This is a genomic window from Xanthomonas sp. NCPPB 3959, from assembly GCF_056675575.1.
In genome coordinates this window covers 1-57671 of sequence record NZ_JBWWVR010000003.1, presented here as the reverse complement: position 1 = coordinate 57671, position 57671 = coordinate 1, and the positions used below count along the sequence as shown (strand labels likewise).

Below are 57671 nucleotides of genomic sequence, written 5' to 3'. Positions count from 1 at the left end.
GCGTCGCAATGGCAACAGCTCGCCCTCGTTCTTCAGCAACACCACCGATTTGCATGCGGCTTCGCGCGCCAGTGCCAGGGTCTCGGCGCGGCGCTGACGCGACTGCGCGAGCCTGGGCCGGATGCGCCGGAACGGATCGTCGAACAGCCCCAACGCCGCCTTGAACGTCAGCACGCGGCGCACCGAGGCATCCAGCCGTGCCATCGGCACCTCGCCTGCGGCAACCAGGGCAGGCAGGTAGCGCAGATACAGGCCGCTTTCCATGCTGATGTCCACCCCGGCCATGAAGGCCAGCCTGGCCGCCTCGCGGTCGTCGGCTGCAACGCCGTGCGCGACCAGTTCCTGGTCGGCGCTGAAGTCGGACACGACCAAGCCTGGGTAGTTCCACTGCTGCCGCAGCACGCCATCCAGCAACCACGCGTTGGCCGTTGCCGGAATGCCCGACAGTTCGTTGAATGCCGCCATGGTCGTGACCGCGCCCGCAGCGAAGGCGGCCTGAAACGGCGGGAAATAGACCTCGCGCAGCGTCCGTTCGGAGACATCCACGCGGTTGTAATCCAGCCCGCCTTCAGCCGCGCCATAAGCGGCGAAATGCTTGGGACATGCTGCCATCGCATCAGGATTCGCCAATCCCGCATCGCTCTGAAAGCCGCGCACTCGCGCCTGTGCGAACAGCCGCGCCAGCAGCACGTCTTCGCCAGCGCCCTCGACGCCACGGCCCCAGCGTGCATCGCGGGCGATGTCCACCATCGGCGCGAAGGTCCAGTCCAGACCCACCGCACTGGCCTCCATGGCCGCTGCGCGCGCCGTGCGCCGTGCCAGGTCTGGCTCGAAGCTGGCCGCTTCGGCCAACGGCACGGGGAAGACGGTGGTATAGCCATGGATCACGTCGGCGGCGAACAGCAACGGAATGCGCAGCCGGCTTTGCAGCGCTGCCTTCTGCAGTTGCTGGTGCCAGCGCACGTTGGAGCCATTGAAGACCCCGGTCAGCCGCCCGGCCCGGGCCGCAGCCAGCTGATCGTCCCCATCGGCAGAGCGTGCAAGCGGGTTGGCGACGATCGCCTTGCCATCCTGCTGCGCCGAGCTGAACAGGCTGAGCTGGCCGGCTTTTTCTTCAACGCTCATGCGTGCGATCAGTGCGTCGATGAGAGCAGGCGTGCGCACCGCCCCTGACGGCAGTGCCCAGCCGGTAGGAATGCGCGCGAGCAGGCCTAGCGCGGCTGCGCCACCCAGCAGTTGGCGCCGCGTCGTGCGTGGAGACATGTGAGGATTCTTGGGTGGCAGTGTGTGTGCACGCTACAGGATGGGCGACGCAGGTAACCAGACTGCTTTCGCTTTCCGCGCGGTGACAACGCAGAGGCCTGCAGATCGATTACGAACCGGTCATGCACCTCGTTGCGCGTGCGAACGTGATGCCCGGATGGCCAAGCCCGCCGGTGCCGACCACGCTCACGATGTGGCCGGGGCCGATGCCGTAGCAATGCAGCGGCGCGAAGGTGGTGATGCCGATTGATCGCAACATCATTGCGGCGCACTGCGCGCCGCGCGGCGCTCGAACTGCCACGGCGGCATGGCGCCTTCGTTGACGGTTCGCCAGCTGGTGCGCCACGCTTTGCACGGTACCTCTCCGCATCACCGTGGCAGCCCGCTTGGCGCATGCGCGCCACTGCGTGGCGACCGGATGCTCAGCGTGTCTTGCAGAACAACGACAGGTCCACCGACGCGGCCATGCGTTGATATCCGGCATCGTTGGGATGCAGGAAATCGCGGGTCAGGGTGGCGGGTAGCCACTCAGGCCTGGCGGGGTCGCGCAGCGCGGCGTCGAAGTCGATCACCGCATCGAATGCCTGCCCATCGCGGATGAAACCGTTGAGCGTCTGGCGTGTGGCCGCCGCCACCGGCTCGTAGCGATCGGAGTTGCCGAACGGCGTGAGCGTGGCGCCGATCACGGCGATGCCATGTTGCTGCAGCCGGGTCACGATCTGGCGATACCCCAGCACCATGTCGGCGGCATTGCGGCCGGCAATCGCATCCGGCGGACCGCTGTGGCGAATGTCGTTGATGCCTTCGAACAGGATCACCTGGTCCACTCCGGGCAGCGCCAGCACGTCGCGGTCCAGCCGCGCCAGCGCGCTGGGGCTGCGGCCATCGTCGAGCAGCTTGTTGCCGCTGATGCCGGCATTGAGCACCACCACGCTGCCGGGACAACGCTGCTCCAACCGCCTGGCCAACAGGGCCGGCCAATCGGCATTGGCGCCGCGCGTGGCAGTGGCGCCTTCGGTGATCGAATCGCCCAGCGCCACCACCACGGTCTGGCGGGGATGCGGCGGTTGGACGTAAAGGGCGGAGATGACGTTCTGGCGATACGCCAACGCCTTGCTGTCCGGCACCTCGGCCTGGCCCTTGACCACCCGCAATGCGGTGCGGCGTACCGCCGGACGCGCCAGCGTGGGGAAATACAGGCTGACCGCCACCTCGCCCAATGCCGGTGCGCGCAGCGGCACCGGGTCGCTGAGCAGCACGCCACCGGGCGGCAGGGTCACGCTGGCGCGGCCATCGAAGCGCAGCGGTTGCGCGTCCCCGGCGCCGCCGAGCAGGCGCGCGGTGCCCGCACCGATCGTCAGCGGTGCGGTGCCCAGCTCGTTGCTGATGCGCACGCGCAAGGCCACCGCCGCACTGCCCAGGCGCATGTCCTGGCGCACCGTTTCATCGGCGAATTGCAGCGGCGTGTCGGCGCCGCCGTCGAGCCGGTCCGGCGTCGCCGAGGCGATCCAGGCCGGCACCCAGCGTGGTGCCGGGTGCGCAGTGGCCGGGCCCGCCAGCAAGACGCCCAGTGTCGCAGTCATCATCCATCGCCAGGCCATGCGCAAGACTCCGTTGTCGATCAGGAAAAGAACACGCCGCCGTTGACGTCCAGGTTGGCGCCATTGATGAAGCTGGCCGCATCCGATGCCAGGTACAACGCCGCATCGGCGGCTTCGTCCGGGCGGCCTTCGCGCCGTAGCGGGGTGGCATTGGCGACGAAGGCCCGCACTTCCGGCTTGGTGAAGTCGTCGTGGAAGCGGGTGGAGATCATGCCGCAGCACAGTGCATTGACGCGGATGCCGCGCGGGCCCAGTTCCTTGGCCATCGCGCGCGAGAACGTCATCACCGCCGCCTTGGCGGTGGCGTAGATGGCTGCGCCCGGCCCGCCGCCATCGCGCCCGGCAAGCGAGGCGAAATTGACGATCGCGCCGCCCTCGCGCATATGCGGCGCCACTGCCTGGGTGGTCAGGTAGACCGATTTGAGGTTGAGGTCCATCACCTGATGGAAGAAGGCCTCGTCGATGTCGGCCAGTGGCTTGCGTGCCAGCATGCCGCCGGCCACGTTGATCAGCACATCGATGTGCTGGCCGAAGGCGGTGCGGGTGGCGGTCAGCAGGCCGGCCACGGCGGTGGCATCGGTGACGTCGGCGCGGTGCAGGATGCCCTGGCCGCCGGCGGCCTGCAGCTGCGCCAGCGTGTCGCGCGCGCTGGCGTCGTCGTTGGCGTAGTTGATGCAGACCTTGGCGCCGGCCGCAGCCAGCTTGAGCGAGATGGCGCGGCCGATATCGCGGCCACCGCCGGTGACGATGGCGACCTTGTCGTGGAAGTGCATGCGGGTGTGTCCTGTTGGTGTGGGGAAAGCGGAGAAGGCAGCGGGCACGGTCAGGTGCCCGGTGCGTCGAGTCGGTGGATGCGGCCGGTGACCAGCCACAGCGCGGCCAGCGAGGCCGGCACCAGCGCGGCGACCAGGATGAACATCGGTGCGTACGAGGTCGCGGTCATCACCGGGACCAGCCAGGTGGTGATCAAGGTGCCGGCCACTGCGGCCATGCCGCCGATCCCGGCCAGCGAGCCGACCGATTTGCCGGCGAACAGATCGCCCGGCAGGGTCTGGATATTGCCGATGGCGATCTGGAAGCCGAACAGCACCGCGGCAATCGTCAGCACCGCCATGCGCGGGTCGGCCGCCTGCACGGCGCCCAGCAGCGCCGGCGCCATGATCGCCCCGCCCAGGGTGATGGTCCATTTGCGCGCGCGGTCCACGCTCCAGCCGGCCGCGATCAGGCGCCCGGACAGCCAACCGCCGCACAGGCTGCCCAGCATCGCGCCGACGAACGGCACCCAGGCGAACGCGCCGATCTGCTTGATGTCGAAGTGGAAGGTCTCGGCCAGGTAGATCGGCAGCCACGACACGAACAGCCACCAGATCGGATCCAGGAAGAACCGCGCCAGCACGATCCCCCAGCTTTGCCGGTGCGACATCAGCTGGCGCAGCGTGGGCAGGTAGGCCGGCGGCGGCGCGCTGCCGGCCTCGGGCGCATCCAGGATCAACGCACGCTCGGCCGCGTTGACCCAGGGATGCCGGTCCGGCCCGGCGCGGTAGATCACCAGCCACGGCAGCAACCAGAGCATGCCGAGCACGCCGATCAGCACGAAGGTGCCCTTCCAGCCGAACGACAGGAACAGCAGCGCGATCAGTGGCGCCGAGACGATCGCGCCGATGGAGGCGCCGGCATTGAAGATGCCCTGCGCCAACGCACGCTCGCGCGCGGGAAACCATTCCGCATTGGCCTTGACCGCGCCCGGCCAGGCGCCGGCTTCGCTGATGCCCAGCAGTGCGCGCACCACCGAGAACGCCGTGATGGAGTGCGTGACCGCATGCAGCGCGATGGAGAGCGACCACACCGCGATGGACAGGGCAAAGCCGAGCCGGGTGCCGATGATGTCGAACAGCCGCCCGAACACGAACTGCCCGGCGGCATAGAACAGCATGAAGATGGTGACCAGCAGCGCATAGTCTTCCTTGGTGGCGCCGATATCGCGCGAGATCGCCGGCCACATCACTGCCAACGCATTGCGGTCGATGTAGTTGATCACCGTGGCCACCGCGATCAGCGCCACGATCAGCCAGCGCACCGCCGAGCGCTTGCCCGCAGGGCCGGTGCGGGTGGAAGTGGCGGCGGTGCTCATTGCGCACCTGCGGCGCGATCGAAGCGCGCGTAGCCGCCGCGCCAGCTGTAGCGCTGACCGGCCGCCTGCACCTGGTGGGCGCGTTGCGCATCGGCATCGTCGGCCACCGCCAGCGCGATGCGCTTGCCGCCGACCAGGGTGAGCACGATCACCTCGGCATCGTCGCCGCGCACGCGCTCGATGGCGCGGATGCGGCTGTTGGCCCCATGCACGTATTCGGCGGTGCCGTTGTATTCGCCATGCGGTTCCAGCACGCCGAAGAAGCTGACGTTCGCCTGCCCATCGACGCGTTGGATCAGCGCCGGTTCGCGGCGCAGGTTGAAGTTCGGGTCGTTGGCGCCGCTCTCCACCAGCAACGCACGCGCAGGCGCGCTGCTGCCGAAGCGGTAGCTGTAGAAACGGCCGGCGAGCAGCCAGCTCAGGCTGCGCGTGTCGGTGCTCGCATCGCTGGAGGCATCCACCCACAGATGCTGATAGCCGTTGGCCTTGCCCAGTACCGGGCGTTGCGTCAGTGCGCGCTCTGCGGTGAAGCCGACCTGCATGATCTGCCCGTTGAAGTGCAGCGGCAGGTCGTAACGTGCCGGAGCGCTGGCGTTGACGCGCAGCAGGTCGACCACCACCGGCAGGCGCAGCTCCGGGTGCGACAGCAACGCCTGGGTACGGGTGAATGTGACTCCGTCGTAGGCCTGCTGCATGCGCGCCGACACGATCTGGGTGTCGGCATCGCTGGCGAACAGCAGCTGCGTCGGCGCGTGTTGCTCGCCCACTTTCCAGTCGCCGTTGAAGTGGCTGGTCTCGTTCACCACTAGCGTGTTGTGCGCAACGGTCTGCTTGGCCCAGCTGGTGTTCTCCGGCAGATAGATGCCGCCGGCCTTGGCTTCCACATTCAAGAAGCGCGCCGCGCCGTAGTCGGTGACCACGCGCTGGCCGTTGTCGTAGAACAGCCAGTTCAACTTGTCGAAATGGCCGTGGCCCATGCCTTGCGAGGTGTTCTTCATCACCAGTGTCTGGCCGTCGTCGCCGCCGCTGCGCAGGATCGCCAGTGCGCCCTGGTCGCCCTGCGCGCCATCGCGCAGCAACACGCTGCCGAAGGCGAACGGTTGGGCGCGGTCCTGCGCGAGCGCGGTGGCCACGGCCAGGCCTTCGGGCGTCAGCAGCACGCGGCGCTGGCGTTGTGCGATGGACAGCAGCTGCGCATCGTGGGTCTGCGCGTAGGCGATGCCGATGCCGGCCACCAGTTCTTCGGTATCCAGGCCCTTGTCGAGGATGGCGTCGTTGATCGGGAAGAAATAGCCGCCGTAGCTGCTCTGCACCAGGCTGTCCACGGCTTTGAGCAGCACGCCGTCGCGGCGCTGGAAGATGCGCTGCTGCGGCTGGTTGCGTTCGATCGCGTTGGCGAACAGCACGAACGGCGCCAACGCATAGCGTTGGTAATACGGGCCTTCGGCGTAATAGCCGTCCGGCGAGAACAGCTGGTCCACCTGTGCCAGGAAGCCGGCCTTGCCATCGCGCTTGCTGCCGCGCAGTGCCTTGTCCACCAACGCCTGATCGCGCAGCACATAGCCGGTCATGCCGACCGCGGCCACCGCCCAGGTGGCGTGGTTGTGGATCTTGTCGAAGTTGTCGGCGCTTTCGTCGCACAGGAAGTGCGCCATGCGCGCGAACACATCGCGGTCGATGGTGGCGCGGTCCTGCGCGCTGAGCGTGTCGCGGATGGCGTCGTAGCCCTGGCTTGCGTAGACCAGCCACACCGAGTCGTTCAAGGACTGCCAGAACAGCCGCCCCGGCACCTGGCCGCGCCCGGCGGGGTGTGCGCCCAGCGTGGGATACAGGCGTGCGTAAGCCAGCAGCACGTCGCGCGCGTAGTCGGCGTAGGCGCGATCGCCGGTGAGGCGGTACAACGCGCCGGCGGCCTGGATGGCCTGGTAGTTGCGTTTGTGCTGCTCGTGGCTGGCGCCGCCGCCGGGATCCTTGGGCACCGGCACGTCCACGCCGGCCCGCATCGCTGCGCGCACGCTTGCTTCTGCGCGTGCCTGTTCGCGGGCGAATACCGGCAGTTTGGCGCCATCGCTGGCCATGTCGCGCCATTGCTGGGCGCTCACCAGCACCGGCGCGGCATCGGTCGCGCGCTGTTGCGGCTGCGCCGCTTGCTCGGCCGCAGGTGACGGGGCGGCGACGCAGGGCAGGGCGCTGCCGGCGCCGACCAGGACCAGCAGCAACAGGCGGGTGGAACGGGTCATAGCAGGGGCTCCGCTGCGTCGGCGCGCAACGCCGGGGTGCCGACGAACTGGTTGCCGCTGGCGATGAGATGGGGCGTGCCGGTGGTGCGCTGCGCCAGGATCGCGGCGCTGTCGACGAAGCGGTTGTTGCGCAGCGCAATGCGCTGTACGCCGTGCAGGCGCAGCGACGCACCCGCAGCGTGGCCGACCTGCGCAAAGTGCGAGTCGCTCACCTGCAGCACCGGGCCGAAGGTGCTTTCGTCGCGGCCGCCGCGATACAGGTCCAGCACCGGCCCGGCGACGCGGTGGAACTGCGACTGCCGCACCGTCACCTGTTCGACGTTGTAGGTGCCACGGTCGTCGGTCTCGGCGTGCGCGGACAGCACCCGGCCGGAGACGTCTTCGACCAGCAGCCGGTCCAGCAGGATGTGGTCGGCCAGGCTGCCCTTGCCGAGTGCGATCACATCGAAGCCGGGTTGTGCGTCCAGATGATGCATATGCGTGTCGCGCAGCGTGAGCTGGTACTGCGCCACGGCGGTGCCGGGCATCGTGCGGATGACCGCGTTGCCCGGCTGCGCGGGCGCGGCGCGGCCATCGATCTCGAGCCGGGCCAGGCTGAGCGAGCCGCCGGGTGCGATCTGGAACAGTGCCGGTTGCGAAAAGCGGATCCGTGCGCGGCCGCGTGGCGGGCCTTCCAAGGTCAGTGGGCGGTCCACGTCGAGAATGTCATCGACCTGGTAGCGCCCAGCGTCCAGTTGCAGGCGATCGCCGGGGCCGGCCTGCGCCACGGCGTCGGTCAGGCTGGCCGGGCCGGGTCGCACGCGCGTGCGGCGGCCGCTGTCGGTCACCGCTTGCGGCGCCTGCTTGGGGTACCAGCTCACGCCCACCTGCGCGCGCGCGATGTAGCTCAGCGCCGGGTCTGCGCCGACGCCGTTGGCGTTGTCGGCGACCAGCAAGCCGGTGCTGGCGCGGGTCATCGTCACCTGGCGGCTGTTGACGCCGCCGGGCAGGCGGGTGGATGCCAGCGGGCTTTGCAGGTTGCTGGCAAAGGCAATGCCGGAGAGATCGCCCAGCACGCGCACCGGGTCGGACGCGGCCACGATCAGGTTGCCGGCAAAGCGGCTGTTGATCGGTGCGGCGGTGCGTTCGGCATCCATGCCGGCGCCGAAGAACAGCTGATTGACGCTGACGAAGGTGTTGCGCTCGATGCGCGCCTGGTCCACCTGCACGTAGCGGTTGGCGGGCGAGTTGGGCACCCCGTACATGATGCTCAGTGCCGACGAATAGCCATCGCCGGCCAGGTTTTCCAGATAGTTGTGGCGCACGGTCTGCTTGCGGTTGATCACGCGGATGCCGCCGGTGTCGGCCTTGCCATCGCCGAAGAACACATTGCGCTCGACCAGGTTGCCATCGCCATGCCGCAGCACCAGCGCGCCGCGCGATTGCTTGAATACATTGCCACGGTAGGTGTTGCCGCCGGACTTGTTGGAGACCACCTCCACCTCGCCGTCGCAGCCTTCGAACCAGTTGTTGTCCACCACCGAGTTGGAGGCGCTGTCGGCATCGCTGCTGGTGCCGATGCGTAGCGTCTCGCCGCCATTGGCGCCCAGGTTGGGGCGTGGCCCGAACCAGTTGTGGTCGATGCGATGGCGGTTGTCCAGGCCCTGGGTGGCGTCGCGCACCACCACCAGGGTGGGGCCGGCATTGGTCTTGCCGACCAGCTGGTTGTGATCGAAGCGGTTGTCGCTGTCGTACAGCGCCACCCAGTTGTCCGAATCGCTGCGGGTGGGCTTGCTGAAGCCGTCCACCACCACCCCGGTGATGCGGCTGTGGCGCGCGCGTTCCTTGCTGGAAATGCGGTACGACAGCACCGCATCGCCCGGGCTATGGCCGTCGCGGAACACCAGGTTGGACACCACCAGGTAGGTGCCGGCCATGCGCAGGTCGGAGGTGCCGCTGATGATCACCTTGCCGGGCGTCTGCGCGGTGAGGGTGATCGGCTGCTCGGCGGTGCCTTGCCCGCGCAGCACGATGGCGAAATCCCGCCACTGCCCATCGGCCAGCACGATGCGATCGCCGGCACGTAGTGCGGCCGCCGCCACGGCGTACTCGCTCTGGTCGTGCACCAGGTACTCGGTGGCCTTGGCCGAGCCGATCCAGGCGGGCGCACACAGCAGCAACAGGCAGGCAAGGGAGACGGGGGATCGCATCGGGATGCTCCTGGACGCTGGCGCGTCGGTGATGGCCGAGGGTAACAGTGCAGGCTGGATCGTAAACCAAAATCGTAGTCCAGTTGCTCGCTATTGAAACGGGTGGAACGCCGGATGTCATGCTGCGTGCGCACAAAATATCTAGCGAAATTGGCCTAATCAGGTGGCTCGTTAGGTAAATCGAGGAAATGATTGACTTGGAGTTTATCCGCGTGGAATCTCCGCATTGCTCGATTTCGGGCGTCCTTTGGGAGGAGGAATTGTGCGGTATTTAGAAATAGTCCAATCATCTATACCAATTAGCCGTAACGTCTTGGCTCAGGCGCTGCTGGGCGCCCTTGCACTGGCGAGTGCACAAGCGGCCGCCCAGCAGACCGATGCTGCCCAGGCGCCGCCGCAGCAAGCACCCACCACGCTGGACCAGGTCAAGGTCACCGGCATCCGCAGCTCGATCCAGTCGTCCATCGACAGCAAGCGCGAGCAGACGGTGGTGGCCGACGTGCTGTCGGCCGAGGACATCGGCGATCTGCCGGCGCTGTCGATCGGCGAGGCGATCGAGACCATCACCGGTGCGGCCACGCACCGCGAAAAGGGCGGCGCCTCGGAGATTTCCATCCGTGGCCTGGGGCCGTTCCTGGGCTCGGCCACCTTCAACGGGCGCGAGGCCAGCAACGGCAGCGGCGACCGCTCGGTGAACTTCAACCAGTTCCCCTCCGAACTCATCAACACCGTGGCGATCTACAAGACCCAGCGCGCCGACTTCGTCGAAGGCGGCATCGCCGGCACGGTCAACATGCAGACCGTGCGGCCGCTGGAATTCGGCAAGCGCCGCGTGCAACTGGACGGGCGCGCGACATATGCCGATGGCGACAGCAAGTTGCGCGACGCCGATGGCGTGGGTTGGCGCGGCACCGTCAGCTACCTGGACCAGTTCGATCTGCGCGGGGCCGGCAAACTCGGGGTCTCGCTCGGCCTGCAGCGGCTGGAGGGCACCAACCCGGAAGAAGTGATGAGCAGCAGCTCCACCTGGACGGCCTGCAACGCCAATGAGGTGGTGGGCGCCAGCCGCAACTGCACCGCCGTGACCCCGGCCCAAGTGCAGGCCGGCACGCCGTATTACCTGGCACCCGGCAGCCGCGTATACCGCCAGATCAGCGAACACGATCAACGCGACGCGGCCTTCGCCGCGCTGCAATGGCGGCCCTTCGACGGCCTGGATGTGGCACTGGATTACCAGGACTCGCAGCGCACCGTGACCGAAGACCGCGCCGAGCTCAATTTCTCCGAGACCTTGCGCAACCTCAACAACCGCCAGGTGGGCAACAACGGCGCCTTGCTCGGCCACACCGGCAGCAGCACGGTGGAGTCCTCCACCGACTACAAGGTGCGCGACGAGCAGTATCGCGGTGGCGGGCTACGCGTGGAATGGCGCCCGAACGCGGCCTGGATGCTGTCCACCGACCTGTCGTATTCGCGCACCGAGCGCAGCGAGATCGACCGCCTGATGCGGCTGCGCTCCAACGCCACCGACATCAACGGCAACCGCGTGCCCGGGATCAACGGGCAACGCGTGGACTACACCTATACCTACGCCGGCGATGTGCCGGGGATCGTCGTCGATCCCGCGTTCGACCTGAACAACCCGGACAATTTCAGCGCGGCCGCGCGCGCGCGCCGCGACGAGTTGCGCCGCGAGCACACCATCCGGGCCTGGCGTTTCGATGGCGCCTTCACCCCGGAAAGCGGGCTGCTCACCTCCATCAAGGGCGGCGTGCGCCTGTCCGAGGCGACCTACCGCGACCTGGACGACCGCGTCGAGCGCAATGTCACCGATGCGGCCACGATCCGCGCCGCCAACCTGGCCTGCCGGCAACCGTTTCCGCAGGAGGATTTTCTCTCCAGCGCCAGCGGCAACACCATCCAGCAGTGGGCCACCTTCGACAGTCGCTGTCTGTTCAGCGCCATCACCGGCGTGGACGACACCGGCCGCAACGCCGACCCGCGCGGCACCGCCGACGCCGACGTGGAAGAAAAGACCCGCGCGCTGTACGTGATGGGCGAGTTCGCCAGCACGCTGTTCGGGCTGCCGCTGGATGGCAACCTGGGCGTGCGCTGGGTGCGCACCGACGTGAGCTCGGTGGGGTTGCGCGGCGAACTGGACGTGGTCGACAACCCCGACGGCACCATCCAGCTGGTGGAAACCGGGCGCTTCGCCGCGCAGACGGTGCGCGCGTCCAACCGCGTGTTCCTGCCCAGCTTCAACGCCAACATCGGCCTCACCGACCAGACCCAGCTGCGCGTCGGCCTGTACCGGGCCATGGCGCGTCCGGATCTGGTGGCACTGTCTGCCGGGCGGACCTTCATCCTGGAACCGGGGGCCGAATTCAATACCGTCGGCGAGGCGATCGGCAGCATCACCGCCACCGGCAACCCGCGCACGCAGCCGCTGCTGTCGTCCAATGCGGACGTGTCGCTGGAGTGGTATCCCAATGCCGACTCCCTGCTCAGTGCTGCGCTGTACTACAAGCAGTTCACCGGTGGCGCGGTGCCCACGGTGGTGGACGAGCGCTTCGTCATCGACGGCACGTCGGTGGTGGTGCCGGTGGTGCAGGACGTCACCACCCGGCAAAAAAGCGATCTCACCGGGCTGGAGCTGACCGGCACCCACCGCTTCTCCTACCTGCCGGCGCCGTTCGACGGCCTGGGCGTCAAGCTGAGCTACAACTACGCCGATTCCAACTACAAGACCCAGGATCTGCGCCTGGGCGACCAGGTCGATCCGGCGACCGGCCTGGTGAGCAGCGGCATCGTCGCGCCGGCCAATATCTTCGGCCTGTCGCGGCACGTGTTTTCCGGCCAGCTGTATTACGCCATCGGCGCGGTCGACCTGCAGGCCATCTACAAGTACCGCTCCGAGTATTTCCAGAAGTTCGTCGGCGCCCCGGCGCAGAACCGCTACGTGCGCGACAGCGGCACCCTGGACCTGCGCGCCAGCTACCGCTTCAATGCGCAGCTGTCGGTGTCGCTGGAGGCGTCCAACCTGACCAACGAGCCGCGCATCTCCGACATGCCGGTGCCCGGCAGCTTCCGTGAGTACAACACTTACGGGCGACGCTATTATTTGGGGGTGCGCTACCGGTTCTAATGTCGCTTACCGGCACGGCTTCCGCCGCGCCACCTTTCTGGCACCCGCGTGCCGGGCCGATCACCTTGAGGGTTTGAGTCGCCGATGTCCGAAAACCGCCTGTACCACTCCGTTGCCGCCAAGATCCGCGCACTGATCGACACGGGTGAATTCCCGGTCGGCTCGCGCCTGCCAGGCGAGCGCGAGTTGGCCGAGCGCTTCGGCGTCAGCCGCGTGACCGTGCGCGAGGCCGAGATCGCGCTGGAGGCGCAGGGCCGCATCGTGATCAAGATCGGCTCGGGCGTGTACGTCAAGCCACGCCTGGCCTCGGACGAGGGCGCGTTGCCGGATGTCAGCGCGTTCGAGCTGACCGCCGCGCGCGCGGTGATCGAGGCGGAGGCGGCCGCATTGGCGGCCAGCCACATCACCAATGCGGAGCTGGACGAACTGCGCGGCATGATCGAGGCGCTGTCGGCGCCGGGGCTCAGCGATGCGGCCGCTGCCGAATACGACCGTGCATTCCACCTGGCGATCGCGCGCATCAGCGGCAACCCGGTGGTGGCGCATTGCGTGCAGTTGATCTGGCGCATGCGCAACGAATTGCCGCGCGTGCGCGAGGTGTACGCGCGGGTCTGCCACGACGACGGCGCCACCCGCGTGGACGAGCACACCGCCATCCTGCAGGCACTGCAGCAACGCGACCCGGTAGCGGCACGCACGGCCATGCGCAACCACTTCCAGCGCCTGTTCGAATCCATGCTGGAAGCGACCGAAAGCGATGCACTGGCGGAAATCCGTCGACGCACCCAGCAGGACCGTGCGCACTTCATGGCGGCAACGCGCACCTGAGTGCATGTGATGGTTTGTTGGACGCGCTGCGTCCACCGCCAGCGGCACTTTCGTGCCGCTGACGCTTGATCCTCCGAAAGACACGTACTCCAATAAGCTAGACGCGCCGTCTGCCCTGGTTCGGCACCACCGACACGCAGCTGATCTGATTGTTGTGCCAGCGGTCGCTGCGGACGCTGCAGCGACAACACGCTGCAGGCGCGCCCACCCATCAGGCAGATCGCTCTGCCTGATGGGCGTGGGTACCTGCAGTGCAGGCCTCAGTCCGCCATCACCTTGTCTGGCGTCATCGGGGTGCTGCGGATGCGCTTGCCGGTGGCATGGAAGATCGCATTGCAGATCGCCGCCGACACGCCGACCAGGCCGATTTCGCCCACGCCCTTCGCGCCCAGGCTGCTGACAATGCGGTCGTCCTCGTCGGCGAAGATCACATCGATGTCATGGATGTCGGCATTGGCAGAGACGTGATACATCGCAAAATCGTGATTCATGAAACGGCCGAAACGGTGATCGGACTGGGTGTGCTCGTGCAATGCCTGGCCGATGCCCCAGACCACGCCGCCGACGATCTGGCTGCGCGCGGTGATCGGGTTGAGGATGCGCCCGGCCGCAATCGCGCTGACCACGCGGGTCACCCGCACCGTGCCCAGCTCTTCGTCCACGCGCACCTCCACGAACACCGCGCCATGGGTGGCGCGGGTGTAGTTGCGTTGCTTGAGCACATTGGGGAGCAGCAGGAACTTGTCTTCGATCTGTTCCAGCTGAGCGGCACGCAACAGCTCGGTCAAGGCGATGGTGGTACCGGCATCGGCGCGCAATGCCAGCGTGCCATCGGCGAAAACCACCTCGTCCAGCTTGGCCTTGGTAAAGCGTGAATTCGGTAACGCCTGCGCCAGCCGCAGCAGCCGCGCGCGCAGTTTCCCGCATGCACCATCCACCGCCGAACCCACGGTGGTCACATGCGACGAGCCGCCTTCGATCGGTGCGACCGGCAATGTGGAATCGCCGAGTTGGAAGGTGACCTGCTCCAGCGGCAAGCCCAGCGCTTCGGCGGCGATCATCGCCATCACCGTATAGGTGCCGGTGCCGATATCGCTGGCCGCGCTGCTCACCACCAGCCGCCCATCGGCATGCAACACCGCGTGCGCGCGCGCAAACATCTGCATCGCATCCCATTGGCCGGTGGCCATACCCCAGCCGACCCATTCATTGCCTTCCTTGCGCGCGCGCGGCTGCAAAGGGCGCTGCGCCCAACCGAAGCGTTCGGCACCTTGCTGGTAGCACGCGCGCAGTGCCTTGCTGGAAAAAGGCTTGTCGTCGGCCGGATTGACCTCAGCGTAATTCTTCAGGCGCAGCGCCAGCGGATCCATGCCGAGCTTATAGGACAACTCGTCCATCGCCACTTCCAGTGCATGCACGCCGTGTGCGGCGCCGGGTGCACGCATGTCCATCGGGCTGAACTGATCCAGGCTCACCAGGTTGTAGCCCAGATGCACGTTGTCGCAGGCATACAACTGCCCACTCCAATTGACCACCACCTCGACGTAATCCTCGATGCGTGAGGTTTCGGCAATGGCTTCGTGCCAGATCGCACGCAAGGTGCCGTCACGGTCTGCACCGAGCTTGAGCCGCTGCAATGTCTCCGGGCGATGGCCGAAGGTGAACATCTGTTGCCGCGTCAGCACCACGCGCACCGAGCGGTCCAGCAGGATCGAAGCCATCACCGCAAGCGGCAATTGATACTGCGGGCGCAGCCCGGAGCCGAAGGCACCGCCCACGTAGGGATTGCGCACGGTGACCTTGCGCTTGCTCAAACCGAACACATGCGAGACATACCAACGGCTGTTCTGCGAGCCCTGGGTCTTGTCGTAAATGGTGAAGTGGCCATCGTCCTCGCGGATCACGGTGGAGGCGAACAACTCCATCGGATTATGGTGCTCCACGCCGCTGTAATAGTCGGCCTGGACCTGCACGGCGGCATTGACGAACGCGGTCTCCGGCTGACCCTTGTCCTTGGGCGGCGGCGAGAAACCGGCCTTCATGGCCTTGGGTTTGTGCGCACGGTCCAGATTGGTCATCAGGTTGGTTTCGTGCGGGTCCTGCAGCAGCTCCACTTCCACCAGATGCGCCGCGTGGCGCGCGGCTTCGAAGGTGTCGGCAACCACTAATGCGATCGGCTGGCCGCTGTACAGGATCTTGTTGTCGTACAAGGGGCGGAACGGCGAGCCGGCAGGTGCGGTCATGTCCTTGTAGAACAGGTCCATGCCGCGCATATGCGGGCGGTTTTCATGGGTGACGATCTCCAGCACGCCGGGCACTGCACGCGCGGCGGCGAGATGGAAGGCGACGATCTCGCCCTTGGCAATGCTGCTGTTGACCACCACGCCATAGGCCAGATCCGGCACCGGCCATTCGGCGGCATAGCGCGCCTGGCCGGTGACCTTGGCACGCCCGTCGATGCGGGTGACACCGGTGCCGGTGGGGCGATAGCCGGTGCCGCTGTCGGCAACCGGTGGGGTCAGGTCGCTGTTGGATAGATCGGTGCTGCGTGCGTTCATGGCGATTCCTCCAGCGCGCTGGTTCGCCCGCGGTTGTCGATGGTGCCCTCGCGGGCGACGTCCAATGCACGCACGATCGCGCGGCGGGCCAGCGGCAGTTTGAAGGCGTTTTCGCCTTGGGATTGCGCGCCTTGCAGCAACGCGTCGGCCAGGCTGCCGAAACTCTCAGCCGTGGCCGGCTTGCCCACCAGCTGTGCTTCGGCCTCGGGATTGCGCCAGGGCTTGTGCGCCACGCCGCCCAGTGCAACGCGCACCTCGCGGATGCTGCCGTCCTCTGCCAATTCCAGCGCTGCGGCCACCGAGACCAGCGCGAAGGCATACGACAGGCGCTCGCGAATTTTCAGATAGGCACTGTGCGCGGCGAAGCGCTGCGCATCGGGCAGATCGATATGCACGATCAGCTCGTCCGGCGCCAGGGTGCTGTCCAGCTCCGGGTGATCGCCCGGCAAACGATGGAACTGCGCAAAGGGAATATCGCGTTCGCCATTGGGGCCTTGCACATGCACGACTGCATCCAGCGCCGCCAATGCCGTGCACATATCCGAGGGATGCGTGGCGATGCAGTGCGCACTGGCGCCCAGGATGGCGTGATATTTGGTCAGCCCGCCGATGGCCGAGCATCCCGTGCCTGGCTCGCGTTTGTTGCACGGCGTGGCATGGTCGTAGAAGTACACGCAGCGCGTGCGCTGCAACAGGTTGCCGCCATTGCTGGCCATATTGCGGATCTGCGGCGAGGCACCGGCCAGAATCGCGGCGCTCAGCAAGGGGTAGCGTGTTTCCACCTCCGGGTGATAAGCGGTGTCGGCATTGCGCGCAAGCGCGCCCAAGCGCAGTCCGCCATCAGGCTGCGTGCTGATGCTGTCCAGCGGCAGCCGGTTGATATCGACCAGGCGGCTGGGCCGCATCACTTGCAGCTTCATCAGATCGGTGAGATTGGTGCCGCCGGCGATCAGACGCACGGGGGCTTCGGCAGGCACCGGCTGTGGGTCGTTGCCGCGCACTGCAAGTGCAGTGAGCGCCGCATCGACGTTGTCCGGGCGCGTGTAGGTAAGCGGAATCATGCCGGCACCGTCCCTGGCGTCCACGGTGTGGTGGCGCTCTCGCTGCTGTTGCTGGGTTTGCCCAGCACTTCCATCACCGCATCGGTGATCTGCGGATAAGCACCGCAACGGCAGAGATTGCCGCTCATCAATTCGCGCACTTGATCGCGGTCGTGCGCCTGGCCTTCGTTGATCAGGCCGACAGCCGAACACAATTGCCCAGGCGTGCAATAGCCGCACTGGAAGGCATCGTTTTCGATGAATGCGCGCTGCAACGGATGCAGTTGTTCGCCATCGGCCAGGCCCTCGACCGTGGTGATGTCGGCCCCGTCCTGCATGACCGCAAGCGTGAGGCAGCTATTGATGCGGCGACCATCCACCAGCACGGTGCACGCGCCGCACTGGCCGTGGTCGCAGCCTTTTTTGGTGCCGGTGAGATCGAGCCGGTCGCGCAGCAGGTCGAGCAGGCTCACCCAGGCTTCGAGCTGTAATTGGTAGGGCTGACCGTTGATGCGCAGGTTGACCGGGTAGGTCGGCGCAGCAGTGGTAGCGGTGGCCGGCGCCAGATGAGTGGCAGTGGCGGGCGTGGCATTCATGCGGACCCCGTGGCGATGGCTGAGAGGAGGGCCATCACCTTGATGCCTGTGCGGTCAAGGTGTGGTGTAGGGACGTGATGCATCTTTCACGTGTGTGTGACGTCGGAACACTCGCATGCGTGCCGCGCATGACGCCGCTTGTGTGGATGACAGGCGTGGTTGGAGCTGCGTTGCACATCGGCGCGTCAACCGAGCAAGCGACATCGCGAGCAAGAGCTGCGTTGAGCGAGCGCGACGATGATGGTGGCCGCCAGCGTGGTTACACCGTTGATGTCGCCCGTAGCAGCGCTCGGCCATGATGTGCATCAGCGCATCAGACCATGCGCATGACCATCGGCGATGCATGCGCAGGCGCAATGGCGCCTGCTGCGCGTCATCGTCGTGTCACCTGCATTGGCCAGGCTAGCCGGCCCAGCGCAAGGGGAGCGCACACTCATGAAAGCCAACGCCGCCCGCGCGTGGACGCAGGTGTTCACCCAGCATGGATCGGTGCTGCGTGGCTTTTTCGTGCGCCGTGGTGCCAAAGAAGAGGCGGAGGATCTGGTGCAGGAGACCTATCTACGCCTGTTGCGTGCGCATCAGGATCAGGGTGAGGCGATCGCTAATCCCGAGGCCTATCTGTACACGGTGGCGCTGAACTTGGCGCGCGAGCAGGCCGTGCGACGTAAACAGGCGCCGCTGCGCATCGAAGAGATGGAGCAGTTTTCGCAGGTGTTGGCCGCAGGCGACGATGTGGAAGACGCCGCGCACCGGCAACAGCGGCAACAACGCTTGCAGGCCTTGCTGGCGACATTGCCGGAGCGCACCTGCGCGGTACTGGTGATGCAGTACCGCGATGGGCTGAGCTACAAGCAGATCGCCGAGCGCATGGGGGTGTCTGCGCATATGGTCAAGAAACATGTGGTACGTGGGTTGTCGGCGTGCAGACGCGCAGTGGCCGACAGCGGAGAAAGCTGGTGAGCAAATCTGCATTGCCAAGCCGCAGCGCTGTCGCTGAGGCCGCGCATTGGCATGCGCTGCAACGCATGCAGGCGCTGGATGCGGGGCAACAGGCCGGCTTTCTGCAATGGCTGACGGCATCGCCGCTGCATGTGCGCGAATACATGGCCGTGCTGCGCGTGTCTGGCGAACTGGGCGATGCGTTGCGCGGCATGGAACTGGACGTGGATGCTCTGCTCGACGCCGACCGGCGCAAGAGCACTGATGCAGTAGCACGTAACGTGATCGCGCTGCCGTTGCCGCCACGATTGACGTCGCAACATGCGGCCCAGCCGCGCCGATCCGCAGCCCAACGCAATGCGCGCGTACGCCGCTGGAGCATGGGGCTTGCCGCAGCACTCTGCGGTGTGGCAGTGCTGACCGGCTGGGCCTGGCCGCGCACGCAAACCTACGCCACCGTGCACGGCGAGCAGCGCAGCGTGCAGTTGGCCGATCGCAGCGTGGTGCATCTGAATGCGCAAAGCAGCGTGCGCGCCACCATGACGCCGTGGAGCCGTCACCTGCAGCTGTTGCGCGGCCAGGCCAGCTTTGTGGTCGCACCGGACCGGCGCCCCTTGCAAGTGCACGCAGGCCATCTGCGTGTGGAGGATATCGGCACCACCTTCGACATTGCCTTGTATCAGCGTCAGGCACGTATCGAGGTGGCCGAGGGCCGTGTACACGTGTGGCACGAACAGCGCGCTGGGCAACCGATGCTCGCCAATCTGGGGGCAGGGCAGAGCGCGCGTATCGACGATGCGACTGGCCGGATCGAACTCGCCAGCGAAGAGGTAGCCACGATGCATGCCTGGCGGCAGCGCCGCATCGTGTTCCGCGACGCACCGCTAGCCACGGTGGCCGAAGACTTCAATCGGCTCAATCGCACGCGCTTGTTGATCGACGACGCTGCCGCCGGTGCGTTGCGGCTCACCGGCAATCTGCGCGGCGACGATATCGCCTCGCTGCGCGCCTTCCTTGATGGCCAGCCAAACCTGCGCGTGGTCAGTGCGCCGGGAATTCTGCGTGTGCGCAGCCGGCCTGCGCAGGACACGCTTACGCGATAGCCGTGGTGCCAAGTGACGTATCGATGCGTGCATCGCCTGCGCGCGCTCAGCGTTCGCTCCTCCAGCACGTGTCACAGAAAATTCATCAAAAAACGGTGCCCGATCCTCGCTGTCGATCCTCGTAGTCCGGGTACAACGCAGCATCCCGCCTCGCGTGAGGTGCTGCGCATTGCTTCCTCCCCTACTGGATTCCACGATGCGCCGTACGTTGTTTCTTTCGATCGCTCTCGCCTTGCATGCCGGCACTGCCGGCGCCCAGGCGGCACCTGCCACCATCGCGGTCGATGCGATTCCTGCCCAGCCACTGGCACGCGCGCTCAATGCGCTGTCGCGTCAGACCGGGCTGCAGTTTGTCTATGCCGCAGGTGTGGCCGGCAACCCGCAGACCCGCGCCACCGCTGCCGGCATTGCACCGGAGCAGGCCTTGCAGCAATTGCTCGATGGCACCGGCCTGCGTTACCGCTATCTCAATGCGACCACGGTGACGATCGAAACCGCCGAGCCAGCGCCCGGCCTGCCGCAGGCGATTCCTGCAACCGCGGCAGTCGCAACGAACGCAACGGCGCCAATGCCGCGCGCAGACGCACCGGTGCAGGAGCTGGACAGCATCCAGGTGCTCGGCAGTTACGCCGGCAGCCTCAGCGCCGCACTGCGGCAGAAGCGTTATGCCGACAGCGTGGTGGATGTGATCGCTGCCGAAGACATCGGCAAGCTGCCGGCGCAGAACGTGGCCGAAGCGCTGCAGCGCGTGCCCGGCGTGTCGATCGTGCGCGATCGCGGCGAAGGGGTGTACGTGCGTGTGCGCGGCCTGGGCCCGAACTTCCAGGTCACCACGCTCAACGGCCAGACCATGGCGGTCAACGAAAACGTGCGCACTTCTGGCCAAACCGGGCGGCAGTTCCGTTACGACACATTGCCGGCCGAACTGGTGTCCGGCCTGGATGTGATCAAGAGTCCCACCGCCGATCTGGACGAAGGTGCGATTGGCGGCATCATCAACGTACGCACGTTCCGCCCGTTGGAACTGGGCAAGACGCTGACCAATGTGTCGCTGGAATCGAGTCAGGCCCAGCGCACCCAGGCCAACGATCCGCGCGCCTCCGGGCTGTTCAATTGGGTCAACGCCGAAGGCACTTTCGGCATGTTGATTTCCGGCGCGTATGCGCAACGCACGCTGCGCCAGGACCGCGTCAACGAGGTGAGCTGGGACTATTACCGCAACGGCGTGCCGGGTGTGCCCGGCGCCAATTACGTGCCCACCGGTCTGCGCCCGACGCTGGAGCTGGAAGAGCGCGAACGCACCGGTGTGGCTGCCTCGCTGCAGTGGAAGCCGAGCGCACAATGGGAAACCAACCTGGATCTGCTCTATGCCAAGCAGACCGTGCATTACGACGAGTACAGCATGGGCGTGGGCTTCGACAGCCTGGCCAAGCTAAGCAATCTGCGCGTGGAAAACGGCGGCATTACCGGCTTCGATTATCGCAACGGCCAGGTGCAGATCTCGCGCGAAACTTCCGGCATCACCGACGACAATCGCAGTGCGCGCCTGTCCAGCACCTGGAGCGGCGACCGTTGGACGCTGGGCGCGGTGGCATTCCACTCGCAGGCGCACAGCTACGACTCCGATCCGATCCGGCGCACCCGTCTGCGCAGCGGTACCAACCTGTCGATGCGCGTGGACATGCCGCAAGCCGACGGCGACAACGTGCCCGATTGGAGCTTCACCAACGGCTTCGATCCAACCAACCCGGCCACCGTGGCAGGGCGCCGGCTGGAATGGCGCGAGATCGACGCACGCGACAAGGAAGACGCACTGCAGTTCGATGCCAAGCGTGCGCTCGACGGCAGCTTCTTCCGCGACTTCAAGGTGGGCGCCAAGTATCGCCAGCGCTCGCGCACTTACGACCGTGCCGATCTGCTGCTCAACAGCATCGCCGGCGTGCGTTTTCCAGGCAGCAATTTCACCGCATTGCCGGTGAGCGACATGCTGGCCGATGCCAACGGCAACCTGCCGCGGCAATGGCTGGCGCCGATCGAATCCACGTTCTGGGGCAATTGGCCGACCAGCGCCGATCTGAGCAATACGCCCAATAGCGCCGACCTGCAGAATTCCTATGAGGTGCAGGAAAAGATCGCCTCGGCCTACGCGATGACCAACTTCGGCACCGAACTGGCCGGCCGCGAGCTGCGCGGCAATCTCGGTGCGCGCGTGGTGCGCACCGAACAGGCCACCGATGGTCATGCCGACGTCAACGGCAGCGCGCAACCGGTGCACTTCGAGCGCAGCTACACCAATGTGCTGCCCTCGTTCAATGCAGCCTGGGACGTGCGCGAGGACATGGTGCTGCGCAGCTCCGCTGCCAAGGTGATCACGCGCCCGGACCTCACCGATCTGTCGTCCAAGCTCACCTTCAATTCCAGTGGCGAACGCTTCACCGCCAGTGGTGGCAATCCTGCGTTGCAGCCATTCGAGGCATGGCAGTACGACCTGACCTTCGAGTGGTACATCGATGGCACCTCGGCCCTGACCGGCGGGTTGTTCTACAAGGATATTTCCAGCTTCATCCAGACCCAGATGTCCAACCTGGTCTACGAAGGCCAGACCTATCTGCTGTCGTCCAAGACCAACGGCAGCAAGGCGATGGTGCAGGGCGCGGAAGTGGCGTACCAGCAGGTCTTCACCGGCCTGCCGTCGCCGCTGGATGGCCTGGGCATGCAGCTCAATTACACCTGGACCGACAGCAAGGCCACCTATCACGACGGCGCCAGCAGCTTCACCGACAGCCTGGAAGGCGTGGCCAAGAACACCTACAACGCCGTGCTGTTCTACGAGAAGGGGCCGTTGATGGCGCGCGTCAGCTACAGCTGGAGCGACGACATTCTCAACGCGGTGGGCACCGCCAATGTGGCCACGCTCAACAGCGACCAGTTCGGTAGCCTCGATGCCAATGTCGCCTACAAGGTCAACGACACGCTGTCGGTATTCGTCAACGCGATCAACCTCACCGGCGAAGTGCAGCGCCAGTTCGTTGGCGATCACTTGTTCGGCGGCTATACCGACTACGGCCGCACCTGGTCGGTGGGGATGCGCGCGCGTTTTTGAGATTGGCCGGGACCGGCTGGCGAGCAGTCGTCAGCTGGCTGCGGACGGTGCGCTTGTGGTCCGAGCGTAGGAGCGGTGCATGCCGCTCCTGCATCGGCCACGCCCACCTGACAGCTGCGCAGTTGCGTTGATCGCCGTTCCACGGTTGTCGGCGGCAGCCACTGCCGCTACTCGGCGCCTACTGCAGGGGTGCCGCATGCAAGGCAGCATCGCCCGCGTTGGCGCTGTTGCCAGCTGCATTGCGCGAGATCTCGCGCAATGCAGTGGGTGCACCACGTTTTGAGACCACTCATGTCATTACTGCCTCGTATCTGTATGTGTTTCTTTGTGCTGTTCGTTGCCGGTCCGGCTGCGTTGGAAGTGGCGCATGCCGCTGCTGCGGCGCCGGAGACGCTTGAAAAAGTCGTCATCCTCAAGCGCCACGGCGTGCGTGCGGCGATGTCCAGCCCGGAGCAGCTGGGCCGCTATTCCGCACGTCCCTGGCCACGCTTCGCTGTGCCGGCCGGGCACCTGACCGCCAACGGTGCGCGTCTGGAAGCGTTGTTCGGAGCCTATTACCGCGCGCATTACGCGCCGCTTGGTGTGTTCGATGGCGATGGCTGCGCCAACGTCTATTACTGGGCCAATCGCACCCAGCGCACCATCGCCTCGGCACGCGCGTTGGCAAGCACGCTCACGCCGGGGTGCACGAACACGGTGCACCACGTTGCCGACGGCGCGTCCGATCCACTGTTCGACGGTGCCCCGGCATTGCGGCAGCCAGCTGCCGCTGCATTGATGCGTGCGGCCATCGCCGGCCGCGTCGGTGGAGATGTTGCGGCCTGGAATGCGGCGCAACACGATGCGATCGACAGCCTGCAGCAACTGCTGCTGCAGTGCGCGCAGCGGCCGTGTCCAGCGCAGGCCGGTACCGGCAAACAACGCCTGGATGCGGTGCACTCGCGCATGGGCGATGCCCACGATGGAATCGCCGGTGTCGAAGGCCCGGCACCATCTGCATCGGGCATCAGCGAAAGCCTGCTGATGGGCTGGGCCGATGGCCAGGACTTTGCCGCGTTGGGGTGGCAAGGCGTGAACGAGGCCAGTCTGCTGCGCGCATTCGCACCGCATCAGGCCGAGTTCGCGCTGCGTCTGCGTGCGCCGACGGTGGCGCGCATGGCCAGTTCGCCGCTGGCCGCACGATTACTGGCGACCTTGCAGCAAGGCAGCACTACCGGTGTTGGCACTGATACTCACAGCAACGGCAACCGCAATGCCAGCGGCAACAGCCATACACCGCACTCCACGCCGATCGGTGGCGATGCACGGCTGATAGTGCTGTCCGGGCACGACGGCACGCTGACCTTGCTGGCCGGCATGTTCGATCTGCATTGGCAGTTGCCCGGTTATCAGCCCGACCAGACCGTGCCCGGTGGCGCGCTGGTATTCGAGCGCTGGCGCCGTGCCGATGGGCAACGCGTGATCCGCTTGCGCTACACCGCGCAGACCCTGGCGCAACTACGCGAACGCCGCGCGCTGACGCCACAGGCGCCGCCGCCGTCATCGCCGGTGTTCATTCCCGGCTGCAGCAGCGCCACACCGGAGTACGACTGCGCACTGCCGACCCTGGCCAGCTTGATCGACGCCGCAATCGACCCGCATTACCTGAGCGAATGACGCTGCACGCGCCGGCCACGACCGGCGCGTGTAGTTGCATCGGCGCATGAGCGCCGTTTCTCTGGCCACCGTGCCAGCCGCTGTTTTTCACCACTGCAAGAGGCGATTTATGCTCCACCAGCTACGTACTCTCGTCAGTCTCGGAATCACGCTCGGTCTTGCCTGTGCAAGCATCGCCCAGGCACAAACAAACGTCGGCGTCCTCGACGTGCTGACTTACAACGTCGCCGGCCTGCCCGAAGGGCTGTCCAGCGGAACGCCGGCCACCAACACCGCACTGCTGGCGCCGAAACTGGCACCTTACGGCCTGGTCAATGTGCAGGAAGACTTCAACTACCACGCCACGTTGTACGCGGGGGATGCGCATCCGTACCGCACCGCCACCAGTGGCGGCGCTGCCTTCGGCGACGGGCTCAATACGCTCAGCAACTATCCCTTCAGCGACTTCACCCGGATCAAGTGGAATCAGTGCAACGGCACCGACTGCCTGACCCCGAAGGGTTTCAGTTACATGCGCGTGCGCCTGGCCGATGGCGTGTTGCTGGATGTCTACAACGCGCATCCCAATGCCGGTGTCGAAGCGGGCGATCTGTCCGCACGCCGTGCCAATATCGGCCAGCTGGCGCAGTTCATCCAGACCTGGTCGGCCGGTAACGCGGTGCTGGTGATGATGGATTCCAACACGCGTTACACCCGCAGCGACGACAATATCCGCGAGCTGATCGCCTCCAATGGGCTGACCGATGCGTGGGTGGAATTGATCAAGGGCACAGCACCGGCGGCTGGCGCCGCACCGCTGCTGTGCGGCACGCCACCCACCAACAGCTGCGAGGTGGTCGACAAGATCCTGTACCGCGATGCGCCGCAACTGACCCTGGTGGCCAACCGCTATCAGCTCGATGGCGGCGGCTTCTACGACAGTGCAGGCAAGCCCCTGTCCGACCATTACCCACTGCATGCGCAGTTCGGTTGGGCAGTGGGCGATCGACTGCGCACCAGCGACCAGTTCGGTGGCCCGCACGGTATCCCGTTCAACGACCTGGCCGGCAACACCGGCGGTCGCCCGCTCAGCGGGGTGACCCTGCGCGGCGGCGCGCGTCTGGATGGCCTGGGTGTGATCCTGGACAGCGGCAAGCTGCTCGCGCACGGCGGCAGTGGTGGGCAGGCGACGACGTTGTCGCTGGGTGCCAACGAAACGCTGGCTTCGGCAACTTTCAGCGTAGGCAAGTACAACGACCGCACCCGCGTGTTCTCACTGAGCCTGCGCACCAACAAAGGCCGCAGCGTGCAGGTGGGCACACCGAGCAGCGAGACCTATACGCTGACCGCGCCGAGCGGCTGGCATATCGCCGGTTTCACCGGCCGCGCCGGCGACGAGATCGACAAATTGGGTGTGGTGTATGCGAAGGACTGAGCGTAGCTGACGCAACAGACTGCGTAACGAGCGTAACGCGTTGCGTAGCAGCGGCACGGCCAGGGATGGCCAGTGTTGCGTGAGCGGCTGCAGGCCCATGCTTCAGCGATATTGACGCCGTGCTTGCTTGCATTCTTCACTGTGCACAGTGCAACGAGACCGCTGATGACGGGAGTAGAAACGCGCTGCACGGCTGCATGGGACGAGCGCAAAGCAGAGTGCTATCAGCCGGAGGGATGCTCAGCCATAGGTGGGTCGTGTCTCATGGATATGCCGGTCGTCACGCAAGCGCACCCTTGCCCGTAGCCACTGCGCAAACTGCTTCTCGCTCCAGGCGCCATCGGCCAATTGCATCATGGCGACGTACTTGTCTTCTTGCGATGCAATGAGCTCAGCACCATTGAGTCCAAGAAAGACGCGATAGCAGACATGGGCGGTGCGCTTGTTGCCATCCACAAACGGGTGATTGCGTGCCAGCCCATAGGCCAGGCTCGCAGTCAGTTCCACCAGGTCGGGCGGGGGATCGCCGTAGGAGAACAACTGTTGCGGGCGTGTCAGCGCCGAATCCAGCAAGGCTTCATCACGCACGCCAGTTGCGCCACCGTGCTCGCTCAACTGACGTTCGTGTATTGCCAAGGCAAGCGCGCGCTCGATCCAGACGACCATGCGGGTGTTCATTTGGCCAACTTGTGCAGCACCTGCCGATCCTCGCGCATCACCTGCTCGGCCACCTCCATCTGCGCGGCCAGGGTAGGGTCGAACGCGGTCAACTTGATGCCGTCGGGCGTTTCCAGCGCATACAGTTCGTCGCCCTTGCCCAGGCGCAGACGGGCCAGCAGTTCCTTGGGCAGGATGACGCCGGCGGAATTGCCGATGGAGGTGATCTTGAGTTTCATGGCGGCGCCCCTTGTTATTACGTGAGTTATAACTCGGGGCCCGGTCTGTCGCAAGCTCGCCCGCTGAATCGGCTCAGCAAGCTGAGTTGGCCAATCTCGCCTGCTGCGACCGAGGGGTGTACAAATGTACACCTAGTCCCGGCTGGCCGTTTTCTCCTATGGAATCTCTCTCTCCCAAACGTGCGGCGGTGCTGGCCTTCCTGCAGGAACAGGCACGCGCAGGGGTGTCGCCCAGCCTGGCCGAGATTGCGCAGGCGTTCGGCTTCGCCTCGCGCAATGCCGCGCAAAAGCACGTGCAGGCACTGGCCGAGGCCGGGTTGATCGAGCTGCTGCCCAATCAAAAGCGCGGTATCCGGGTGCCAGGCCGGATGAGGCCTGATCCGGCGCGCAATGCGGTGCTGGCCTTGCCGGTGCTGGGGCGGGTGGCGGCCGGTGTGCCGATCGGGGCGGATATCGGGCTGGATCGTCAGCTGTGGCTGGACCGCGCGCTGTTCTCGCTGCGTCCGGATTATCTGTTGCAGGTGCAAGGCGACTCGATGATCGACGACGGCATTCTGGACGGCGATCTGGTGGGCGTGCATCGCAGCAACGATGCGCGCGATGGGCAGATCGTGGTGGCACGTGTGGATGGCGAGATCACCATCAAACGACTGGAGCACGGCGACGAGCGCATCCGCCTGTTGCCACGCAACCGCGCGCATGCGCCGATCGTGGTGGCGGCCGATGCCGACTTCGCGATCGAAGGGCTGTACTGCGGTCTGATCCGGCAGGGTTGAGATGAGCCAGGAGCCCGCGCGCATCAGGCAGGACGGCAACGCGGCAGTCGCACTGCCGCTGGACGCCCTGCTGGCCACGCGCACAGTCTGGCGCGCAGGTCACGGCACGGCCATTGCCCATGGCGGCGAATCCACCGGGCATGCCGCACTGGATGCGCTGCTGCCCGATGGTGGCTGGCCGCGGCGGGCACTGACCGAATTGCTGTTGCCCGCGCACGGCGTAGGCGAGATCGCATTGTTGTTGCCCACGCTGGCGCGCATGACCGGCGCCAGCAGTCGCGTAGTGTTGGTGGCGCCTCCGTTCATTCCCTACGCATCTGCCTGGCAGGCGGGTGGAGTGGTGCTGGAACATCTGGAAGTGGTGCAGGCCGAGCCGCGCGACGCCTTGTGGGCGTTCGAACAATGCCTGCGCAGCGGTGCCTGCGCGGCGGTATTGGGCTGGCCGCAGACCGGCGATGCGCGCGCGTTGCGGCGGCTGCAAGTCGCCGCCGACAGCGGCAATTGCTGCGCCTTCGCGCTGCGCGACCGCAAGCATGCGGTCAATGCATCGCCGGCCGCCTTGCGGCTGGAATTTCTGCCCGAGCGCGATGCCTGGCAGGTGCGCAAGTGCCGCGGTGGGCAGGTCCCCTCGCAGCCGTTGCGGCTGGCGCATTGAGGCGCGCGCATGTTGTGGGCCTGCATACTGCTGCCGCAGCTGGCGCTGGACGCCGTCCTTCGGCGTCTGGAAGAGCCGCAGGCGCCGCTGGTGTTGGTGGAAGGGCCGGCGCAGTTACGTAGCCTGCATTCGGTCAACGCAGCGGCGTCCGCAGCCGGTTTGAAAGCAGGGATGCGGCTGTCGGCGGCGCATGCGCTGATGGCCGATGTGCACACCATCGATTACGACGCGCAGGCTGAGGCGCGCACGCAGCGGTTTCTTGCGGCCTGGGCGTATCGGCATAGTTCGCTGGTGAGCCAGCAATGGTCGCGCGCCATCGTGCTGGAAGCCGGCGCCAGTTTTCGGTTGTTCGGTCCGTGGCCGCGTTTCGAGCGCCGCCTGCGCGATGAGCTGCAGGCGTTGGGCTTCCAGCACCGGCTTGCACTGGCGCCCACGCCGCGCGCCGCACGCGTGCTGGCCGGCTTGCGTGATGGCATGGTCGTGACGCAGTTGCCGGCCTTGCACAGCACGCTCGACAAAGTGCCGGTACGCCGTGCCGCCTTGCCTGACGATGTGGGTGAGCGCCTGCAGCACATGGGCGTGCGCACGCTGGCTGCGGTGCGGGCGTTGCCGCGCGATGGGCTGCGCCGGCGTTTCGGTGCGGGTTTGCTCGATCACCTGGACCGCCTCTACGGCCAGGTCGACGACCCCTTGGAGTGTTACGCACCGCCAGATCATTTCGACCAGCGTGTGGAACTGGGCTACGAGGTGGAAATGCATCCGGCGCTGCTGTTTCCGCTGCGGCGTTTGATCGGCGATCTGTGCACGTATCTGTCCATCCGCGATGGCGGCGTGCAACGGTTCTTGCTGCGACTGGAGCACGAACAAGGCGCCACCGATGTCGAGATCGGCCTGCTGACGCCGGAGCGTGCGCCCACGCTGTTGTTCGAGCTTGCACGCAACCGGCTGGAGCGGGTGGAGATCCCGCGCCCGGTAGTGGCGATGCGCCTGCTGGCGCGGCAGCTGCCACCGTTCGTGCCGGCCATGCGCGATCTGTTCGATCAGCGTGCGCAGCAATCGGTGGAGTGGCCGCAGCTGCGCGAGCGCCTGCGTGCGCGGCTGGGCGATGAGGCGGTGTATCGCGTGCTGCCGGCCAACGACCCGCGCCCGGAACGCGCATGGCGGCGCGCTATCGGCGATGCGGTGCGCGAAACCGATGCACCACCGCGCCCGCCGCGCCCCACCTGGTTATTGCCACAGCCGGTGCCCTTGCACGATGCGCAGTTACGCATCGTCTCCGGCCCGGAGCGATTGGAAAGCGGCTGGTGGGACGACGACGAAGCACGTCGCGATTACTACGTGGTGGAGACCGCACGCGGACGCCGGGCCTGGGTATTTGCCGCGCCGGGCCGTGTCGAAGGCTGGATGCTACATGGGTGGTTCGCATGATCCGACGCATGCCCCTGCGGCAACCGAGCACTGCTTGTCGGGCTGGTCACCGCAGCGGTGCCGCAAGCATCCGATGCCACGCAGGGAAAGAGCAGCTGCAACGAGGCGATCTGCGGCTCACTGGACAGATGGTGTGGTGGCAGCGCGATATTGAAGATGTGCGCCCATGAGCTGGGACGACGCCGTAGACGGTGTTGACCGCGATACGCCCGGCGGGCGCATGCCGCGTGCGTGGAATGTGGCAGCGCGATTGCGCGCGGCCAATGACGACATCAGCCATGCGGCGGTGGCCGATGGCCTGCCTGCGTATGCCGAACTGCATTGCCTGTCGGACTTCTCGTTCCTGCGCGGCGCCTCCAGTGCCGAGCAGTTGTTCGCACGCGCGCAGCACTGCGGTTACAGCGCGCTGGCCATCACCGACGAATGCTCGCTGGCCGGCATCGTGCGCGGCCTGGAAGCCTCGCGCGCCACCGGCGTGCGCTTGATCGTCGGCAGCGAATTCACCCTGGTCGATGGCACCCGCTTTGTGCTGCTGGTGGAAAACGCGCATGGTTATCCGCAACTGTGCGCGCTGATCACCACCGCGCGCCGTGCAGCAAGCAAGGGCACATATCGGTTGGGGCGTGCCGAGGTGGAAGCGCAGTTTCGCGATGTCGCACCCGGCGTGTTCGCGGTGTGGATGCCCGGCGCGCAGCCGCAGGCCGAGCAGGGTGCCTGGTTGCAACAGGTCTTCGCCGAGCGTGCATTCCTGGCGGTGGAACTGCATCGCGAACAGGACGATGCCGCGCGGTTGCTTGCCTTGCAGTTACTGGCGCAGCAGCTGGGCATGAGCGCGCTGGCCAGCGGCGATGTGCATATGGCGCAGCGCCGCGAGCGCATCGTGCAGGACACCTTGACCGCCATCCGCCACAGCTTGCCGTTGGCCGAGTGCGGCGCGCACCTGTTCCGCAACGGCGAGCGCCATTTGCGCACGCGCCGGGCCCTGGGCAACATCTATCCGGATGCGCTGTTGCAGGCCAGCGTTGGGTTAGCGCAGCGCTGTACCTTCGATATTTCCAAGCTTGAATACACCTATCCGCGCGAACTGGTGCCGGAAGGGCATACGCCGGCGAGCTATCTGCGGCAGCTCACCGAAACAGGCATGCGTGAGCGGTGGCCGAATGGAACGCCGGCAAAGGTACGCGCCGACATCGAAAAGGAATTGGCGCTGATCGCCCACAAAAATTACGAAGCATTCTTTCTCACCGTGCAAGATGTGGTGCGCTTCGCACGTGATCAGCACATCCTGTGCCAGGGCCGTGGGTCTTCGGCCAATTCGGCGGTGTGTTATGCGCTGGGTATCACCGCAGTCAATCCGGATGAAACCCGTTTGCTGATGGCAAGGTTTCTCTCCGAAAAACGCGACGAGCCACCGGATATCGACGTCGATTTCGAGCACGAGCGGCGCGAGGAAGTGCTGCAGTACGTCTACACCAAATACGGCCGTGAACGCGCTGCGCTGGCGGCGACAGTGATCTGCTATCGCGGTAAAAGCGCGGTGCGCGACGTGGCCAAGGCGTTCGGTCTGCCACCGGACCAGATCGCCTTGCTGGCCAATTGCTATGGCTGGGGCAATGGCGAAACGCCGATGGAGCAGCGCATCGAAGAAGCCGGATTCGATCTGGCCAATCCACTGATCAACAAGATTCTTGCGGTAACCGAACACCTGCGCGATCACCCGCGGCATCTGTCCCAGCATGTCGGCGGATTCGTCATCTCCGACGAACCCTTGTCGCTGCTGGTGCCGGTAGAAAACGCGGCAATGGCCGATCGCACCATCATCCAGTGGGACAAGGACGATCTGGAAACCATGAAGCTGCTCAAGGTCGATTGCCTGGCGCTGGGCATGCTCACCTGCATCCGCAAGACATTGGAGTTGGTGCGCGGCCATCGCGGGCGCGATTACACCATCGCCACGCTGCCAGGCGACGACAAGCCGACCTACAAGATGATCCAGCGCGCCGACACGGTGGGCGTATTCCAGATCGAATCGCGTGCCCAGATGGCGATGCTGCCGCGGCTCAAGCCTGCGGTGTTCTACGATCTGGTGATCGAAGTGGCGATCGTGCGGCCCGGGCCGATCCAGGGCGACATGGTGCACCCGTATCTGCGCAGGCGTCAGGGCCGCGAAGAAGTGAACTACCCGTCGCCGGAGGTGGAAGATATTCTCAAGCCGACGCTTGGTGTTCCGCTATTTCAGGAGCAGGTGATGGAGCTGCTGATGCATGCCGCCGAATACACAGAGAGCGAAGCGGACAATCTGCGTCGTTCAATGGCAGCGTGGCGCCGTGGCGGTGACATGGAGCAGCACCGCACGCGCGTGCGCGAACGCATGCAGAACAGAGGCTACGCCTCCACCTTCATCGACCAGATCTTCGAGCAGATCAAAGGCTTCGGCTCCTACGGCTTCCCGCAAAGCCACGCCGCCTCGTTCGCTAAGCTCGTCTACGCCAGCTGCTGGCTCAAACGTCACGAACCTGCAGCCTTCGCCTGCGGCTTGCTCAATGCGCAGCCGATGGGCTTCTATTCGGCCAGCCAGATCGTGCAGGACGCGCGCCGCGGCAGTCCTGAGCGCGCGCGCGTGGAGGTGTTGCCGGTGGATGTGCTGCATAGCGTCTGGGACAACACGCTGGTCGGTGGCCGGCCATGGTGTAGCGACGAAGACCCTGGCGAACAACCGGCGATCCGTCTGGGCATGCGTCAGGTCGCTGGATTATCGGAAGTGGTGGCAAAGCGCATTGTTGCCGCACGCGCGCAACGGGGCTTCGCCGATATCGGAGATCTGTGCCTGCGCGCCGCACTCGACGAGAAGGCGCGCCTCGCTCTGGCCGAGGCCGGCGCCTTGCAAGGCATGGTAGGCAATCGCAATGCCGCGCGCTGGGCGATGGCCGGCGTGGAAGCGCGGCGGCCGCTGCTGCCTGGTAGCCCCGAAGAGCGCCCGGTGGAATTCGAGGCGCCGCGCGCAGGCGAAGACATCCTGGCCGATTACCGCTCGGTCGGCCTGAGCCTGCGCCAGCACCCGATGGCGCTGCTGCGGCCGCAGATGCGGCAGCGACGCATCCTCGGCCTGCGTGAACTACAAGGCCGCAGCCACGGCAGCGGTGTGCATGTCGCCGGCCTGGTCACCCAGCGCCAGCGCCCGGCCACTGCCAAGGGCACCATCTTCGTCACCCTGGAAGACGAACACGGCATGATCAACGTCATCGTCTGGTCGCACCTGGCGCTACGCCGCCGCCGCGCACTGCTGGAATCGCGCCTGATGGCGGTGCGCGGCCGCTGGGAACGCGTGGATGGCGTGGAGCACCTCATCGCCGGCGATCTGTACGACCTCAGCGAGCTGCTCGGCGAAATGCAACTGCCCTCGCGCGATTTTCATTGAGTATTTGCCGGCAAAATCGACCAACACCGGCATCGCGTTACGGTCACGATTCCAGACCTAGTCTATCGGCATCCATCATCCGCAGTTGTGGCCGTCCTCGACCACATTGCCCAGCTGCCAGCATCGCCGCATGGCGCTGTGTTCGCTGTGGCGTTGCAGTGTTCCATGCGCGACGCGCGTCGCCCTGCGCAGGCGCGCAAAATCCAATGGCGCTGCGGCTTGGCGCCCAGTGATGGCGATGGCGTGGTCACGCCAGGGCATGCAGCGGGCTAGTGACTTTCAAGCGGCCTGTACGACACCATGGCGGGCGCAGTTGCGCTGACCCATTCCTTTCCCACGAGGCGATCATGAAGTTGGAGGTTTTGTTTGACCAGTTGCATACCTTGCCCACGGTGCCCAAGGTGGCGCAGGACCTGATTCGTCAGTTCGATGATCCGAACACCAACATCGATGCGTTGGCGCACACCATCGAGCGCGATCCGGTGATCGCCGCCAAGGTGTTGCGGCTGGCCAATTCGGCGCGCTTCCATGGCCTGCGCGATTCCACCAGCGTCGAAGACGCGGCGATGCGGTTGGGCTTCAACACGCTGCGCACGTTGGTGCTGGCCTCGTCGATGACCGGCGCGTTTCATGCCGGCCCCAGTTTCGATCTCAACGCCTTTTGGCGGCACAGTTTCGGCGTGGCCGGCATCTGCCGCTTGCTGGCGCGCCAGCACGGGCTCGATCCGGAAACCGCGTTTACCTGCGGCATGATGCACAACATCGGCGAGCTGCTGATCCAGTCCGGCGCGCCGGAATACGCCAGCCGCATCAATCACGACACTTCCTCTGCCGGTCATGCGGCCGAAGAAACCCTGCAGTTGGGGTTTGGTTACCCGGAAGTGGGCGCCGAGCTGGTGCGTCGCTGGCAGTTGCCTGCGGTCATCCAGCAAGCCATCGCCTATCAGGTCCGCCCGGCCGCCGCACCGGAAGGCGCGTTGATGCCGCTGCTGCTTGCCCAGGCCGTGCATGTGTCCGACGCACTGCGCGCGCACGATGGCGACATCCCGGCGGCACTGGAATCGGCGCGCGGGCCATTGATGGACACAGTGGATCTGGACGCGTTGTTCGCCGAGCTGCCGGAGGTGATTGAGGCCTACCTGGCGTTTGCCGAAGCGCTGCGTTGAGCGAGAAGTTGCAGTGATGCGATAAGGCGCACTGCGATCAGACCGGCGCGCTGACGCAACACAAGCGCGCCGGTACCCGAGTGATCCATGCGCCGCCGATCGCCAGCCGCGTTCGCCTGATCAAGACGCGGTCGTTTTTGCAAGCAGTCACCAGTCACTGCAGTACGCGTCCTGCAAGCCAGGCGCGTGCTGCGGTCGATTCGATCGTGCAGTGCGCTCCTGACTCTCCCGGTGCAACGTCCCGCGTACTCCACCCGCCATAACAGGCACACTGTCACGCCGCGACGCAGCTGGACGGAAACGCGCACAGGCGCTAGCGTGGTCCGGATTTTTTGCCACAGGGGAACTGCCCATGAGCCATGACGCGCAACCGCGCCAGCTCACCTTTCGTGCCGTCGTGTTGTCCATCGTGTTGGCGGTGGTGCTTTCGGCCGCCAATGCTTATCTGGGCCTGTTTGCCGGCCTGACCATCGCCACCGCGATCCCGGCAGCGGTCGTCTCGATGGGTGTGCTGCGCCTGCTCGGCGGCGGCACCATCCTGGAAAACAACATCGTCCAGACCGGTGCCTCGGCGGGGTCGTCGATCGCGGCGGGGGTGATCTTCACCATCCCCGCGCTGGTGATCATGGGCTACTGGCCCGACTTCAAATACTGGTGGGTGCTCGGCATCGCCGGCATGGGCGGGTTGCTCGGGGTGCTGTTCTCGGTGCCGCTGCGGCGCTCGATGATCGTGGAAGACCCGCTGCCGTTCCCCGAAGGCAAGGCCGCGGCCGAAGTGCTCAAGGCCGGTGCAAACCCCGGTCCGGGTCTGAAGATCCTGGCCATCTCCGGTGCCATCGGCGCGCTGGTCAAGCTGGCTGCGGCCAGCGGCCTGCGGGTGATCCCGGATACCTGGGCGCAGGCCACGTACCTGGGCAGCAGCCGGCTGGTGGGGTATCTGGGCACCAACCTGTCGCCGGCGCTGCTGGGCGTGGGGTACATCGTCGGCTTGAATGTCGGCATCGTGGTGTTGTCCGGCGCGATCCTGTCCTGGCATATCGCCATCCCGCTGTATCAGCAATTCTTCATGGGCTCGGATCCGGCATTGGCGCAGAGCCTTATCGATGCACCGGCGGCGGACGCGGCATTCGCCATCTGGGGCGCGAAGATCCGTTATCTCGGCGTCGGTGCAATGTTGATCGGTGGCGTGTGGACGCTGTTCTCGCTGCGCAAATCGCTGTTGTCCGGCGTCAAGAGCGGTTTTGCCGCCGCGCGCAAGAGCGGTGGCGGTGTGGTCGCCGAGACCGAGCGCGACCTGCCGATGAAGTGGATGCTGGTGGCGCTGGTGCTGTGCACCTTGCCGTTGCTGGGCCTGTATCAGGCGATCGTGCAGCAATGGCACGTGTCGATCCCGATGACCATCATCATGATCGTGGCCGGCTTTTTGTTCGTGTCGGTGTCGGGGTATCTGGCCGGGTTGATCGGCTCATCCAACAACCCTGTTTCGGGCATCACCATCTCCACCATCCTGTTCGCGTCGGCGGTGCTGGTGCTGCTGCTCGGCAAGGACGGCCTGGTGCCGGCCGGCATCGGCGGCGCGCCCTTGGGTGCGGTGGCGGCGATCATGATCGGTGCGGTGGTGTGCTGCGCGGCGGCGGTGGGCGGCGACAATCTGCAGGATCTGAAAGCCGGTTATCTGGTCGGCGCCACGCCGTGGAAGCAGCAGCTGATGCTGGGCATCGGTGCGTTCTCCTGCGCGCTGATCATGGCGCCGGTGCTGAACCTGTTGGCGCAGGCGTACGGCATCGGCCCGGCCACCCCGCAGCATCCCAACTCGCTCGCTGCACCGCAGGCCACGCTGATGGCTTCGGTCGCCAAGGGCTTGTTCGGCGGCGAGCTGCCGTGGGCGATGATCGCCATCGGTGCCGGCGTGGGCGCGGCGATCATCGCGCTGGACGAGTGGTTGAAGAAGACCGGCAAGCGCTTCCGCGTGCCGGTGCTGGCCGCGGCAATCGGTATCTATCTGCCGTTGGAACTGATGGTGCCGATCTTCATCGGTGGCCTGATCGCGCACCTGGTGGAACGCTTCCACAAGATCCGCGCCGACGACGAAGACGGCCGCGACCGCGTGCATCGCCCGGGCGTGCTGTTCGCCGCCGGCCTGATCACCGGCGAGGCGCTGATGGGGATCGCCATTGCGGTGCCGATCGTGCTGTCCAGCCGCGCCGATGTGCTGGCGTTGCCGGCCGGCTTGCAGCTCAACCAGTGGTTCGGCCTGGCGATCCTGGCCCTGGTCGGCTGGCTGCTGTATCGCGTCGGCAAGCGCGGCGAACAGGCCGCCTGAGTGTGATGCAGCATTGAGGCATGCGCTTGCACGCCTCATCCCGACGGACACGCATCGCTGGATGCGTGTCCGTTTTTCGTTGTGGCGTTGCGATCCAGTGCCGCTGCGGTGCACGCGCAGCGAGATGCGCCGCTTTGGTCATCCGTCGTCTTTGCGCCAGCTTTACGCCCCACGCAGGCGCCATGCATAGCGACTTTATGCCGCTGCTCCGTATCGTGCCGTCTCCCGCACGGATGGTGCGCCACGGCTACTGCATGCCTCGATCTATCCCGATGACACCCCGCGACGCAGGTTCTCGCACCGCGTAACGCTGCGATGGTTGTCAGTGAAAGTGCTACTCACATCACGCTGTGCAACATCGGCTTGCGGTTGCGGTCGCTTTTGTCATGGTTGGCCCCCATGGGCCTGCAGACGCCTATAAGATCGATTGGCAGGACGTCGCCCGTCGGCGGCCATGCAGTCGTTCTACCTCCACGTGCATTTCCCCCTCCCTAACGCTGACCGTTCTCACGATCTGTCCAGCGTCTTGCCATGGAACCACTGCAATGCTGACTGCTATCTCCAAGCGCTCCACCCGCGCACCACGCGCACCGTTGTTGGCCATCGCACTGACCGGCGTGCTGTGCAGCCTGGCGCTGCAGGCACAGGCACAAGACGCCACCGAGGCGGCGCTGTGTACCGACCGCCCGACCAAGGCCAATTCCACCTGCACCGTGCCCACCGGCGCCTGGCAGCTGGAAACCGACATCGGCAGCTATACCCGCGACAGCCAGCCCGGCACGCGCATCGAAACCTCCTATTTCACCAATCCCACGCTCAAGTACGGCGTCAGCGACCGCATCGATCTGCAGCTCAACTGGGCGCCGCAGCTGCAGGTCAAAACCACCGATCGCGCTACCGGTGCACGCAGCAGCCTGAGCGGCGGCGGCGATATCTTTTTACGGATGAAGGCGCGTTTCTACGAAAGCGACACCGCCAGCGTGGCGTTGCTGCCATTCGTCAAGGCACCGACTGCGCGTACCGGCCTGGGCAACGACGAGTGGGAAGGCGGCGTCGCATTGCCGATCAATTTCGTGTTGCCCAATAGTTTCTCGCTGACCCTCGGGCCGGAGGTGGATTGGTTGGCCGATAGCGATGGCAGCGGCAACCATGTCGCCATCGTCAATGCGATCAACCTGGCGCATCCGCTCACCTCGAAGTTGTCGATGGCGGTGGAAGTGTGGTCCTCGATCAATCGCGACCCCGCCGAAACCATCGAACAGTATTCGGCCGACATCGCCGCTGCGTATCTGATCAACCCGCTGTTGCAACTGGATGTGGGCGCCAACTTCGGCCTCAACGACCGCACCCCGGACGCGCAGGTGTATGTGGGGATGTCGCACCGCTTCTGATGTGTTGAAGCGGGGCACCACTGCGACATAAAAACCGCGTGGGTAGCAGCGGTGCGATAAGACTTTATGTGGTGCCGGTTGACCGGCACCACATCAGCTGCGCGCTGCACGTACAGGGCGATCGGCGACCGACCGCCTGCATCTGCTGCGCAGTTTGCAACCTGCGCCCATGTCGATGCGGCTGCAAGATTTGCTTCAATGCAGCACGGTCCACGTTGCACGTATCGCCAGCTGCGCATTTTTCCAGCTGCCCCGGTATGCACACACGGCCACAAAGGCAGACCCAACCGCAAGCCTTTGCGCGCTCGCCACGGCAACGCCTACCATCGACGTTTTGCCGTTGCGGGAACTCTCGATGAAGCTTCGTTACGCCGTGCTGCCCCTGTGTCTGTTGGCCGCCTTGCCAAGTCTTGCCGCCGCGCGCGGTTTCGATGTGCGCGACATGGTGGCATTGGACCGTGTGTCCGCACCTACGCTCAGCCCCGATGGCAGCGTGCTGGTATTTGCCAAGCGGCAGGCCAAGAGCAGCAACGGCAAACCGGCCACCGGTCTGTGGATGCGCAACCTGCGGACCCGCGATGCAGCGCCGCCCAAACGGCTGACTCCGGAAGGCTGGAATGTCAACAGCCCGGCGCTGTCGCCGGATGGCAAGACGGTGTATTTCCTCAGCAGCAGATCCGGCACCCAGCAGCTGTACGCGCAACCGCTGACCGGCGGCACCCCGCAGCAACTCACCGCGTTTGCGGTGGACGTGGACAGCTACAAGCTCTCGCCCGATGGCAAGCGCATTGCCTTCAGTGCCGGCGTGTTCCAGGACTGCGGGTCGGATCTGGGTTGCACCAAGACCAAGCTCGCCAGCGTCAAGAACGCCAAGGCCAGCGGCGTGGTGTACGACCAGTTGTTCGTGCGGCATTGGGACACCTGGAACGACGGCCGCCGCAACACGCTGTTCGTCGCAGACCTGCCTGCTGCCGGCGCCAAGGCCGTGATCGGTGCCTCGGCAATCAGCGCCACGCTGGCCGGCGATGCGCCGTCCAAGCCGTTCGGCGGCAATGACGATTACACCTGGTCGCCCGATGGCAGCAGCGTGGTGGCCAGCGTGCGCGTGCCGCAGCCGCATGGTCCTGAGGCAGGCAAGAATGCAAAGGCCGGCAGCAAGCCCACCGGCAACGACGAGCCGTGGCAGACCAACTTCGATCTGTACCGGCTGGATGCGGCCGGCAAGTCCGCACCGGTCAATCTGACCGCGTCCAACCCGGCCTGGGATGCCGGCCCGGTGTTCAGCACCGATGGCAAGACGCTGTACTACCGCGCAATGAAACGCCCCGGTTTCGAAGCCGACCGCTTCGGCCTGATCGCGATGGATGTCGCCAGCGGCAAGACCCGCGAGATCGCGCCCAAATGGGACCGCTCGGCCGGCGAAATCGTATTGAGCGATGACGGCGCCAGCCTCTACACCAGCGCCGACGACCTCGGCGAGCACCCATTGTTCAAGATCGATATTGCCAGCGGCGATGCGACCAAGCTGGTAGGCGAGGGCAGCGTGCATGCGCCGACGCTGGCCGGCAACACGTTGGCGTTTACACGCAATTCGTTGAAGAGCGGCGATCAGGTATTTGTCAGCGATGGGCAAGGCCAGGGCCTGCGTGCGATTACCCAAAGCGCCGGCGAGCTGCTGCCGGATGTGCAGTTCGGCGACTACGAACAGTTCCAGTTCAAGGGCTGGAACAACGACACCGTGCACGGCTACGTGGTCAAGCCGTACAACTACCAGGAAGGCAAGACCTATCCGGTGGCGTTCCTGATCCACGGCGGCCCGCAGGGCAGCTTCGGCAATGGCTGGAGCAACCGCTGGAATCCGCAGACCTACGCCGGCCAGGGCTACGCGGTGGTGATGATCGACTTCCACGGCTCCACCGGTTACGGCCAGGACTTCACTGATGCGATCAGCCAGCATTGGGGCGACCGCCCGCTGGAAGATCTGCAAAAGGGTTGGGCCGCTGCGCAGAAGCAGTACGGCTTCCTCAACGGTGACAAGGCCTGTGCGCTGGGCGCCAGCTACGGCGGCTACATGGTGTACTGGATGGCGGGCAACTGGAATCAACCGTGGAAGTGCCTGGTCGATCACGACGGCGTCTTCGACAACCGCACCATGGGCTACGCCACCGAAGAATTGTGGTTCAGCGAATGGGAAAACGGCGGCACGCCGTGGCAGAACCCGGCCGGCTACGAGAAGTTCAACCCGGTGCTGCACGTGGACAAGTGGAAAGTGCCGATGCTGGTGATCCACGGCCAGCAGGATTTCCGCATCCCGGTCGAACAAGGCCTGGCCGCGTTCACCGCGCTGCAGCGCAAGGGCATCGACTCCAAGTTCCTGTATTTCCCGGACGAGAACCATTGGGTGCTCAAGCCGGACAACAGCGTGCTGTGGCACGACACCGTCAACAGCTGGCTAAAGCAGCATATCGGCCAGTGATGCTTCACCCGGCACGCCGCCTGGTGCGGGGTGCCTGGCAATCACTGCCTGGCTCCTGTGGTCGGTCGGCGCGATCGATCCTGCAGCGGCCATGTCTGCAGCCATTCGCAGGTGCAGCCGGCCTTGCACAACCGGCTGATCTGCCATGTCGATGAAACCCCGTCGGGTCAAGGGGGCTGCTTTGCCCGGGTCGGCAGCCCATTCGGGGGCCGAAGGCCGGTTAACTGCCGGCAGGCCACGGCTGCCGCAGCGCACCCAAGCCATGTCAAAATAGCGATTCTTTAACTTCTTCAGTTCCCTGCCAGGATCGCAAGGACCGTTTGCATGCGCACGTTATTCCGCCCCTCGTTGTTGGCACTCGTCCTACTTTGTAGTCCTGCCTTGCATGCCGCATCGCAGCCTGCGACTGTGCCTGTGCCTGCGAATGGTGCCGCCGCCGTCGGTGGCGATACTGTAGTCAACGACCCAAGCGTGCCGTTGCCGGCCACGCTGAAATCCGGCATGGGCTACCGCGCGTTCGCGCAGACGGTGATGGAGCAGGGCTGGCAGCCGGTGGACCCGCTGGCCGCCGACAGCTGCATGGCCGCAGGCGATTGCGTTGTCGAATTCGTTGCGCCCGGCGGGAGTGCGCGGCTGCGCGTGCAGGTCGGGTCGCAGGCCGGCGCGGCCGTGGCGAGCAGCTGGCAAGCGCGGCAAGTGCCGTTGAATCGCATCGGCAACCCCACGGCGTCGGCCGTGGACGCCAAGGCCGCACCGGCCGCGGCAAACGTGGCCGACACGCCGCGCTGAGCGTGGTTCCGTAGAGCCCAGGTGCGCGGCGTATCATGGCGCTGCGTGCGTTGCGTTGTGCACTGATGGTGCGCGTAGCAGTCGCGTCTTTCCTGATCCCGAGTCCATTGGCCTGCATGAATCCTCCTGCATGAAGAGCATCGATCCTGCCGATCTGGAAGCGCTGTTCGATGCCGTGCCGGACGTGCTGTTCTTCGTCAAGGATCGCGAGGGCCGCTACACCCACGTCAACCAGACCATGCTGCGGCGGCTGGGGCTGAAGTCGCGCAAGGAGTTGATCGGCAAGCGTGTTGCCGAGGTCTATCCCAGCGGCTTGGGCGCCAATTACGCCAATCAGGACGAGCAAGTGCTGGCCGGTGCGGTGATCGACAACCTGCTGGAGCTGCATCTGTTCGCCAACCGCGAACCGGGTTGGTGCCTGACCTGCAAACGTCCGCTGCTGGTGGACGGCAAGGTACAGGGCATCATCGGCATCTCGCGCGATCTGGGGCCGCAGGATGGGCATGAATCGCAGTACGAAAAGCTACGGCTTGCGCTGGCGTATCTCAACGCCAACTACGCACAAAACGTCCGTATGCAGGCGCTGGTGGAAATCACCGGGTTTTCGATGTCCAAACTGCAACGCTCGTTTCGCAAGGTATTCCAGCTCACGCCGCAACAGGTGCTGGCCAAACTACGCCTGCAGATGGCGATGCATCTGCTGCACGGAAACAAGAGCCTCACCGAAATCGGGCATGCCTGCGGTTTCAGTGATCAAAGCGCCTTTGCACGGCAGTTCAAGCTGGCGGTTGGCATGACGCCACGCGAGTACCGCGCGCTGGCTAACGCTGCGCAGTTTCCTGCCGGAACTTCTTAGGCGGCCTAATAAGACGAATTCGTAAGACGAATTCGCAGCAGCAGAGTTAGTTGAGTGTGTGGTGCCCTCACTGCAGCAGAGCATTGAGTCAACAGCGTAGTTAGTCGAGTGCGCGGTGCCCTCACCGCCCGCGGGACACGCCGTGAATCCATCCCTGGAGGCTCGGTGGCGGCATCCATGCCGCCACACGGTCCCGCAATCGGTGAGGACACCGCACCAGAAAGTTTGTAGGTTGCTTTGTTGAAAGCCTGCGTGTTACTCGGCTTGCCTTGCGACACTGATCGGACGCGCCGTTATCCGAACAACGCACGTCATGCACTGCTTGCACCATGCAAACCGACCATCTTGACTGGTCCTTGCCCGCTCACCGTCGCGGGACCTTACGCGGCATGGATGCCGCGTAAGAGCCTACAAGGACGTACTTGCGGCGTGTCCTGCGATGGTGGGCGGGCAAGGGCCCGCCAGCCAAGCCGCAGATCATCCGCTCTGCAACTGATCTCTCCTCGCTATCCAACCAGCCATTCCGAGACGACCAAGATTTAGAGTCATAGCGGCATCTAAATGCGCTTAGAAGCTAAGTGAGCCGTGGCACGGTGTCCTCGCCAAAGCAGAACGGTTAGTAGGTAGCGGATGAGATGCAATGGGCGCGAAACCACATAGAAAGTCGCTCGCGCCCAAGGCAGCTTTTCGATTGCGCCGATGCGGTTACGCCAGCATGCGCACCTTCGGTTCGCGCGCCCATTGGCGTGTCTTGGCGGCAGTGATGAATGCCTTGGTATCTGCGGCTGCAATCACGCCCGCGTCCTTGCCGACATTGCCAGCCTTGAGCAGCAACTGCGCGCCGTCGTCGTATGCGATCGCCTTCAGATGCGCCCACGCGTTGCTGACGAAATCCAGTGCAGCCGATTCGCGCGTCAGTAGCTTGGCCGCTTCCGAGGACAACAGCACCGCCACCGCATCGAACACAACCGATGGTGTGCCTGCCAATTGGCCGTCGGCGGCCAGTTGCTTGCCGTCGCTGAGCTTGGCGCCGCCCACTTTCGGCGCGACGATTTTCACTGTGGCACCCGCAGCTTCGGCAGCCTTGCGCACCGCCTTGATCGCAGCCGCATCCGAGCCATCGTGAATGAGGATGCCCACGGTGCGGCCCTGCAAGGTGTCCTTCATCTTGCCGATCAGCTGCAAGGCCGGCGACAACGGCATGTCGGTTGGCGCAACCGCAGCCGGTGGTGCCGGCGGCAACGTGGTCATGCCCATGCCATCGGCCACACGCTGTGCCAGCGCTGGGTCGATGTGACGCAGATGGCCCACGATGGCTTCGCGCACGTGCGCGGTTTCCACCTTGGATAATTCAAACACCAGCGCCGACGCCATATGCGCCTGCTCCGGTGCGGTCTGGCTGCGAAAGAACATGCGCGCCTGGCTGTAATGATCGGCAAAACTTTCTGCACGCACGCGGCCTTTCGCGCCGTCTTCGGCCGGTGTCGCATGGCTCGGGAACCCGCGCAGCGCCTCACGCGGTGCATCGGCTTGCAGCGAGCTGGGCTCGTACGCGACACGCCCCTTCGGCACGCCCATCTGCATATGGCCGTCGCGCTGATTGTTGGCGAACGGGCACTTGGGCGCGTTGACCGGGATCTGATGGAAGTTGGGTCCACCCAGACGGCTCAACTGCGTATCCAGATACGAGAACAGGCGACCCTGCAGCAGCGGGTCGTTGCTGAAGTCGATGCCGGGCACGATGTTGGCCGGGCAGTAAGCGACCTGTTCGGTCTCGGCGAAGAAGTTGTCCGGCCAGCGGTCCAGCACCATGCGGCCCACGATTTGCAGCGGCACCAGTTCTTCGGGAATGACCTTGGTCGAATCCAGATGGTCGAACGGGAATGCCTCCGCTTCGGCCTCGGTGAACAACTGCACGCCCAGTTCCCACTCGGGGAAATCGCCGCTTTGAATCGATTCGAACAGATCGCGACGATGGAAATCCTGATCGGCACCGGCGATCTTCACCGCCTCATCCCAGATCGTGGACTGCAGCCCGAGCTTGGGGCGCCAATGGAATTTGACGAAGGTGCTGTCGCCTTTTTCGTTGAGGAAACGGAAGCTGTGGATGCCGAAGCCTTCGATCATGCGCAGCGAGCGCGGAATCGTGCGGTCGCTCATCGCCCACATGATCATGTGCATCGATTCGGGCGTCAGCGAGATGAAATCCCAGAACGTGTCGTGCGCGCTGGCGGCCTGCGGAAAACCGCGATCCGGCTCCATCTTCACCGCATGGATCAGGTCCGGGAACTTCATCGAATCCTGGATGAAGAACACCGGGATGTTGTTGCCCACCAGATCCCAGTTGCCTTCCTTGGTGTAGAACTTCACCGCGAATCCGCGCACGTCGCGCGGCGTGTCCACCGAGCCGGCGCCGCCGGCGACGGTGGAAAAACGCGTGAACAACGGGGTCTTTTCGCCGACCTCGGTGAAGATCTTGGCCGTGGTGTATTGGCTCAACGACTTGGTCAGCTCGAAATAGCCGTGCGCCGCGCTACCGCGCGCATGCACGATGCGCTCGGGAATGCGCTCATGATCGAAGTGGGTGATCTTCTCCCGCAGAATGAAGTCTTCCAGCAACGTCGGGCCGCGCGGCGTTGCGCGTAGCGAGTTCTGGTTGTCGCCAACCGGGATGCCCTGGTTGGTGGTCAGCTGCGGATGCGTGCCGCCGGCTTTCTGATGCAACTCATCGCCCGTACCGCGCAATGTTTCGGGTGTTGCGCTGACGGGAGCAATGGAAGGAACTTGCGCGGGCTTGCTGGGGGACTTGGGCATGGGATTCCACTCTGGCGGGCTAGAGCGGCCAACAACAGATAGCGAGCGGTCGTCAGATGATGCGGAAGGCGCGGAGACCCGGAGTGTACGTTTGGTACATGCCGATTCGCAGCACCGGCCGCGCCCGCCTGACGGCTGCGCAGTAGTTTGTTAGTCGCTCTTGGGATGCGGGCTGATCAACGAGCTTGGGAGCGGCGCTGTTAATTGCACGTGTCTGCATGCGAACGAATACTCACATGCAGCCACAAGTTTGAGATGCATCGCAGCGAGATGGTGCGTGTGTCACGCAACGTGCCGATGCAGTGCACGTGCTCACATCTAACGAGCCCGACTGTTGTGAGTTGGCTACAACAGATCCAGCGGCTGTTTGCGCGTTGGCGGTGGAAATGCATGGTCCAGCTCGGCAAGATCCTGGGCATCCAGTTGCAACGTGCACGCTGCTGCATTGGCACGCACGTGTGCGGGTGTTCCCGATTCGGGAATGGCGATGACCTTGCCGCTGCGAATCGCCCACGCCAACGCCACCGCAGTTGCGGCCACGCCACGTCGTTCGCCAATGGCGTGCAGCACCGGGTGATCCAGCAATGCGCGGCTTCCCAACGGCGAATACGCCATCACCGTGACCTCGTGCTGTGCACACCACGGCAGCAGATCGAATTCGATACCGCGGCTGCCGGCGTGGTACAGCACCTGATTGACCAGGCAATGCTGTCCGCCCTCAATGTCCCACAGCTCCTGCATATCCTCGACATCGAAATTCGACACGCCCCAGTCGCGGATCTTGCCGGCATCGCGCAGGGCTTCGAACGCATCGACCACTTCGCGCAGATCGCTGCCGCCACGCCAATGCAGCAGATACAGATCCAGCGTGCGAACGCCCAGCCGTTGCAGGCTGGCTTCGCAGGCACGCGCAATGCCGCGCGCGCTGGCGTTGCTTGGCAATACTTTCGACACCAGATACGGCGGCTGCGCGCTGCCGATGGCCTGGCTGATCAGTTGCTCGGAGCGCCCGTTGCCATACATCTCGGCGGTATCGATCAAGCGCATGCCCAGCTGTTGGCCGGTCTGCAGCGCATCGATCTCCTGCTGCGGCGTATGTCGACCCTGGCCCAGGTTCCACGAGCCCAGGCCGAGCGCGGGCACGTTGCGCCCATTGCGCAGGCGCACCTCGGGGCAGTGCTGCAAGGTGGATTCGGACATGTGTGACTCCTATAACGCTGGATTGGTGTAACGACCATGCCATCTGTGCGGGTCGCTCTAATGCAACGGTGGCTGCACGGATGTGGACGCGGTGTGCGCTTGCGCATCCCAGAACGTACAGCGATGACGTTGCACGAAGTCGGGCGTTGCCCCGATCCTGCCCGGCGACAACGTCAACGGCGTGTCGCCATCGAAGCGCGGCCACGGCGGCCGGCCGCCACCATTCGGATCGCCGGTGCGTGCAAACGCGCCCCAGTAATCCTGCAAGGTGTTAGCGAGCACCTGCTGCGCCGGGCTGAACTGCGGCTCGCCACTGAGCACCCACGGGCGCTGGAACAGATACACCAGTTCGGAGGCGTGATAGGCGCCCAGTGGCTGCGAAAACGGCAAGCGCAACAAACCGTACGGCGCCTGCGGGTCGTCGAACTCGTATGCATAGACCGCTGTGTGATCGCGCAACGCCCGGCCTAGCCGACGCGTGGGGCAGGCGAAGCCACCATCGGTGACGATGTCGGCATAGGCGTGCCAGCGCGATTGGGCAGCGACATCTGCGTACTGCGTCATGATCGCTGTTGGATCGGTATGCATGCGTTGCACGCGTGCCTCATAGCCGCTGCGCAACGTGAGTGCGCCGAAATAGGACAGCAGTTGCGCGAACAGGCGCCCTTCGTCGCGATTGTTGCCGATCAGCACCGGCACCTGCGCGTGCTGCCCATTGGCGATCGCCTCGGCAGGCGGCAATGGCAAGACGTCGCCACCAGACATCGGTGCCCACGCATCGCTGCCGGTCAAGCCACGTCGCTGCGGTTTTGCATCGGCCAATGCGTCGGCAGGGAGCGCGCGCAGGCAGGCGGCAACCTCGCTTGCGCGCTCGCAGCCAAGCGTCTGCGCCATGCGCACGCCACCACGTTCGGCCTCGCTGCGCGGCACGCTGGAATCGCTCGCAAGACAACTGCCGCTTTGCAGGATCGCACGTTGAAACAGACCTGCCGCGCCCGGTGAAGCAAGCTGATAACAGATGCTCCATGCGCCGGCCGATTCGCCGAACACGGTGACGTTGTGCGCATCGCCACCGAAGGCGGCGATATTGCGCTGCACCCAGTGCAACGCCGCCTGTTGATCGAGCAACGCGTACGCCCCTTCGCCTTCACCACCCAACGCGGGATGCGCATAAAAACCAAACACCCCCAGCCGATAATTGGGCGCCACCACGATGACGTTCTGCCGGGCTGCCAATGCACTCAGGTCGTAGTCGACATTGCTGCCCAACTCCAGCGCGCCGCCGTAGATCCACACCATCACCGCGCGCGGATGCGCCGGCGCCGGCCCGGGTGGCGCATAGACGTTGAGGGTGAGGCAATCCTCGGACACCTGCTTTTGCCCGAAGCGATGACGCGGCAGGCACGCCGGCCCGGCCTGCGTGGCATCGCGGACTCCCTTCCACGCTGGCGCAGCTTGTGGCGCGCGGAAGCGCAACGCACCCACCGGCGGCGCGGCGAATGGCACGCCCAGAAACACCCGCCCTTGCGCACTACGCACACCGCGTAGCGCACCGGCATCGGTCTGCACCACCTCGGCCTGCGCATCCGCCGAATGCACCAGCGCCGGCACCTCGCCAGGGCGGCGGGGCGCGCAAGCGGTCAATGCCAGGCCCGCAAGCAGCAGGCAGGCCAGCTTGCGTCGCAATGAGCGTCTGTCGAGCTTGATCACTGTCTGTTGTGTCCTATCTCAGACGCACATCATCGCGAGTGCACGTGTAGGGAAGGAAAACGAGGAGGCTGCCTGACGAGTGGAGTGATGTCAGCAATGGCAGTGACATTGGTCGGATCGAAGAACTCTGATCGGACGCGCCGTTATCCGAGCAATGCACGTCATGCAGTGCTTGCAATCATGCACACCGCCCATTCCGACCATTCCGACAGGTCCTTGCCCGCTAAAAACGAAAAAACCCAGCCCGGGATTCCCTGGGCTGGGTTTCAATGCCACACGTAAACGCGAGAGGGCAGCGCTTACGCCTCCACGTCGTCCTTGTACGCATCCACCGGGATGCAGGCGCACATCACGTTCTTGTCGCCGTAGACGTTGTCCACGCGCGCCACCGGCGGCCAGTACTTCTGCTGCTTGAGGCTGGGCAGCGGGAAGGCGGCCAGTTCGCGCGGGTAGGCGTGGGTCCACTCGCTGGCCGACACCTGCGTGGCGGTGTGCGGTGCGTGCTTGAGCGGGTTGTCCTCGCGGTCCAGGCGGCCGTCTTCGATGGCGCGGATCTCTTCGCGGATCTGGATCATCGCGTCGATGAAGCGGTCCAGTTCGTGCTGCGATTCGCTTTCGGTCGGTTCCACCATCAAGGTGCCGGCAACCGGGAAGCTCAACGTCGGTGCGTGGAAGCCGAAGTCGATCAGGCGCTTGGCGATGTCTTCGGCGCCGATGCCGCTGGTCTTCTCCAGCGGGCGGATGTCGAGGATGCACTCGTGCGCCACCAGGCCGTTACGGCCGGTGTACAGCGTCTTGTAGTGCGGCGCCAGGCGCTTGGCGATGTAGTTGGCATTGAGCAAGGCCACCTGGGTCGCCTTGCGCAACCCGCCACTGCCCATCATGGTCACGTACATCCAGCTGATCGGCAGGATCGAGGCGGAGCCGTAGCTGGCCGCGCTGACCATGCCGACGTCGCCTTCGCCGCCCAGCGTTTTGGGCAGATAGGGCGCCAGATGCGACTTCACCGCACACGGGCCCACGCCCGGGCCACCGCCGCCATGCGGAATGCAGAAGGTCTTGTGCAGGTTGAGATGCGAGACGTCCGAGCCCCACTTGCCGGGCTTGGCCACGCCGACCAGGGCATTCATGTTGGCGCCGTCGGTATAGACCTGGCCGCCATGCGCGTGCACCGCTTCGCAGATCGCCACCACGTCTTCTTCGAACACGCCGTGGGTTGACGGGTAGGTGATCATCAACGCGGCCAGGCGCCCGGAATACTTCTCCGCCTTGGCGCGGATGTCTTCGACATCGACGTTGCCGTTGGCATCGCACTTGGTCACGACGACCGTCATGCCGCACATCTGCGCCGAGGCCGGGTTGGTGCCGTGCGCGGATTCGGGAATCAGACAGATATCGCGATGCGCTTCACCACGCGCGCGGTGATAGGCACGGATCGCCAGCAGGCCGGCGTATTCGCCTTGCGCGCCGGAATTGGGCTGCAGGCTCACCGCGTCGTAGCCGGTGCATTCGACCAGCATCGCTTCCAGCTCCTCGATCAGCTGCGCATAACCGGCCGACTGCTCGGCCGGTGCCAGCGGATGGATCGCGCCGAATTCCGGCCAGGTCACCGGGATCATTTCGGCGGTGGCGTTGAGCTTCATGGTGCAGCTGCCCAGCGGGATCATGGTGCGATCCATCGCCAGATCCTTGTCGGCCAGCGAGCGCATGTAGCGCAGCAGTTCGTGTTCGCTGTGGTGGGTATTGAATACCGGGTGTGTCAGGAACGGGCTGCTGCGCAGCAGGCCTTGCGGCAACGCATCGGCGGTGGCGGCATCGAGTGCGTCAACATCTGCCTGCGCGCCGAACAACCCAGACAGTGCGACCACGTCGGCGCGCGTGCTGGTTTCATCCAGGCTGATGCCAACCGCTTCGCTGTCGATCGCGCGCAGGTTGATGCCGGCCGCACGGGCCTTGGCGTGGATGGCATCGGCATCGATCGCCTTGACGTGCAAGGTGTCGAAGAAACGCTCGCCCACGTTGACGCCGGCACCGCGCAACGCGGCAGCCAGGATTGCGGCCAGACGATGCGTGCGCCGTGCGATGCGGGTCAGGCCCTCGGGGCCGTGGTAGACCGCGTACATCGAGGCCATCACCGCCAGCAGCACCTGCGCGGTGCAGATGTTGGAGGTGGCCTTCTCGCGGCGGATATGTTGCTCGCGCGTCTGCAGCGTCAAACGGTAGGCAGGATTGCCGGCGGCATCGATCGACACGCCGATCAACCGGCCCGGCATCGAGCGCTTGTAGGCATCGCGGCAGGCCATGAAGGCCGCATGCGGGCCACCGAAACCGAACGGCACGCCGAAGCGCTGCGAGTTACCGACCACGATATCCGCGCCCCATTCGCCGGGCGCGGCGATCAGGGTCAGTGCGAGCAGATCGGTGGCCACTGCCACCAATCCGCCTTGCGCATGCACGGCATCGGCCAATGCGGCGTGGTCGCCGATGTGACCGAAGCTGTCCGGGTACTGCAGCAGCACGCCGAAGCACTCGGCCTGCAGCGCTTCTTCCTGCGTGCCCACGCGCAGCACGATGCCCAGCGGCTCGGCGCGGGTGCGCAGCAGTTCCAGCGTCTGCGGATGTACCGCGTCGTGCACGAAGAAGGTGTCGGATTTGGACTTGGCCGAGCGCTTGGCCAGCGTCATCGCTTCGGCTGCGGCGGTAGCTTCGTCCAGCAGCGAGGCGTTGGCGATCTGCATGCCGGTGAGATCCGCACACAGGGTCTGGAAGTTGATCAACGCTTCCATGCGGCCCTGCGAAATCTCTGCCTGGTACGGCGTGTAGGCGGTGTACCAGGCCGGGTTTTCCAGGATGTTGCGCAGGATCACCTTGGGCGTGTGGGTGCCGTAATAGCCCTGGCCGATAAAGGTGCGCTGCACCTGGTTCTTGCTGGCGATGGCGCGGATCTTGGTCAGCGCTTCTTCTTCGGTGATCGCCTCGGGCAGCGCCAGCGCTGCAGGCGACTTGATGTTGCCGGGCACGATGGCGTCGGTCAGCGCATCCAGCGAGGCGTGGCCGACCACGCCCAGCATCTGTGCGATTTCCGCGTCGTTGGGGCCGATATGGCGTTCGACGAACGCGCTGTGGTGTTCGAGGTCGCGCAGGGAAGACGTGGTCTGGGACATGGCGGGCATCCGGGGCAGGGGCAGACGAATGGTCGACAAGCACCACAACCGGTGTGACGCGCACAGCGCATCACCTCCTGTCGCAGCGAGAGTCTTCCTCGCGCCCCTCTGTCCTTTTGCCTGAGAGTTTAAAAACGCGGCGTGGCGCTGGGCCTGCCTGCGTTCCGTGCCCCTTCGGCGCCGGCATCGGCCGGTCTCTCCAGAGTTGTACTGCGGATGGTATCGGGCCTGAGCGATTACGGGCTGTTGCGCCTTCGGCAGCGGCAGTGCCGCTTCTCCCACCGTGTTGCCGGGGCGATTATAGCGTGCGTCCGCCCACCGGGCGCACCCGCCGCGCCTGTCGCGTCACGGCTGTTGTGCTTGGGTCCGCTTAACCTTGCAACGGCGAGCGCCTATCATCGTCGCCCTTATGCTCATCCCGGCGCCGCGACTCGCGGATGCTGGTGTGCGTCCCCGATGCACCACGTTTCGGACTCCTGCATGACCCCCACCACGCCTTCCACCCGTCGCATGGCGCTGCTGCTCGCCGGGTTGGCGATGTTCGGCCCGTTTTCCATCGACACCATTTTTCCGGCGTTTTCGCGGCTCAGCCGCAGCCTGGCGGTGGACGAGGTGGCGATCCAGCAGACCATCAGCGTCTATCTGCTCGCCTACGGGGTGATGAGCATTGCGCACGGGCCGCTGTCCGATGCGTGGGGCCGCAAGCGGGTGATTCTGGGCGGGCTGGTGCTGTTCATCGCCGGCTCGGTGGGCTGTGCGCTGTCGCAGGATCTGCCCACCTTGCTGGCGTTCCGCGCGTTGCAGGGGCTGTCGGCCGGTGTCGGCATGATCGTCGGCCGGGCAGTGATCCGCGACCTGTTCCACGGCGCGGATGCGCAACGGCTGATGAGCCAGGTGTCGATGATCTTCGGCATTGCGCCGGCGATCGCGCCGATCATCGGTGGCTGGATCCTGCTCAGCGGCGCGGGCTGGCCGCTGATCTTCTGGTTTCTGGTGGCGTTCGGGCTGGTGCTGCTGATTGCGACGATGACCTGGCTGCCGGAGACCCATCCGGTGGAAGCGCGCACGCCGCTGCAGCTGCGCCGCTTGATGCACGACTACGTGCGGATCGGCTTCAACCCGCGTTTCCAGCGCCTGGCCGCAGCCGGCGCATTCAACTTCGCCGGCATCTTCTTGTACATCGCCTCGGCGCCGGTGTTGATCATGCGCCACCTGCACATGGGCGAGGGCGATTTCGCCTGGTTGTTCATTCCCACCATCGGCGGCATGACGCTGGGCTCGTTCCTGTCCGGGCGCATGGCCGGCAGCATGGACCCGGTGCGGCAGATCCGCATCGGCTTCATCTGCTGCGGCGTGGCGGCGCTGGCCAATCTTGGCTACACCCTGTCGGTGGCGCAGATCAGCCTGCCGTGGGCGGTGCTGCCGATCTTCCTGGCCGGCATGGGCATGGCCCTGATCTTCCCGATCCTGGCGCTGGCGGTGCTGGACATGTACCCGCATCAGCGCGGCCTGGCCTCTTCGCTGCAGGCCTTCACCCAGCTGATGACCAATACGCTGGTAGCCGGGGTACTGTCGCCGCTGCTGAGTGAACACCCGCGCCATCTGGCGATCGGCATGACCGGTTTTTTCTTGCTGGGCTGGCTATTCTGGCGCTGGGAGCGCCGCAGTGGCCGCCGTCTTCGCCGCCGCCAGGCCGCAGAGGCAGTGCCTCTGGAGCCGGCCGACCATCTCTGACCTCACAGGAGCCTGCATGTCCACCGATTCCAAGCTGCGCCGCGACGCCCGCAAGCGCGCCGCCGAGCGCCAGCGCAACCAGGACGCCGCCAAGATCACTGCCGAATCGCCGATCGAAGCGCACGCCGAACTGCGCGACCAGCAACGCACGCTATTGGCCGGTATTGTCCGCCGCGACGGCGAATGGGTGCTTGGCATGGACGGCCGCATCGCCGGCGAAAGCACCAGCGCCGCGCAAGTCCTGGCCCTGATCATGCGCGCGGCCGAACTGCACGAACGCCAGGGCACGCCGGTGCGGCTGACCTATTCGGATGCGCTCAAGGATGCCGCGCATGCCGAAGCGGCCGCCGACGGCAGGGATTTCGAGGCATTCCGGATCGAGTTTTCGCAAAAGCTGGCGCCGACGCGTACGCACTGAGGCATGCGGGGGATGGGCCCGCGCCGGTGTGTTCATCGATGCAGGCAACGACGGTCGCCTGACGGTCGCCTCTTGAGGTGCAGCTGTACCGGTTGCCAGGGCCGCCGATGCAATGCCTGACGCAGCGCCGAGCTACGTCAGGCCTGAGCAGTTACCCGCCTTGTCGCCCCATCCGGCAGCCCAACTGGCGCTGCCGGATGGTCTTCGAGAATAACCGCAAGTGTCAGCGCGAAGGCGCGTGCGGCGACGGTTCCTGTTGCGGCGCCTGCTCGCGCATGCTGGCGTTGCGGTCTTGCTCGGCCTGTACGGCCTGCAAGCGCTGCACGCTGCTTTCCAGCGGCGTCTGCTGCGCGGTCTGCGCATCGAAGCTTGCGCGCTGGTGCGCAGGAGAATCGAGCGCTCCCTCGACGACGAAGCCCCGGGCCGGGTCATGGCCGAGCACCACGTGGTCCACGCGCTGTAGCCCATGCTCACGCGCGGTGACAAGGGCTCCCATTGCCAGGCGCTCGCTATCCGCATCGGGCACGCGGCCGCGCGCGGTCTCCAGTTGCTCTACCGCTGCGGTGCATTGCTTCAGCAGCGCATGGTCCGGATTGGCCGGATGGCGCGGATCCGAAGCCGCGGTTGTTGCAGGCGCCTGGCGCGGCAGCGCTTCGGTGTCGATGCGCTGTAACTGGCCGTCGTATTTTCCATCGGCGCCGTCGGCAATGCGCTGCAGCCGCTCGACGAACGCATAAGGCTCGCCGCCCACATTGCGGGCCATTGCGATCGCGAAGTATTCGGGCGACTGCGGCGGGGCGTTGCGGTCGCCGACCAGCGAACTCAGCGGGCTGCCGCCGATCTTGCTGGCCTCTACGCTGGCCTGGGTCTGCTCCATCAGCGCCTGCATCTGCACCTCGCTGAATGCCAGCGTGGTCTTCTGCCCCGGCTTGATCGCACCGGTGCCCACCATCTCGCCGCTCAGCGCGCTATTGAGATTTTGCGCGATCGCCTTTTCCTCGCTGGCCTCGTTGCGGCCACCCAGGCGCTGCATCAGCCCGGGCGCGGCGACATCGCCGTCGATCTCGAAGCGGTAGCTGCGCTCCTGCACGCGTTCGGTCTCGTTGCCGTCGTACTGGCGCACGATCGTCAGCGGCACGTTGCCGCCGTATTGCAGCTGCTGCACGACGGTGTAGCCGTCCTGGCCTGGTGTGCTGATGCGCACCTGGCTGCCTTCGTTGCGGTTGCCGGCCAGATCGGCACTGAGCGGGCCCAATTCCAGCTGCAGACGCTGCTGCGAGCTGAAACTGATCCGCTCCACCGTCTGTAGCTCATCGACGCCCGGCACGCCCGGTGCAATCTTGCCCTCGCGCACGAAGTCGCCCATGGCCGCGAGCGCACGCGGATCGGCGAGGTCGAACTGCGCGCTGTGCACCTGCGACTGGCCCAGCGCGTCGGCACGCCCAAGCAGGGCCTGCGCCGGTCCCACCTTGACGCCAACCGCGTTCACTGCCTCGATGGCTGCGTTGGGCCCGGTCACCACACGCACGTGGCGCTCGTCCACGCGCTCGATCAGGTAGCTGCGGCCGCTGGCTTCGGTGATCTCGCTCTGCATGCTGAGGTGTTGCAGACTCGCCGAGGCGTCGCGCTGGGTGTAGGTCTGTGTGTCCATCACCGCGCGCGCGCCGATCGGCAGGCTCTCCGGCTGCAGCGGATTGACGCGGGTGGCAGCCTCTGCAGGCTGGTCGACACCGGGCAGCGTCAGTGAATAGCGCATGCGCTGCCCGGCACTGACGCTGGCTTCGATGTTCAACTTGCCGTCGCCGAGCTTGGTCTGCAGGCTTTGCTGCTGGCCGGTGCGCGCGTCGGCCTCGAGGTTGAAGGTGGTGGTCTTGGCGTCGGCATCGCTGAGCTTGCCCAGGCCTAGCGCGCTGCTGGTGCGTAGACTGTTCTCGCCCAACGCCTGGGTTTTACTGCCGTTGCTCTGCTCGCTGGTTTGCGAATACTTGACCGACCCATCTTCGGGGTTGAACTCTATGTCGCTGCTACCCACTTTCACCGAGTAGTCGCTGTTCTTGCTGCTGTAGATCGGGTCGAACGCGCGATCGTTCGCGTCGTCGATGAACTGTTTGTTGGGGTCCAGGTTCTGCTGGTCCGGGCCGGTGGAGGCGTTGTTCATTGGATGCGTCCTGCATGCTGCGCCTGTGCAGCGGGCGCGCAGTATATCGCCGGCGTTTTCGGCTTTTATCAAATCAACGTTATGCGGCGGCCGGGGTGACGCACGCCGCAGGGAAAACGGCGCGTCAGTGCATCGCGGCGGGCGCAGGCGCGTTGGCGGGTGCAGCTGGCGCAGTCGCCTGCCAGCCACACAGCTGCCCCTGATTCTGCTGCTTCAACCATTCGTTCATTGGTGCGAAATACTCCAGCATCGGGCCGGCATCCAGGCGGTCGTTGCCGGTGAGTTCCTTCAGCGTGGTCTGCCACGGTTGGCTGGAGCCACGCTGCAACATCGACCAGAATTTCTGCCCGGCATCCTTGTTGCCGTAAAAGCTGCATTCGTACAGCGGGCCTTGATGGCCGGCGGCTTCGCACAGGCCCTTGTAGAACTGAAACTGCAGGATGTGCGCAAGAAAATAACGGGTGTACGGCGTATTGCCTGGCACATGGTATTTGGCGCCGGCATCGAAGAACTCTTCGCCGCGCGCGCTTGCCGGCGCGACGCCCTGGTACTTGGCCTTGAGTTCCCACCAGGCCTGGTTGTAATGCTCGGGCGTGATCGAGCCATCGAACACACCCCAGCGCCAGCGGTCGATCATCAAGCCGAACGGCAGGAAGGCGACCTTGCTCAGCGCCATGCGCATCTGCGAATTGATCAGCGCCTCGCGGCCGGTTTGCTGTTCGCCCACCATGCCGATCGACTGCAGATACTTGGGGGTCATCGCCAGCACGATGGTGTCGCCGATCGCTTCGTGGAAACCATCGTTGGCGCCATTCTGAAACAGCGGCGGCAGCGGGTTGTAAGCAAGGTCGTAATAGAGGTGGCCCAACTCGTGATAGATGGTGGTGAAGTCTTCTTCGGTCGGGTTGATGCACATCTTGGTACGCACGTCCGCGCCGATGTTTTGGTTCGCCTCGCCGCCCATGTTCATGTCCCACGCGCTGGCGTGACAGACCACGTCGCGGTCCAGCGGTTTGATGAACTGCGAGCGTTGCCAGTAGGTGTCAGGAAGTTTGGGCATGCCGAGCGAGGTGTAGAAATCCTGCGCACGCTCGGTCATCTGTTTTGCGGTGCGCAGTTGCGCTTCGCGCTCGGCCTGGAAGCGTGCACCGCTACCGCCTTCGCCGGTATTGGCTACGTTGCGTGCCAGCACCGCGCTTAGATTGCCCTGGTATTGTTTTTCCAGCGCAGCGGTGATGTCCAGATCGCCGGCGCCCGGATACGGTTGCAGAAGATCCCACAGGTTGCTCCAGTCCTGCTGCCACATGTTGCCCATCAGATGCGCGGGCAACATGCCGCCGGCGACCTCGCCCTTGTCCTTGCCATACTGCGTATCGAGCTTGCCGCGTGCGTAGCATTGCAGTTGCGCGTACAGCGGTTTGACCTGCTCCCACAGACGGTCGGTTTCGCTGGCCAGCTGCGCTGGCGGCATGTCGTAACCACTGCGCCACAGCACGCCGACATCGGCGAAACCGAGCCCGCGTGCGCCTTCATTAGCGAGCTCGACAAAGCGCTGGTAATCCTTGCGCATGGGTTGCGCGGTGGCGTGCCAACCTTGCCAGGCGTCGAGTTGTTCGTTGTAGTCGCGGCTGCGCGCCAGCACCTGTTCCAGCTCGCCCAGCTGGCGGCAGCGGCGCTGTTCGCCCTCGCCGATGCAGTAACGCGCCGCGCCGTAATCGCCTTCCATCTTGGCGGCGATCTGGGTCAGTTCGGCCAGCTTTGTCGGATCGCGGGGGGCGGGCAGGGCGCTCATCAATTTCAGCAGTTGCAACGCACGCGCGCTGTCGGCCGACATCGGCAGGCCGGCGTATTGCTTGGATTGTTCGATCCAGCGATCCAGCTGCGCCAGCTGGCGCTCGTTGGCCTTGGCCGCCAGCAACTGCGAGTCGCCGTTGATGTAGGTCGACGACAGCCACTGCGCTGCGGTGAGCTCCGGATATGCGGCTTTGTATTCGGCGCTGATGCGCGCAACGAACTGGTCGGCGCTTTCAGCAGGCGCGGCCTTGGTGGCGGCGGGTTTGGCCGGCGGGGCCGCATCCTGGCGGCAGGCCGACAACGACAGGGTGCCGGCAGCGACAGTCAATGCCAGCAAAAGCAAACGAAGATTCACGGATGGTCCTTGCGGTGAAGTCCGACGAAGGCTAGAGCGCGCCGCGACTCAGGGCAAGCGGTGTCGCCGTGCATGCGATGCGGATAGCTGCCAATCCATGTGTGGCTAGTGGAGCAGCCAACAAAACTACTGGCTCACTGCCAGGCGGGCGCGGCCTGTGTTCGGTGCGGGATGTATCACGCTGGCCTTGCGACTCTGAGCGGGTCGTCCATACGTACCTGCTCATTGCGCGCGACGTTTTGTCAGCTACTTATCAACTACTGATAAGACAGTGAGATATGGGTTGTCTCGGAGTGCTTGGATAATTTGGACAGGTCACTTGTGGAGCGAAGATCTGCTGGTTT

At 65.2% G+C, this 57671-nt stretch carries 37 protein-coding genes, 1 other RNA gene and 1 riboswitch (1 of these 39 running past the window's edge); of the genes, 19 read left to right on the top strand and 19 right to left on the bottom strand.

Annotation, left to right across the window (positions count from 1 at the left end; translation table 11 throughout):
- The 7 genes from AC1KVG_RS04765 to AC1KVG_RS04735 all read right to left on the bottom strand — a co-directional run.
- Positions 1-1263: the 5' portion of a glycoside hydrolase family 3 N-terminal domain-containing protein gene (locus AC1KVG_RS04765; protein WP_481093661.1), read on the bottom strand. 1023 nt of this gene lie to the left of the window's left edge; only the first 1263 of its 2286 coding nucleotides appear in the window; it begins with the start codon at positions 1261-1263; the stop codon falls past the left edge of the window.
- A gap of 109 nt (positions 1264-1372) precedes the next feature.
- On the bottom strand, positions 1373-1525 hold the full coding sequence (locus tag AC1KVG_RS04760; RefSeq protein WP_481093660.1) for a hypothetical protein: 153 nt from the start codon (positions 1523-1525) through the stop codon (positions 1373-1375).
- A gap of 160 nt (positions 1526-1685) precedes the next feature.
- On the bottom strand, positions 1686-2864 hold the full coding sequence (locus tag AC1KVG_RS04755; RefSeq protein WP_481093659.1) for an SGNH/GDSL hydrolase family protein: 1179 nt from the start codon (positions 2862-2864) through the stop codon (positions 1686-1688).
- A gap of 20 nt (positions 2865-2884) precedes the next feature.
- Positions 2885-3637 (bottom strand): SDR family NAD(P)-dependent oxidoreductase, encoded by a 753-nt coding sequence (locus AC1KVG_RS04750; protein WP_055819023.1) that lies wholly within the window; start codon positions 3635-3637, stop codon positions 2885-2887.
- Between the two features lie 50 nt (positions 3638-3687).
- Positions 3688-4995: an MFS transporter gene (locus tag AC1KVG_RS04745; RefSeq protein WP_481093658.1), complete on the bottom strand. Its 1308-nt coding sequence runs from the start codon at positions 4993-4995 to the stop codon at positions 3688-3690.
- A complete protein-coding gene (locus AC1KVG_RS04740) occupies positions 4992-7235 on the bottom strand; it encodes an oligoalginate lyase (RefSeq protein ID WP_481093657.1) in 2244 nt (747 codons plus the stop codon). Before AC1KVG_RS04740 ends, AC1KVG_RS04745 begins: the two co-directional genes overlap by 4 nt.
- Positions 7232-9424: a polysaccharide lyase 6 family protein gene (locus AC1KVG_RS04735; RefSeq protein ID WP_481093656.1), complete on the bottom strand. Its 2193-nt coding sequence runs from the start codon at positions 9422-9424 to the stop codon at positions 7232-7234. Before AC1KVG_RS04735 ends, AC1KVG_RS04740 begins: the two co-directional genes overlap by 4 nt.
- A gap of 313 nt (positions 9425-9737) precedes the next feature.
- Between AC1KVG_RS04735 and AC1KVG_RS04730 the strand changes: the two genes are divergently transcribed.
- Together AC1KVG_RS04730 and AC1KVG_RS04725 are read left to right on the top strand one after the other, a co-directional pair.
- Positions 9738-12569: a TonB-dependent receptor gene (locus AC1KVG_RS04730; RefSeq protein WP_481093655.1), complete on the top strand. Its 2832-nt coding sequence runs from the start codon at positions 9738-9740 to the stop codon at positions 12567-12569.
- 84 nt (positions 12570-12653) lie between these two features.
- A complete protein-coding gene (locus tag AC1KVG_RS04725) occupies positions 12654-13397 on the top strand; it encodes a FadR/GntR family transcriptional regulator (RefSeq protein ID WP_481093654.1) in 744 nt (247 codons plus the stop codon).
- Positions 13398-13657: 260 nt separating this feature from the next.
- Here AC1KVG_RS04725 and AC1KVG_RS04720 read toward each other — a convergent pair whose 3' ends face one another.
- From AC1KVG_RS04720 to AC1KVG_RS04710, 3 genes are read right to left on the bottom strand one after another with little or no spacing between them, the layout of a single operon-like run.
- On the bottom strand, positions 13658-15955 hold the full coding sequence (locus AC1KVG_RS04720) for a xanthine dehydrogenase family protein molybdopterin-binding subunit (protein WP_481093653.1): 2298 nt from the start codon (positions 15953-15955) through the stop codon (positions 13658-13660).
- Entirely contained in the window at positions 15952-17040 is a 1089-nt protein-coding gene (locus AC1KVG_RS04715; protein ID WP_481093652.1) for an FAD binding domain-containing protein, read from the bottom strand. Before AC1KVG_RS04715 ends, AC1KVG_RS04720 begins: the two co-directional genes overlap by 4 nt.
- Positions 17013-17591 (bottom strand): (2Fe-2S)-binding protein, encoded by a 579-nt coding sequence (locus AC1KVG_RS04710; protein ID WP_481093651.1) that lies wholly within the window; start codon positions 17589-17591, stop codon positions 17013-17015. The genes AC1KVG_RS04715 and AC1KVG_RS04710 overlap by 28 nt, the downstream gene beginning before the upstream one ends.
- A 435-nt stretch (positions 17592-18026) precedes the next feature.
- Here AC1KVG_RS04710 and AC1KVG_RS04705 point away from each other — a divergent pair, with 435 nt between their 5' ends.
- The 5 genes from AC1KVG_RS04705 (at position 18027) to AC1KVG_RS04685 (ending at position 25806) form a co-directional block, all read left to right on the top strand.
- Positions 18027-18551, top strand: a complete 525-nt coding sequence (locus AC1KVG_RS04705; protein WP_023903059.1) for an RNA polymerase sigma factor — start codon at positions 18027-18029, stop codon at positions 18549-18551.
- Complete coding sequence (locus tag AC1KVG_RS04700) at positions 18548-19633, top strand: FecR family protein (RefSeq protein WP_481093650.1); 1086 nt, start codon at positions 18548-18550, stop codon at positions 19631-19633. Before AC1KVG_RS04705 ends, AC1KVG_RS04700 begins: the two co-directional genes overlap by 4 nt.
- Before the next feature lie 196 nt (positions 19634-19829).
- On the top strand, positions 19830-22736 hold the full coding sequence (locus AC1KVG_RS04695) for a TonB-dependent receptor (protein ID WP_043889011.1): 2907 nt from the start codon (positions 19830-19832) through the stop codon (positions 22734-22736).
- Positions 22737-23051: 315 nt separating this feature from the next.
- Complete coding sequence (locus tag AC1KVG_RS04690) at positions 23052-24392, top strand: histidine-type phosphatase (protein ID WP_481093768.1); 1341 nt, start codon at positions 23052-23054, stop codon at positions 24390-24392.
- Between the two features lie 109 nt (positions 24393-24501).
- On the top strand, positions 24502-25806 hold the full coding sequence (locus AC1KVG_RS04685) for a jacalin-like lectin (RefSeq protein WP_481093649.1): 1305 nt from the start codon (positions 24502-24504) through the stop codon (positions 25804-25806).
- Between the two features lie 240 nt (positions 25807-26046).
- Here the strand turns inward: AC1KVG_RS04685 and AC1KVG_RS04680 are convergent, their stop codons facing one another.
- Together AC1KVG_RS04680 and AC1KVG_RS04675 are read right to left on the bottom strand one after the other, a co-directional pair.
- Entirely contained in the window at positions 26047-26472 is a 426-nt protein-coding gene (locus AC1KVG_RS04680; RefSeq protein ID WP_115037739.1) for a type II toxin-antitoxin system death-on-curing family toxin, read from the bottom strand.
- An 8-nt stretch (positions 26473-26480) separates the two neighbouring features.
- Complete coding sequence (locus tag AC1KVG_RS04675; RefSeq protein WP_006450805.1) at positions 26481-26702, bottom strand: AbrB/MazE/SpoVT family DNA-binding domain-containing protein; 222 nt, start codon at positions 26700-26702, stop codon at positions 26481-26483.
- A 158-nt stretch (positions 26703-26860) separates the two neighbouring features.
- Here AC1KVG_RS04675 and lexA point away from each other — a divergent pair, with 158 nt between their 5' ends.
- From lexA to AC1KVG_RS04625, 10 genes are all read left to right on the top strand, one after another.
- Positions 26861-27478: a transcriptional repressor LexA gene (gene lexA, locus AC1KVG_RS04670; RefSeq protein ID WP_481093648.1), complete on the top strand. Its 618-nt coding sequence runs from the start codon at positions 26861-26863 to the stop codon at positions 27476-27478.
- Between the two features lies 1 nt (position 27479).
- Entirely contained in the window at positions 27480-28133 is a 654-nt protein-coding gene (gene imuA, locus AC1KVG_RS04665; protein WP_481093647.1) for a translesion DNA synthesis-associated protein ImuA, read from the top strand.
- A 9-nt stretch (positions 28134-28142) separates the two neighbouring features.
- Entirely contained in the window at positions 28143-29561 is a 1419-nt protein-coding gene (locus tag AC1KVG_RS04660; RefSeq protein ID WP_481093646.1) for a Y-family DNA polymerase, read from the top strand.
- Positions 29562-29727: 166 nt separating this feature from the next.
- Positions 29728-32979, top strand: a complete 3252-nt coding sequence (locus AC1KVG_RS04655; protein ID WP_481093645.1) for an error-prone DNA polymerase — start codon at positions 29728-29730, stop codon at positions 32977-32979.
- Positions 32980-33326: 347 nt separating this feature from the next.
- Positions 33327-34145, top strand: a complete 819-nt coding sequence (locus AC1KVG_RS04650; RefSeq protein ID WP_115036552.1) for an HDOD domain-containing protein — start codon at positions 33327-33329, stop codon at positions 34143-34145.
- A 352-nt stretch (positions 34146-34497) separates the two neighbouring features.
- A complete protein-coding gene (locus AC1KVG_RS04645) occupies positions 34498-36468 on the top strand; it encodes an OPT family oligopeptide transporter (RefSeq protein WP_481093644.1) in 1971 nt (656 codons plus the stop codon).
- A 545-nt stretch (positions 36469-37013) separates the two neighbouring features.
- Positions 37014-37859, top strand: a complete 846-nt coding sequence (locus AC1KVG_RS04640; RefSeq protein ID WP_427926509.1) for a transporter — start codon at positions 37014-37016, stop codon at positions 37857-37859.
- A 355-nt stretch (positions 37860-38214) separates the two neighbouring features.
- The gene (locus AC1KVG_RS04635; protein WP_481093643.1) at positions 38215-40335 is read left to right on the top strand and encodes a dipeptidyl-peptidase 5; all 2121 of its coding nucleotides are present in this window, start codon (positions 38215-38217) and stop codon (positions 40333-40335) included.
- 324 nt (positions 40336-40659) lie between these two features.
- Positions 40660-41124, top strand: coding sequence for a hypothetical protein (locus AC1KVG_RS04630; RefSeq protein WP_481093642.1), 465 nt, complete (start codon positions 40660-40662; stop codon positions 41122-41124).
- 130 nt (positions 41125-41254) lie between these two features.
- Positions 41255-41980, top strand: coding sequence for a PAS domain-containing protein (locus AC1KVG_RS04625; protein WP_317062212.1), 726 nt, complete (start codon positions 41255-41257; stop codon positions 41978-41980).
- A 705-nt stretch (positions 41981-42685) separates the two neighbouring features.
- Here AC1KVG_RS04625 and AC1KVG_RS04620 read toward each other — a convergent pair.
- The 5 genes from AC1KVG_RS04620 to gcvP all read right to left on the bottom strand — a co-directional run bounded on the left by AC1KVG_RS04620 (position 42686) and on the right by gcvP (position 50877).
- Positions 42686-44794 carry a catalase gene (locus tag AC1KVG_RS04620; RefSeq protein WP_481093641.1) on the bottom strand — a complete coding sequence of 703 codons (2109 nt, stop codon included), beginning with the start codon at positions 44792-44794 and terminating at the stop codon, positions 42686-42688.
- 26 nt (positions 44795-44820) lie between these two features.
- Positions 44821-44894: non-coding RNA, sX9 sRNA (locus AC1KVG_RS04615), on the bottom strand.
- Positions 44895-45139: 245 nt separating this feature from the next.
- Complete coding sequence (locus AC1KVG_RS04610) at positions 45140-45994, bottom strand: aldo/keto reductase (protein ID WP_481093640.1); 855 nt, start codon at positions 45992-45994, stop codon at positions 45140-45142.
- 57 nt (positions 45995-46051) lie between these two features.
- Positions 46052-47680 carry a carboxylesterase/lipase family protein gene (locus AC1KVG_RS04605; RefSeq protein WP_481093767.1) on the bottom strand — a complete coding sequence of 543 codons (1629 nt, stop codon included), beginning with the start codon at positions 47678-47680 and terminating at the stop codon, positions 46052-46054.
- Between the two features lie 323 nt (positions 47681-48003).
- Entirely contained in the window at positions 48004-50877 is a 2874-nt protein-coding gene (gene gcvP / locus AC1KVG_RS04600) for an aminomethyl-transferring glycine dehydrogenase (RefSeq protein ID WP_481093639.1), read from the bottom strand.
- Positions 50878-50966: 89 nt separating this feature from the next.
- Positions 50967-51081, bottom strand: a riboswitch (glycine riboswitch).
- A gap of 267 nt (positions 51082-51348) precedes the next feature.
- On the opposite strand from gcvP, the gene AC1KVG_RS04595 reads away from it, so the two are divergent.
- Complete coding sequence (locus AC1KVG_RS04595) at positions 51349-52602, top strand: multidrug effflux MFS transporter (protein WP_481093638.1); 1254 nt, start codon at positions 51349-51351, stop codon at positions 52600-52602.
- Between the two features lie 16 nt (positions 52603-52618).
- Positions 52619-53020: a hypothetical protein gene (locus AC1KVG_RS04590; RefSeq protein WP_481093637.1), complete on the top strand. Its 402-nt coding sequence runs from the start codon at positions 52619-52621 to the stop codon at positions 53018-53020.
- Between the two features lie 223 nt (positions 53021-53243).
- On the opposite strand, the gene AC1KVG_RS04585 is transcribed toward AC1KVG_RS04590, so the two are convergent.
- Together AC1KVG_RS04585 and AC1KVG_RS04580 are read right to left on the bottom strand one after the other, a co-directional pair.
- Positions 53244-55178 carry an XVIPCD domain-containing protein gene (locus tag AC1KVG_RS04585; RefSeq protein ID WP_481093636.1) on the bottom strand — a complete coding sequence of 645 codons (1935 nt, stop codon included), beginning with the start codon at positions 55176-55178 and terminating at the stop codon, positions 53244-53246.
- A gap of 124 nt (positions 55179-55302) precedes the next feature.
- A complete protein-coding gene (locus tag AC1KVG_RS04580) occupies positions 55303-57327 on the bottom strand; it encodes a M2 family metallopeptidase (protein ID WP_481093635.1) in 2025 nt (674 codons plus the stop codon).
- Between the last annotated feature and the right edge of the window lie 344 nt (positions 57328-57671).

What these genes read in the sequence shown, in the direction of transcription:
- AC1KVG_RS04610 (WP_481093640.1), bottom strand. Translation starts at nt 45,994, where the DNA reads ATGTCCGAATCCACCTTGCAGCACTGCCCCGAGGTGCGCCTGCGCAAT.
- AC1KVG_RS04740 (WP_481093657.1), bottom strand. Translation starts at nt 7,235, where the DNA reads ATGACCCGTTCCACCCGCCTGTTGCTGCTGGTCCTGGTCGGCGCCGGC.
- AC1KVG_RS04725 (WP_481093654.1), top strand. Translation starts at nt 12,654, where the DNA reads ATGTCCGAAAACCGCCTGTACCACTCCGTTGCCGCCAAGATCCGCGCA.
- AC1KVG_RS04685 (WP_481093649.1), top strand. Translation starts at nt 24,502, where the DNA reads ATGCTCCACCAGCTACGTACTCTCGTCAGTCTCGGAATCACGCTCGGT.
- AC1KVG_RS04620 (WP_481093641.1), bottom strand. Translation starts at nt 44,794, where the DNA reads ATGCCCAAGTCCCCCAGCAAGCCCGCGCAAGTTCCTTCCATTGCTCCC.
- gcvP (WP_481093639.1), bottom strand. Translation starts at nt 50,877, where the DNA reads ATGCCCGCCATGTCCCAGACCACGTCTTCCCTGCGCGACCTCGAACAC.
- AC1KVG_RS04760 (WP_481093660.1), bottom strand. Translation starts at nt 1,525, where the DNA reads ATGATGTTGCGATCAATCGGCATCACCACCTTCGCGCCGCTGCATTGC.
- AC1KVG_RS04680 (WP_115037739.1), bottom strand. Translation starts at nt 26,472, where the DNA reads ATGGTCGTCTGGATCGAGCGCGCGCTTGCCTTGGCAATACACGAACGT.
- AC1KVG_RS04695 (WP_043889011.1), top strand. Translation starts at nt 19,830, where the DNA reads ATGCGCCGTACGTTGTTTCTTTCGATCGCTCTCGCCTTGCATGCCGGC.
- AC1KVG_RS04675 (WP_006450805.1), bottom strand. Translation starts at nt 26,702, where the DNA reads ATGAAACTCAAGATCACCTCCATCGGCAATTCCGCCGGCGTCATCCTG.
- AC1KVG_RS04690 (WP_481093768.1), top strand. Translation starts at nt 23,052, where the DNA reads ATGTGTTTCTTTGTGCTGTTCGTTGCCGGTCCGGCTGCGTTGGAAGTG.
- AC1KVG_RS04650 (WP_115036552.1), top strand. Translation starts at nt 33,327, where the DNA reads ATGAAGTTGGAGGTTTTGTTTGACCAGTTGCATACCTTGCCCACGGTG.
- AC1KVG_RS04640 (WP_427926509.1), top strand. Translation starts at nt 37,014, where the DNA reads ATGCTGACTGCTATCTCCAAGCGCTCCACCCGCGCACCACGCGCACCG.
- AC1KVG_RS04710 (WP_481093651.1), bottom strand. Translation starts at nt 17,591, where the DNA reads ATGAATGCCACGCCCGCCACTGCCACTCATCTGGCGCCGGCCACCGCT.
- AC1KVG_RS04635 (WP_481093643.1), top strand. Translation starts at nt 38,215, where the DNA reads ATGAAGCTTCGTTACGCCGTGCTGCCCCTGTGTCTGTTGGCCGCCTTG.
- imuA (WP_481093647.1), top strand. Translation starts at nt 27,480, where the DNA reads ATGAGCCAGGAGCCCGCGCGCATCAGGCAGGACGGCAACGCGGCAGTC.
- AC1KVG_RS04750 (WP_055819023.1), bottom strand. Translation starts at nt 3,637, where the DNA reads ATGCACTTCCACGACAAGGTCGCCATCGTCACCGGCGGTGGCCGCGAT.
- AC1KVG_RS04655 (WP_481093645.1), top strand. Translation starts at nt 29,728, where the DNA reads ATGAGCTGGGACGACGCCGTAGACGGTGTTGACCGCGATACGCCCGGC.
- AC1KVG_RS04745 (WP_481093658.1), bottom strand. Translation starts at nt 4,995, where the DNA reads ATGAGCACCGCCGCCACTTCCACCCGCACCGGCCCTGCGGGCAAGCGC.
- lexA (WP_481093648.1), top strand. Translation starts at nt 26,861, where the DNA reads ATGGAATCTCTCTCTCCCAAACGTGCGGCGGTGCTGGCCTTCCTGCAG.
- AC1KVG_RS04625 (WP_317062212.1), top strand. Translation starts at nt 41,255, where the DNA reads ATGAAGAGCATCGATCCTGCCGATCTGGAAGCGCTGTTCGATGCCGTG.
- AC1KVG_RS04630 (WP_481093642.1), top strand. Translation starts at nt 40,660, where the DNA reads ATGCGCACGTTATTCCGCCCCTCGTTGTTGGCACTCGTCCTACTTTGT.
- AC1KVG_RS04705 (WP_023903059.1), top strand. Translation starts at nt 18,027, where the DNA reads ATGAAAGCCAACGCCGCCCGCGCGTGGACGCAGGTGTTCACCCAGCAT.
- AC1KVG_RS04590 (WP_481093637.1), top strand. Translation starts at nt 52,619, where the DNA reads ATGTCCACCGATTCCAAGCTGCGCCGCGACGCCCGCAAGCGCGCCGCC.
- AC1KVG_RS04660 (WP_481093646.1), top strand. Translation starts at nt 28,143, where the DNA reads ATGTTGTGGGCCTGCATACTGCTGCCGCAGCTGGCGCTGGACGCCGTC.
- AC1KVG_RS04585 (WP_481093636.1), bottom strand. Translation starts at nt 55,178, where the DNA reads ATGAACAACGCCTCCACCGGCCCGGACCAGCAGAACCTGGACCCCAAC.
- AC1KVG_RS04720 (WP_481093653.1), bottom strand. Translation starts at nt 15,955, where the DNA reads ATGAACGCACGCAGCACCGATCTATCCAACAGCGACCTGACCCCACCG.
- AC1KVG_RS04755 (WP_481093659.1), bottom strand. Translation starts at nt 2,864, where the DNA reads ATGGCCTGGCGATGGATGATGACTGCGACACTGGGCGTCTTGCTGGCG.
- AC1KVG_RS04735 (WP_481093656.1), bottom strand. Translation starts at nt 9,424, where the DNA reads ATGCGATCCCCCGTCTCCCTTGCCTGCCTGTTGCTGCTGTGTGCGCCC.
- AC1KVG_RS04645 (WP_481093644.1), top strand. Translation starts at nt 34,498, where the DNA reads ATGAGCCATGACGCGCAACCGCGCCAGCTCACCTTTCGTGCCGTCGTG.
- AC1KVG_RS04595 (WP_481093638.1), top strand. Translation starts at nt 51,349, where the DNA reads ATGACCCCCACCACGCCTTCCACCCGTCGCATGGCGCTGCTGCTCGCC.